A 57,671-nucleotide genomic window follows, 5' to 3' on the forward strand; every position below is an offset into this window, starting at 1 on the left:
AAAATACATGTGAACAATGTTAACAGCATTTTGATCTTCATATTGGCAACCCATGAGAAGAATGCTTTAAGAAATAAAATATTTTTCCAGTCTAAATAATGTCATGGTAAATTCTTCTGAGGTGTGGGTACCGCTTAAGACGGGTGAGGACAACTAGGAGGATTCAGAGAAAGAAGCCACACCTCAGAACTAAAATTCACTATACCATTGCTATATTATATTTAATGCATTTAATAATTTGTGGTGTATATATAAATCAATTTATAACTATTTTCTCACTTCGCATTTTCTGTCCTGCTGTATGTCCATATATGTTAGTCCCCACTGTGCCAGGGCTTCAAGTACAGGGATGATGGTTTTTCCGAAATCTGTGAGTGAATACTCGACTCTGGGAGGTATTTCAGGGTACATTTTGCGGTTCACAATTCCATCATCTTCCAGTTCACGAAGTTGTTTTGTCAGCATACGGGGGGATATGCCGGGTAACATCTGCTGAAGTGTATTGTAGCGAAGAACATCTTCTTTTAGCTGCCAGAGTATAAGTGGTTTCCATTTTCCTCCAATAACGCCAAGTGTTGCTTCCACAGGGCATCCACAGTCTGTTTTTTTAGTATTTTCCATGTTTTCCCTCCTCTTTGTTTTCTTTATTTCTTGTCCTTTTCTTGATGTTATTATTACTATACTTTTTGTTAGTGACTATCAAAAAAGACTGTATGCGGTATAAATATAGTGCATACACATCTACATTTTGAATATTTTACAGTAATTTACGATTCAAGCTTAAAGGAAATGGTCAAAATGAAAGTAGTAGGTTTTGTAGGAAGTCCAAGAAAGAACGGTAACACCGACGTACTTGTCCAGCAGGTTCTTGACGGAGCTGCAGAAGCAGGAGCAGATGTGGAGAAATTCTACATTAATGAAATGAACATAAAAGGATGCCAGGGATGCACATACTGCAGGGAAGTTGATGCATGCAAACTAAAAGATGACATGTCTAAAGTCTACGATGCTCTTAAAAATGCGGATGGCTTTGTATTCGGCTCCCCAATTTATTTCTTCCAGTTCACAAGCCAGATGCGTCAGGTAATTGACCGCTGCTGGGCACTTGTAAATCCTGATTTCACACCCCGTATCGAGGCTGGAAAGAAGGCTATTATTGTAAGTGCACAGGGCAACCCGGAACCAGATGCTTTCAAGGGAGTCTTTGAAGAATTTGGCCAGATACTCCAGATGTTTGGAATGGAAGTTAAAGGTACCTTTGTAGATGTCGGACACCATGCACCTGGTGAGGCAAAAGAAAATGCAGAGCTTATGGGCCAGGCTAAAACCGCAGGAACCCAGCTGTTTGCTTAATTGATTTTGTATTCCTAAAGGACATGCATCCTGCATGTCCCTTTTTCTAAATTCAGGTTTTTTACTGAAAAATCTTTTTTGCGGTTTTAATCCTCGTCATTTACTGCAATAAATTCCGCATAAACCGGGTAGTGATCAGATACTGCCACAGTTTCATTATAATCAAGTCCGTATTCAAGATCAAACCTGAAAACACCACTATTGCCTGTGAAGTCTGAACTGTCAGTCAGGATTATACGGTCATAACTGTAATCAGTGGATTTTGTAGTTGTATCTACACTGTTGTTTATTATCCATTCATATGTATCGAGATCATTTGTTGAATCCTCATCAAAATAGGAACCGTCTGCATTCAGATCCCCAAGGATAATAAAATCCTTTTCATAAGGATACTCATTTTGTGAATATTCCAGAACGTCATCCAGCGCATTAATTTCTTCAGTGGCTTCATCGGGATCAGTGTGAATCACCATAAGGACTGCGTCAAAGTTACCTTCTGTGGAACTGAAAGCTGCAATAAAAGGTTCCCTGTGGAATGGGTCTGTTCCATTTGCTTCGGGATACGTCTGAGGATCACCGGTAATTTCAACAGTATCAGTATTGAATATGTATGCGTATTGCTCTTTTGAGGATGTTCTTCCAAGTCTCTCACTGATTACATAATCGTATTGATACCCATCAGAGTTCACCATGTCCATAAGTGCGGGTAAGCTTGTCTGAGATGCGTCTCTTATTTCCTGTATTGCAATAATGTCATAGTCATGGACTATCTTTACAATGGTTTCCATAACTTCTGTTTTTCCTGCTTTTGTTACTCCAAATACCTGGATGTTGAAAGAACCTATTTTCAGCATTTCCACATTATTTGTAACCGGTTCCGGTTCAGGAGCAGTTTCAATGTTTGTGTTTTCTTCAATATCTCCTACGGAAGTAAGTTGCGATTCTTCACTGAAGTTCTTATGGTCATTGCTATATTCATCGGCAATTGTATTATTTTCTGTAATGTCACTAATGTTGTTTGTATTTTCATGGTCATTTATGACCATAGTTTCAGGCAATTTAGATTCCGGGTCAGACAGGCATCCTGAACTTACACAGGCTAATATAATTAATGTAACAAGTGTAATAAAAAGTATAATATTCGGTTTATGCATCGTATGATACTCCTTTTGAATATCATATGATTGGTTGCTATTGATTTATACTTATAGTTTCTCTAAATAGGTCAATTGCATATTTTTTAAGAACTGTTGAATATAAAAAATCCGAAAATGCGGATATCTGAATCTTTTAAAAGACTCAGATATGTAGGTTACAGGGATTTGCTGAAAGTTATTTTTCAAAAAAAGAATTATTCTGGTAAAAAAGCGATAATTCGATGTGTTTTTAAAACTCAGGATTCAATAATCCCTGCTTCTTCCAGTTCTTTTTTGAGTTCAAGGTGATTGTTGTCAACAGGACAACCTTCTAGAATATTTTCAGAAACAATTACTGGTACCGGGTTTTGCATATCCGGATGGCTACAGTAATATGCAGTTCCAACCCTTGTTCTTCCGGGAACACCTGCACATTTAGAAAATAGGGGAATATTTTTTTTATAGCTACATGTCCTACAGTCCATTTTTCTTCTCCTAATTGTGATTTTGATAATTTTAGTACAGTGTACTAATTAATATATTTTCAAATTTTATATATTTATGTTCACGTTTATATTCCTTGTGTTCTCCTTTGAATTCCATTTCGATACATTATTATTTTCAATTTTATATTTTTTAGACTAGTCCTGTCATATTTTATATAGTATGTCTTTCATATAGTTACTAAGACAATGGGAGCTGAAATTACCACCATCGTCTCATTATTGTACCATACCAACCAGTTTTTGATATTTTGAGAACACAGGCTCCCATTGCTCCATGGAACAATACTCTATTTTACCAAGTCGTTTAAGACTGAAAATTCATATTTATGAAAGTTAATGTACTAAATATCTGAAAAAGGAGGCAAGAATGATAGACAAAAGATTTCTGCATGGGTCAATACTTCTTTTTATAGGAGTTCTGATAGGACTTAGTGTAAGCTCTCTTTCATGTGGTCCTGTACCGGTGGAAGGTCTGATTTTTGTGGAGAGCGTTATGTCCGGTCACTCTGGAAACGATAGCTTTACTGAAGTATATAACTACAACATGACGTTTTACAATAGTGGCAACGAAGATATCTATGTAAATACTATCGAACCTGTTCTTTCTTCTGACTCCAGAATACTTTCAACTCAGCAGTCATTAATCAGTGAAATTGAACGGTATGTTCCCGCAGGTTCGGTTGTGTCGATTGAAGGCAGTATTTTAATCAATTCTGAGAATTCAACTAAAGAAGAAATCACTGGAATTGAAATTATTAAATGCATAAATATGACCTCTACGGAAACGATTCATTGTTTTAATTATCCACCCGCATGATTCCTGTTGATTAAATAGAACATATGGATACGATACTAATATAAGATTAAATGCCATTATAATGTGACTAAACTCAGTCTAATGAATGCCTAATAATCTAACTAAAACCCGTATACCTCATAAGGTTTTCGGGTTTTTTAACAAAAAGTGCAAAAATCGAGCTCAAAACTCGATTCTAAGACCTACAAGTCAATGAAGCAACCAACCTTCACGCAATCAAAAAAAGATGCTCACAGGGCGAATTTGACACCCTCGGCACGACCTCAAATCACAGCACTAATTTTGAGCATTGGGTCTTCAATCTTGCTCATTTCACGCTGTATGTCTGCCACTGAGACATTCAAGTAATGCATAGTGGTTGACAGGTTTTTGTGTCGCAATAACTTAGAAACGTATACAAGAGGCAGGCCAGCATCGAGCATGTGCTGTGCTCGGCTTCTGCGGAATGTATGGGTTCCGCATTTCTTGTCAATATTGGCTTCATGCAGTATCTTGTTCACAGTTTTGTATACATGAGAACGGTGAACTTGGGGTGATTTGTTGCTGAACATCACATAGTCCGAGGGTTTCAAGTTGCTGTGCTGACAATACCTGATGATTTTTTTCAAGGTCATAGTGTCACATGGCACTTTTTCCATGTATCCCTTTTTTCCCTTTCCTCGCCAAACATCAATGGATTCGGATACCGGGTCAAGGTCTCGTAGTCTTACGTTGCAAGCCTCTGTGACCCTCAGAGCCGGGACATAAAGAAGCAATAGCCATATCTCGTATTTTTCTTCGAGATTTGGCAATGCGAGCATTGACTCAATCTCTTCCGGCCTTAGCCATTCTTTCGAGTACATACATTCAAAAATGCAACAACTACATTAAAAACGTTTCCTACGTCCTTTAATTCAAAAATTAAAGGCTCTCAGGTATCCGGGTTTTAAAAAACACGCAAAATCAACCTTAATTCAAAAATGCAACATAATGTACCTTCTGTTGCATTGAAGTTTGAGAACTATATAGTATAAAGGAAGTATGTTTTCTTTATAATCATGCTAGGAATCATGTAGACTAAATATAAATGGAATGGACGAAAATGTCGTTATTTAAATGGAGTTATTGACATGGCAAAGAAGAGAGAAAAAAGTCAAGCTGAAAAAATAGAAGATGCTTTCAAAATAAAAAAGAGTACAGGCAAAAAAATAGAAGACGGTTTCAAGCGTAGGTAATATTAAGAAGAAAGTGAAGTTTTAAGGTAACTATTTTTCTAATTGATACTTGCGTCTAAAAAGGTGGAATATAACTTTCTACATACTGCCAAGAATCCTACTATCAGGAAAGCTTTAGCTTATCAAAAGGGATGTGAACAATAAGTAAAATTATTTAGGCACATGTAAATACCATTGTTCAATATAATCTACATTATGAATGATGGGGTAAGAAATAGGAATGAAGAAAAAGTTGTTTTCTTCTTTGGAGCAGGGGCGTCCATATCTGAAGGTGCTGTTGGTACTAATGACTTGTTGAAGGAGTCCTTTAAACTTCATCATGATGAAGGAAGTCATAATTATGAAAGGGTGGATATGGTTAAAAAATATCTAAAAGATATTTACCACAATAACTACGACAATTCAAATATCCCCACTTTTGAAGAGGTTCTTGGACCAATTGATATTGCATTGCAAAAGCAGGAAAACATATCTTCTTACTGGGACTTGAATAAACTTACTGTCCTAAGAGATAATTTGATTTATTGTGTTTGTGCAGTATTATATGAAAAATTGAAAGAGGGATGGACGCCAGACAATCACAATGAATTTATAATGAGACTATTTCGACATCGAAATCAATGGGAAAAATACAGTTTCATTAGTTTAAATTATGACATATTATTGGACAATGCTTTAACTAATCTTGGTGAAGGTAATACTCCAATTGACCTTGATTATGGATTCCGTTTTAGAAATCAAGAGAAAAGGCATGAAAATAAACGAGAAGATAAAGATACTTGGTACATTCCTCGTGAAAAAAAAGTATTTTTGTTCAAATTACATGGTAGCTTAAATTGGCTATATTGTCAAACATGCAATTCAATAAAAATAACACCAAAGGAAAAAGGTGTTATGAAAATCTATACTCATTCAGAACATTGCGATTCTCCTTCTTGTAAAGGTAAATCTGAACAAAAACCAATCATAGTACCACCAACGTTCACAAAAGCTTATGATAATCCTTTCCTTGTATCCATTTGGCTCCAAGCTGAGAAGATACTTCAAAATGCAACTAGAGTTTACTTTATTGGCTATTCAATGCCGGAAGCTGACATTCATATTCAATACTTGCTGAAAAAGTCATTGTTTAGACAGAATGGAAATGAACCAAAAATAATCGTTGTTAACATTGATAGTAGGGATGGTTATACACATAGGAGATATCAGAGGCTATTTGGTGATGTTGAATACCTTCATATGGGTTTTGAGGATTTTGTATTGCAATCTGAAAACTATTTATCAAGAAGCAGAGGGGAAACAAGTATGGGACAAACACTTGAATCGGGAAGAGCGGGAAATACTTTTGGACATCGAATGGCTGAACTTGCTGCAAAACTGTTAGGTACTTCATTACTTGATACTGAAAATGATAGTAACGAAGCTATGTTAAATGGACAAAGAGTTTTGATAAAAAGTGCTCATATTGGCACTAACAGAATAGGAGCTTTACATGATGTACTAGACAGGGTTACTAGTGTGATTGCGGTACTTGAAGATAGGAACAGTCCACTTAATGATGTTCACAAATATTCAATCTATAGGATTGATTCTAATTGGTACAAATTGGAAATGCGGCCTGATTATAAAAGAGATAATATAGGTTATCTTGGCGGTGGAAAAATCCGAAAACATTGTGATAAGATAAGAGAATTAACCTGCGATTTCTGAGATTATCAACAAGAGGCATAATGAAAACATTACCTACATGGGCAAAAAAAAGTGAATTCAAATATGATGGTTCAGTTGCTAATGGCACTACAATCTATTATGGAATAAATAATCATCCGATTCGCATAACATCTGAACAGTACTCACAGCTTCTTACTCATTTCAGAGGGAAATCTGTGAACATCGGTACATCAAGGGTCAATCCACCCAAAGGCAGTGTCGGTGAATGGCTCCAAGAGAATGTAACTGGGACTGCTACTGCATCCTATGTTGGTGCTATCTTGATTCATGAAGGTTATGCAACGAAATTGGAGGATGGACCGATTATTGATTTCAAAGAAATATACCCTCATGAAACTGTTCCTGAAATAGACCCTTATGAACAAATTATTTCTATCAAATGGGCACCTTCCACTGGTGAAATCGAGCTTGAACCAATCCCCGCAGGTACACAAGTAAATGTTCATACCAAATTTTACTTGGTAACCGATAATTTAGGAAGACCACTTGTAAGAAGTGGTGAAGAACTTCAGGCTATTTCAAATCTATTAAATCATGTATGGGAAATATGGATAATACCTGAAATGAAAAGACGCAAAGAGACTGGTATACCAGCTCCTTATCCATTCAAAAAATTTATTGTTGTATTTGATAATGACAATGGAGTCAACTTTCAATTCAATGAAGAATGCTCTTTAAAAGGTAGGGTAAGGATAAAACCAGGCTTTTCTGTGCAAAAAGGCGGTGAAGTTTCTTTAGATATGCTAGCGGATTATGGTCCAATTGAAGCTCCAACCATAAACAATGAACCTGTAGGTTATTTTATATTAAGTAAAAATGGAAAACAGTTTTCAGTATTCGCAAACTTCAGACCAAATCATGATGATTTTGATAAAAGTGAATGGGAAGAAGAAGGGAATTGGTTGGCTAATGGCCACTTGCAGCATATTTTGACTGGACAATTTGGACATTTAAGCTTAGTAATACCTGAATTATCCAAATATGATATCCCTTTCACAATAGGACTCAAATCGAAGAAAATGGCATCATTGTGTTCTCTGATTGAAAATGACATGAGCAGAAGTGTACTTGATGATGAAATGTCAAGGATAATCACTAATGGTGATGTTTCAGTACTATTTGATAGATGGATAGTATTCGATGGTTTTGAGAAACGAAAAAGCATACTAGAGGAAGCAAATAAAGCCTTTCAAAATGAACTTTATGGAAGTGTCATCACATTATTGATGTCACAAGTAGAAGGAATCATTACTGATAAACTTGTTCAAAATGATATGGGATTGAAAGATGACGGAAAGGCCAAAGACTGGAAACAAAGGTGCAAGGAATTTGAAGAACTCATTTCTAAGAAATATGAAATTGGAGCATTAACCAAATTAATGCTTAGTTATGCCGTATTTTTCTTAAATAACTGCAACCTTTATGTATCTAAAAAGTGGGAAAGTTCTACCGATTGCTTAAGTCGTCATGGCTCTTTGCATGGAATTGATGTCAGTTTCAATACCCGTGCAAATGCAATCAGAATTGTTTTACTTTTTGATGCTTTGTACTGGATACTTTTTAATACACATCAAGAATAAGATAACACCCTTGTTAGCATCGAATTAGTACCTATCAACAGGCAAACAATGACGCTCTACAAGCTTCTGATTCAACCATGCAAGCTCATCAGATGGCAAAAGATGCTCTTCACCTATGCGGAATGACCTGCCATCAATACAGTAACCTTTCCTCAACGCATCCATTAAGGGCTCCATACTTTCGTAGACGTCGTGCATCGTAGCCGTGAAATCAGGCCCCAAAGCCCCATTTCCACGTGGCAGGGTTGAAATTTTGAATTCAATTTCGTTATCATGTAACATTGCATCACTTCTTTGCAAGAGCTTCAATAAGTTCTGAGTTTTCACTCAAAACAATAGGCATCAGTCGCTCGAATTCAGCATCAGAAGGCAAACAGCCGGTGCTGTGTCCTTCTGGAGTTATCGATTTTTTGTTTTCCTTGGTCATGGTGTTATATAGGTCACCATCCAATATATCAATAGTGCACCACTCACAAATGCTTCTGTTCTCGTTTTTAAGATTTTATCGCACGCAATAAGACCGTGTGTATGTCTGTGTTGTCATTGACTACAATGAAGACACTTACAACAGCTACAACACCTGACTACACAGAACAACAAGGACAACAATGAACCACAAAAACAACATCCATCGACTTCATGACACGATTTCGAATGTTTTGAATGTTGGTTTTGAGGGCCTCGGATGTCCCAAGGTATCAATGCAAGGAAAAGTGCCTGAAATCTCCACAGACAGCAGGATTTATCTGAATTCTTGAACAATATAGAGCATAAGGTGTTCAAAATGTATCGTGATTGTGGGATAAGCTGGTATGGTCCAAATAAAAGATATCAAGTTGAAATTGGAAAAGATGTACATAATTTGTTCGATGAAACTAATAGGGACATAGAGATTGAAATTGATGGCAAAACATTCTATTCTCATCTACCTGACTCATTTTTTTCTAAATGTAAGCATTTAAGGACAGCCTATGATAACAAAAATGTGAAAGGAACTAATTATCTACATGAATGGATTGATGAAAACAATATCAAAAGAGCAAAATTGGTGGTCATTGAAGAACCAATAAAGTACAAGCTTACAAAGATTCAATGAGTGCTGAGGGATTGGATGAAAACAAACATTGGGGAATATGTTGCAGGGGCTTATTTACAAGTAGTAAAAGACTGTGATGTTGTAAATTACAATGTTAAGAATACTGATAACGGAATGAAAGGGATGAATGAATTTGATGTTTTGGCTTTGAATTTAACATCCTTTGATGCATATCTTTGTGAAGTCAGTACTCACCTTAACGGTTTCAATTACGGAAAAGGGAATAAAAACACAATTGCTAAACTAAATAACAAATTCATTAATATGCAGGAATATGCTTCTAAGCTTCAATTAAAGTTCAATGTTCACTATATGTTTTGGTCTCCTTATGTTCCAAAAGGATACTTGACAAATGAAATTGAAATACTTGAAACAAAAGGTCTTGAAGCGATTGTAAACTCAAAATATAAGGATTGTATTAATGAATTAAAAGAGAAAGCCAAAGTCACTACTAAAGATTATAATAATCCATTTTATCTATCCCTTCAAATATTGTCACATTTAAGATGATAACATCTAAATTCAAAATAATGCAAAACAAATAGTATGTGGCTTCTTTCTTACCGGTTGTTTGGTAGAATTCTTACTAGACAGTTTACTTTAAATGATGTTAGGGTACGAGTACATACAGTAAAGTCTAAGTTATATCCATGACAGCCGGGATTTTGGACCGTGCAGACTGAGAAATGAGTGAATCAATCTGATAGGGTGGAATACTTTCACATCACTTGGCTCAGTGACATATATACAGGACTATATACTTTCATTCATGGACCAATCAGAGCCAATTTTCCGGGACAACTATAAGCATCGTATGCGAAAGCAGACACGTGAAAGGCAAAAACGTGCAAAATCCCGATGATTGAAACATTCATCTTTCAAGCTAAAATCAGGAAACGTCACAAGAAATATAAGTGATTTACATATAATTATGACTGTAAAATACATCAATTTACGAGGGTGACAAAAAGTGATGAGTGTCAAAGCATATCAGAATCCAAATCAGAGTGAGTATAACAACTTGAGAAAAGAACATATCAAATGCAGCAAATTCCCTCGAAATGTCGTGTCTAAAGGCAAAATAGAGGATATCGAGAATGAATTAAGGATGCTGATTAATACTGATATCAATTCGTTCAACGTGGACGCTGAACTGTTCCTGAACGATGAGTTCTATCGAGGATGGATGTGTGCCATGATAAATGGTATGTTAGAGAGGATGAATGGACTTTTAAGAATCAATGCAACTTTGAATTTTAGCAAAGAATTCCGAGACACTATTTGTCCGACCACCGATGAATACATGAAGCAGTTCGAAGATGAAATGCATCAAAAGGTACTCTTAGACATCGATGAAACAAAATACACCAAACTAATCGAGATGAAAGCTCACATCGATGAGTTAATAGGCCAATTACGCAACTGATACTTATTTTTGCATTATTTGACTTTAAAATAATGGTCGGTGGCTTATTTGCCACCGCTGAGTTTCTTTCCTGTATCTTCACCCAACCATCCAAGGCGATAGGCAGTATAGGCAATCATGGCAAGTCCTACAGGTGTCGTGATGGGTGAAACGGTCACGGTCAGCACTATGCCAACACCAAAACCTATAATTCCGCCTATGAGCCGTCCGGCATCGAAATCATCATCCGTGAGAATATTAAACAGGACGTTGATTGCGATTACAATGATTGTAATGCCTGTCCCTCTCCAAAAGCTCACGATATCAAGGAAATAGGCAAGGGCTGTCAGAGCAAAAACCAATACGCTACCCTTGATTAAGTATCCATAGATTTCATCATCTGTACGATTTCTTGAGCTATTCGACTTAGTTTGTTTTCTTGTCATTAGAAATACCTCGCTATACTTCCTGCCGCTGCTGTAATTGCTCCAAATATCAAGAATTCAAGCACTCCAAGGAACACTGAGCCTGACCCAAGAATATTGTTAAGGATGAATGGATTCAGACCTACAATGAGCACTATACAGGGCAAAATCCAGCCGATAGAGCCACATATGACCGTATTGATGATACACTCATCAAGTTCGTCACTAAGGGTGTATGAGACCTTCAGAGCACCCAAATACGATGCAATAATCACGAGCCAATTGACCGGATTCGAGAATATCTTGATACTCGCAGTTTCGCCTATTGGCAGGTCATCGGAGTTCTCAAGGAATCCGGCGAACTCGTCCGTAGGATTGAGCTTGATGATACTTTCATTATCAGCCGCTGCAATTGGTGTCAAAAGCAACAATAACAGCAGTGTTATTATCTTGATTTTCATGAAATCACCTCGGCGGCGTTGGATATCTTTTGTATACTATGTGATGAGTTTGGCAAAAGAGTATATAAAGATTTATGAATTCAAAATAAGAAAATTGCAGTCCTATTTGTGGTGAGGTGAAACGGCGGCATCACGTAGGATGCCGAAGTTGAGTGAAAGCACCCTAGGGGGTGTGGCGGGCGGTGTGAGTGACCCTTTAATATTTGGTCTCACGAATAAAAATAATTTGTATATGGTCTCGGCTCAAAATCCGTGCACTCTAAGTCATTACAATGTCGGTGTGAATAAAGTGCTGGTCAGGAATTCGCTGGCAATGCTGTCTGGTGGCAGGCTTCTTCCTCCGACCTTTCCTCTAGTTCCACTAATCTGTCCAATAATCCGTCACTGAGGGCATCATCGTTCACATCCATCATGGCATCATCGATTACACCAAGGATGATAGATTTTCGCTCATGTGGCAAGGAATCCCATCTCGATTCCAACTCATCAAGACTTGATGAAATCCATGCGAGTATTTCCGAGTCAAGTTCATTTTCTGTTTGTACCATAAAAGCAAATTACACTAATTCATTTAAATACATTTCTACAAAAACACAATCAGGCTCAGGTATACGGATTTATCCGATACATAGATTTATATATAATGTAAATATTTTAAGATTAGTGAAATATCAAGAACAAGAGGGACAATATGACAAATGACCAAGTAAGAGCATATCGAATTTTGATACTTTTTGTGCTAATTCAGTATCGGACGAACTAATCTTCGAGTGAGATTTCGAACACCCAAGGGGCCACCCTTTCTATAATCTTGACCATTGCTTCAAGCTCGGCCTCTGTTGCTCCGGGTCCAAGGTTTCCGGGTCCATACTTTGGGTTGTCGGCTTTTTCAGTCATTCGTCACCCAAGGCCAAAAGCTCTTCACGGTGCTCATCAAGTATCTTCTTTGCGTTTTCTCTTTCCGCTTCAGTCATGCCACGTCCGGGATTCTGTGGGCTGTAGAAGGGTTGGTCATCAGGTTTTGTCATAGATGCAAATATGCATTCATCACTAATAGCCTTCACCATCTGAGATTTGCTTGACCGTCAGGCAAACCACGCCCTCTGATTGTGATACCCTTGTCATCTACTCGAATTATATGGAACTTAGCATCCATTATCGCCATCGGTGGCAACTTTCCCAATGTATGCCCTCGGCTATGCTCTTTGTTTGATGAACTCATCAGTTCCACAGAATTTTCCGAGTGCCAAACTTTGAATTTTATTTTATAAGGATAAATTTCTTTCCAATGTTCAAAGAACTGACTGTCCAAGTATTTCCCACTGTAGAACTTCACGAGCCTCTTACGTCTATCGATTCTTTCATTCTCAGCTTGTTGTTGCTCCGGGGTCTTTTCCTTGGGTGTAGCTGCTTTCATTGGGACATTCGCAGCATGAATCTTCAGATGTTGGATTTGGGCCTGTAATTCATGAATTGTTCTATCCTTGCTCTCAAGTTCTTCTCGGAGTGCTGAGTCATCAGCTTCCTTAGTCACGGTTTCAACAATTGGAGCTTCTCTTGTGCCTGTTTGAATCTCTGAAAGCCTTGTACGTACTTCTTTTTCGACTTCCTCAGAGAATCTTTCGTCATCCTCAAGAATGGACCTGATACGCTCTTGCAAGTGCTGTTGCTTACGAATCTTGTAAATATACGGCTCTCGTGCGTGTTCAATGCCCTTCCGGGTCAATTGATAGCGATATGGACGAGAATCCGGCACGGTGCTGAGATATCCATACTTTTTGAGCCTATGTAAGGATGATAGAAAAGAGTCAAAATCGTGATGCTGCACGGCAATAAAGAGTTCACGAGCGGTGGGTGATTGTGACCCGCAAAGTTGTACTTGCCTAAGAATTCTCCCTTTTAGGTCACAATCCCGATATGTTTTCATCCCTGATTTCCTAGATATGTTTGTTTCACCCATGTTGGACATCAACAGCGGTGGTATTGAGGACATAGTATTGAATGCGTAAGTATTACTTATTTGTTTCTAAATTAAGCTCATTTTCAGCTTGGTATCTGGATTTTAAGCTTTTTACATCCTTCAATGACTCTCCGGTACACGGATATCACTTGAATTGCATATGATTCCTTTGACTTCGATATGCAGCAGGGTTCTTGGCGTGCTCCCGACCACGTTTTGTGATGCTATAGGTGCAAGGTCTCAGGGTTTTGTCAGCAATTAGGTATTTTCGTATAATAAGATGTGATAGCCAAGAGCGGAAATCGTACATGTTCCTTGGGTCTTGAAGTGCCGCATGTAGCTCTCGTGCTGTCATTGGGACATCATGCTCAGCCATGTACGAGGTCAGAGAGTCCACGTACAAGGTCGGTGGCTGGATTTCGGAATAGTCACCGGCCTTAAGATACTCAATTCCAGCATCAGTGATGCTATATCGGGTGCAATGCTCGACCATCCGTTCAATCAAGCCCATGTCCCGTAAGTCGTGAATGTGAGCATACCCGTCCTTCATTCCTATTTCCTTCGCTATTTCCTTGGGTTTCATGCTCGTATCACTGAGCAGCTTCAAGATTTTCAGTTTAGTCATCATAAGCCCTCTATTTCGATTGTAATAGTGAATTTCAGCTTTCCACCGTCTTGCTTGATTCGCACTTCAGCACTTGGCTTCTCAGCTTTTGCCGTCTTTGGTTTCGTGATTTCTGGTTGTTCTTTTTCATTTTCCTGCTCCTGCTTTTCATGGTCCTTTGATGTGCTCCAATCGTTCAATTCAACATCAGCCCCCGGATTCAATGCAACATACTCTTGCTCCCCTTCCTCTGTGATGAAATACGTTTGCGGCTTCTGATTGCTGTTTTTTGCAACCAATCCCTTTTGAACAAGTCTGCTAATTGCGGTTCTTATGGTCTTGCCGTTGCCGCATTCGGATAATTCCGTAATTTCAACGGCGGACATTTCCCCGGATTCTATGAGTACCTTAAGCACCAATTCACCCACAGAACCCTTGCTTATACTGGCTTTCATGGCTTCTGACCTCTCATCACACAAAGTCCAAGCTCACGTATGGCCTTCTCTGCCACTGATAGTATGCCATTATCGCATGCAACATAGCCCTTTTCCCGCATTGTAGCCATGCATTCGGTGTAATATGTCTTGGAATAATACCCTTCCAATGTGTCAAACAATGCGGCTTCTGTTTGTGGTTTGTCCATCAAGTAAGGTAGTGTCTTGAGGTAAAACGGCAACAGTGGCGATACTCGCAATCTCAAGTAATCACGGCCTGCACCAGTAATGCTGTAGGCATGGCTCTTTTGGCCCTTATCAACCTCAATCAGACCTTCCTTGTTAAGCTTCGTGAGTGAATTTCGCAAGCCGTTGTACGAATGGTGATGTGTTTCCACGAAAATTTCACGTGCTGTAAGGCTGTCATGTTCGTTGAGCGTCCGAATGATATCGATGTGTTTCTTTGCCATAAGTGCACGTTGGAAAGTGCACATATAAACATTTTCGTTGTGCTGCGGCACTGTGCGGCGTCAATCGAGTATGTTATCACGTTTGTTACCAATTCGCACGCAAAAATGACGTTGAAAGAATCCTGGGACGCAAGGGATGCTGAGTAAAAAAGCAGCACTCTGCGAAGGTATCACGAAATCTGAGGACCGGGAAAACTGATAATATAACATTATACTATTAGTATAATTATTCACAAAATAGTATAATTATTTCAGGCTGTATTGGTGATTTTGGCAGATATCAGCACACCGGTATCTTCGAACAGACCCTTCCAAATTCATCCATGACGGTGATTTCAGGGCTGTTTTAGTGTCATAGTAGCACTCAACATCTTTGAGGGCTTAAAAGTGGTCGCTCGAAAATAGCAAAATAGACCGAATTTTGAGCCAAAATCCTGTGACCGGTCTTATCTGAGGGTGCAGAAATCATTCTCAAAATCGGAAAATACGCTTTCCCGCATTGGGTTTTGTGTCTTATGAGTGTCGGGCTTTTCTTGGCTTTGGGATAGCGGTGTGCGGATTTGTGGCATTGTAGACATGATAATGAATTGTTTGTTAGTTTGATTTAAACATTTAGGTCTGAAAGGGTCTTGCTCGAAAATCTGACTTTGAACTTGATGAGTTTAGTTCCATAGGTTCCATAAATATATTAATCGTGGCAAATTGGGGGTTTGGGGGGGTCAAAATAATATATTATATATACAGAACTTTGCACTCTCCTGATAGCGTTATTTTTTTCTTTACACAGTTAATTTTGGGGTCTAAAAGCAGTCGATGCATATCGATTATTCAAGTCAGAATTTTTGCCACCCTAAAATACTTCTCGTTAGCAGTAGGCTTGAAAATGCCTTCAAAACCCGAGTTTTTTTTCTTTGTAACTTTTTTTCGATGACTCTGCATAGCTGTTTTTTTCGAAATAATTTTCTAGTGGAATGATTTTTTGCTAATTTTGGACCAAAACTTCAATTTTCCACGGTGAATTCACGGGTTAACTTAGGTGGAATATTTTTGCCAAACCAAATAATTTTGACATTGTGTTCAAGCGGTCTGACCCTGTGAATGTCATTATAAATTTGCATCATCCAGACCTCATCAAACAAGAACCTCAACATTTCATTGGTGGGTCGCTTCCAATCCGGGGTGTCCTCATATTCAATGGTTTCCGGCATTTCTTCATCCGGGAATGTTGATTCTAATGTTTCCTGATACCAACTTTCCGGGGGAATCGGTGACCCAAACACGATTAGTATATCATAATCCCTGAAGTCATTAGTTCCACCGAATCCACCAAACCAGAATGCATCAACACCGCAGAACTTCCCGTTCTTGACGAGTTGTTTGAATGTGATAGCGAGGATTTTCTTGTTTTTACGCTTCCAATAATTGATTGTATTTCTCAATTCTTTGCCATGTAGCTTATAGTAGCTCTCGATGTAGCTTTTGTAGAAGCCGTTATTGTTCTTGACCTTGATTCGTGTGTCTTGATTCACGTTGTCACTCTCCACGATGATTGATTCTTGTCGGTATTCCGGGAATAGCTGCTGAAAGTTCTCAACTTGTCGTAGGAAAATCCGCTTACTAAAGGTGGTATTGTTGTACCGGATGTCACATTTGGCCCGAAGCTGTTGATAGAAGATGATTTCTTGCCAAGTTGCTTGGAAGTGGTCTGTATCCGTTGCTTTTTCCATGTCAATCGAGTGTTGATAGTTCTTGAGTGCATCATTCTTGAGTTTATTTAAGTCCGCCAATATTTCCTTCATCTGAGCCTCTTGATAGGTATTGTCCGCCAATATTTCCCGGTTTATCTGCTCTATTTTTGTCAATCTTTTTTTCATCCTTCCGTTGCGGAATTCGAGGCACATAATCAATGAATTGAGACGGACCTTCACGATATCATCTATGAACGTAGACTGCATTTTCCGCTTCTGGTGCATGACTGCTGTATAGGTGTTGTGCTTGTCAATGGCTTCCTGAAGCATCGGGGCCATTTTCTTGATTGCCTTTGCATCCCGTTTGTTGATGGCTCTAATGAAGTCCAATTGGTCCTCATACTTCAGGAAACCACTTTTGCCATAACCCCGAGAATATTGCAACTTTCCCATCTCTTTTTTGATGAATGCAAAATCATAATCTCTCTCATATTTTCCGTTTGTAGCTGTGGATTCCTCGATTATGATACAATCAAAAACAGAAAAATCAAATGCTTCAATCAGGTTGATTGGAATCAATACATTTATTTGAGGTTGTCCCAATTCATCGAAGAGACCCTCGTATTGCGTTCTGTATCCACATGGCCTTCCGGGCGAATTTTGACATTCCATCCTGATACAAATGGCCTTTGGGGGCACTCCTGCCTCGTGTGCGTCTTTGATATCATCATGAGTTTCATATTTGGGGCATGCTTTCGAAAATCCTCGAATGACTCGACCTTTTGCAGCGGGATTGATTTCCGCTATCCTGCTATTGATTTCCTCAAGCAGCAAATGTGTATTGCCAATTATCAAGAACTTCATCTCAGGATGTACAGCGACATATTCAACTGCGTTTTGCGTTTTCCCGCTTCCCGGTTGTCTGCAATCGATTATGTTTGTGAAAAGTGGATTCTCATCATGTGAAATGCACCGGGACGGAAACTCAGGAATGACCTGCGGTAGCCCGAAATGTTTAAATATTTCTGCATTTATATTCATGTATATACAACTACTTCATTAAGGCGCTCGATTGCCATTGTCTTTGCCCACAATGGCGGCGCACTATTTTTTTAAAATTTTTACAAAATGTTTTTAATCATCCTATGCTTACTTTTCTTTGTTTTAGGGTCCATCTCGGCCATCGGTTCTTGTTCACTTCTTGCCGGTGGCCTCTTCTGTTATTGTTACTGTGCTGGCTGTGCTTCCATTCCCTGTTCTACATCTGTGCCTAAGTACTGCACCAAGGCACGATTAACCAGTTCGGAACGGCTCAAGCAGCCTCTTTCAACATCTATCAATGGAAGAAGGTCATCTTCAATTGTGAAACTTCGTCGAGTTCTAGTCATATAATTTCCTCACACTATCTAAAGGTAGGAGACTATATAAAATTAATCAGGCAGATAGGGACAAAAAACAGCATGTGTTGACCACATTCGGATAAAATTTTGCTTCGCTAATATATATACTTTGGGGTATCGAGAACAAGGATTTTCCATGAGGTATATGGATTTTAGGATAGGTATTTCACGTGATTACAGATTTCAGGAGAGAGGAAAGAAAACCTTAAAGAAAGTTAGGGTATTTCTTCAAGGAATACAAGGATTCTTAGAGTTGCGGAATAAAAAGGGAAAGGGTGAAAGGTTGCAGGGTTATTTCATCCCTGCAAGCTTGTCACGCAATTCCTTGAGCTTAGCTTCAGCTTCGGGGCTTGGGTATTGCTCATTGTACCATTCTAAGTCCTTGATTTCCTGCTCTATGCTTTCCTTGGTGTCTGGCTTAATTTCGAACTTTGCAGGCAATTGAGGCAGGTTTTCGCCTGATATTGGCTCTGCTTCACTGTCTCGTTTTGTCCCTGCAATGTGATTATCCCATATTTCAGTCACGGAATCCACGGACCTTTGACGCATTTCAGCAAGAATTTCGAGCTTTGAGAGCCTTTCTGACATTTCGGCTTGTTGCTTGTCCTGTGCTTCGACCTTGGCTTTGAGGGCTTCGTTTTCTTGTTCAGCCTTTTCAAGCCTGATTACGCCATCGGTCATGAGCTTTATTGCTGTTGTTTCGGTGAATTGAAGCAAAGGAAGACACTCTTCAATGTAGAAATCTGTCAATGGTTTTTCATGCTTCTTATAGTAAGCTTTCTCAACATTTCCACTTTTATGACCCATAATATGACGCACAAAAGTTGGGCGATTGGTCATGTTTTCAAGTCGCTGACTGCAAAACTCACGCATATTATGACTTCTAATGAGACCAAATTCATATTGTGCATTCGACTTTCCACATGCATCGGCAAGCTCTCTATACATATTCTGCATTGTGTCTGTAGATAGTTTCCTTATGGATTCATCCCGGTCCTCAAGGAACCTGTCACTTACTTTGTTGGGTATAAATAGGGGAATCTCATATGGGTCTTTTCCATTTTCAAGGTCTATATCATATCGCCTTTTTTGATAAGCTCTTTTTATTGTCGTCTTATTCCTGTGACTTGGTCTTGGTGGCTTATTCCTTGATTCAAGATAGGAATCTATCTTTTCACAACATTCAGGACTAAAGAATGTAATGAATTTATGTACTCCACGCCATTTATTCTTTTGACGTTGAATCACCAGTCTACATAGTTCAACATCAACTAACTTTTCTCCACCATTTTCATCTGTAATAGCTTTCTTTACAGTAATTTTTCCATTCAAATATTGACCCAAGGACACATTGAGTAAGTCAACACCTGCAAGACCTGACGAAGTTTGTCCATATATTATACATTCCATCAGTTTACTTTTTGTTTGTGACAGAGCATATTCAATTTCTTCTTTTTCTGGAACGTCTTCATTTATTGGGATTGATGAATTGGCAATATGTAGGTCTAGGGCTTTATGGGGAATATCGACACCGAATTTAATATAAAATGACTTTACTGCCGCAAGTTTTACAATTATGGCATTGTTTGAGTATTTTTGACGTTGAACAGTTCCGTCAGCCATAGGTTTTTCATATTCCATATTAACAAGCAAGTTGTAAAATTTGTTAATACGCTGAATATACTCTCTTTTCATTATGTTTTTGTCGTCATCATTGATGGCTTCACAGATGGCTTGTTCAGGTGTCAGGTTATGATATAATAAATACTGCTCAATATGGAAGGTGTAGTTTGTTTGTGTCTTTTCAGCATATTTCTGAAGCCAATGTTGAATAACTTGATTATTTTCTATTTTTTCATGTGTTAAATCTACATCGGGTTTAGGCACAAATTCCATATCTGTTTTCAGAATATAGTCGAATATATCATATTTTTCTTCTTCATTTTCTGTTGTTGCTTGACTGAACTTGTTTCTGGTTGCGATACCTGCCATTTTTTACACCCGTGCATTTATTATACTATTCTTTATTATATTTATATGTTCATTAGAACGAGGATAGTCAAAGAATAAATGCCATAAGCCTCATTATAGGCAACAGGTGTTAAAATGAAGCTTGACCAAAAGGATAAGGATAGGATTGTGTCAATTGTAGCGTCACGCTATTTTTCTGAACAGGGCTGGAAATGGATTGATCTTAATACTGATATTTCAAAGATACACAAGGCACATGATGACCTTCGGGATCAATATGCTGCATATCCTTATATGAGCAGGGACTGGTATGTCAGCAATTCCGCTACAAAAAGTACACATATGTGTGAAAACTGGGAGGAATTGAGTGAACTTGTGGAGTTTCTGAATGCTTACGGACATCATTTTGATTTCCTGGTGAAAGATTCTAAAAAATCCTTATGCATCGCCAGTACAGATGGAAACCTTAGTCATGAGGAAAAAACAGCTATCTCGGCTGCCAGAAGATCAAGGTATAATGTTTTTGTTTTCAGGGTAGATGTTCCTGAAGATATAGATTTTGAGCTGATGCAGATAGGCGGGGGAATGTAAGTAGCCATTCCCAGCGACATATTCATATTATGTGTGCACAATTTCGGCCTACCTTTATATAGGATATATCAGTATTATACGCTTCGTGGTTACATTTATGTAGCAAGTCATATTGTAAGTGACCTGTTGCTTTATAACTATTATAATAGTATCGATTATAAAATTTATAGTTAAATTTACATTTAAAATCAGAATAAAATTAAACTTTGAGAGGAGTTTTAATATGGAAGCATTAATTTATCTTGCCCCTCTTGCTGGTCTCGTTAGTTTGTTATTTGCTGGTTTCTTTGCAAAAAGTGTCCTTAGTGAGGATGCAGGTTCAGAGAAAATGCAGGAAATAGCAGGTGCCGTCCAGGAGGGTGCGATGGCATATTTGAATCGTCAATATAAAACAATAGCAATCGTTGCTGTCATTCTTGCAGCACTTATCTTTGCTCTTCTTCCTGAAGGTGGCAAGATAGCTGCCGGTTTCCTTGTTGGTGCACTAAGTTCTGCAGCAGCAGGTTACGTAGGTATGAACGTGTCTGTAAGGGCAAACGTCAGAACCGCAAGCGCAGCATCAAAGGGCCTTCAGAAGGCAATGTCCGTTGCATTCCGTGGTGGAGCTGTAACAGGTCTTGCTGTGGTCGGTCTTGCACTTCTCGGTACAAGTGGTTTCTACATACTTTACGGTGATGTGGATCTTGTAGTCGGTTTCGGTTTCGGTGCAAGTCTTATCAGTCTCTTCGCAAGGGTTGGCGGTGGAATATTCACCAAGGCAGCCGATGTGGGTGCAGACCTTGTAGGTAAGGTTGAAGCAGGAATTCCTGAAGATGACCCACGTAACGCTGGTGTAATTGCTGACAACGTAGGTGACAACGTTGGTGACTGTGCCGGTATGGGTGCTGACCTTTTCGAAACATACGTAGTAACAGTTCTCGCATCAATGCTTCTTGGATCACTCATCCTTGATACATTCTCTAACGCAATTCTTTACCCATTGATTCTTGGTTCAGTGGCAATCTTTGCTTCCATCATTTCTGTTTTCTTTGTGAAGGTAGGCAGTGATGGAAAGATTATGAAAGCTCTTTACAAGGGAGTTGCAGTTTCAGCTATTCTTTGTTTGATTGCATTCTACTTCGTAACTCAGTACCTTGAAATGAGTATGAGTTTCTATTATGCAGCTGTTGTGGGTGTAGTCATCATGGTTCTCATGGTGGTTTTCACTGAATATTACACTTCAACTTCATTCCGTCCTGTAAAGACAATTGCAGCAGCATCCGAAACAGGTGCCGGTACAAACGTAATTTCCGGTCTTGCAATTGGTTTTGAGAGTACAGCACTTCCTGTAGTCATCATCATTGTGGGTATTCTGGCTTCATTCTTCATAGTAGGTGGAGCAGCAAGCCCTGCAATCGGTCTTTACGGAATTGCAATCGCAGCAGCAGCAATGCTCTCAACAACCGGTATGATAGTAGCTCTTGACTCATACGGTCCAATCACTGACAATGCCGGTGGTATCGCAGAAATGGCAGGTATGCCATCCAGCGTACGTAAGATCACTGATGCACTCGATGCAGTAGGTAACACCACAAAGGCTGTTACAAAGGGATACGCAATCGGTTCAGCAGCTCTTGGTGCACTTGCACTTTTCGCAGATTACACAGGTAAGGTAGGCCTTACAGGTGCAGATCTCAGTCTTACAAAGCCAGTAGTTCTTGTAGGTCTCTTTATTGGTGGACTGCTTCCATTCGTCTTCAGCGCTGTAACAATGCAGGCTGTAGGAAAGGCAGCATTCAAGATCGTTAACGAGGTTCGCCGCCAGTTCCGTGAAATTCCAGGAATCATGGAAGGAACTGCAAAGCCAGAATATGGTAAGTGTGTTGACATCGTAACAGCAGCAGCAATTAAAGAAATGGCAATACCTGGTGCTCTTGCAATCTTCACACCACTTATTGTAGGTCTTGTACTCGGTCCTGCAGCTCTTGGTGGTCTTCTTATCGGTATTATTGTCTGTGGTCTTTTACTTGCACTCACAATGGACAACGGTGGTGGAGCATGGGACAATGCCAAGAAGCTTATTGAAGACGGAGAGCACGGTGGAAAAGGCTCAGAAGCTCACAAGGCAGCTGTAGTCGGTGACACTGTTGGTGACCCATTCAAGGACACATCCGGACCTGCACTTAACGCTCTGATCAAAGTAGTGAACATGGTTGCAATCCTGTTCGCATCTCTGTTCATCGGTGCAGGACTGTTCTAAGTAAAATAAACAAATAATTCCGGCTTTTGCCGGAAACTCTTTTTCTTTTTATTATATCTGTTTTCTGCTCTTACCGTATTTGATAATTTCAGTACGCTAAGCATGTATTCTATAACTGTATCTTAAATTAATACTAAAATCAGACAAATGCTATCAAAAATGCAAAGCTGAATCTCAATTTGTTATTGAAAGTATATACAGAAAAGTCATATAAAAAAGATTATTGTGTTTGCACGGGTGGTTGGGTTTAATGTATTTGGGGAGTGGGGTTTAAGTGTGGGAGTGGGTTTAGTGTATGAAAAGAGCCACCCGCGCATGAACAATTTAGTAAAGGCATAATTCTATTTATATCTTTTGTTTTGTCCTTGCACTTTTACTCAGAAGTAATTTTTTTACACACTTTATGATCAATATGGCACTTCTGTTTTTCCGGAAAAAATATGGGATGAGAATATATAATAGAGAAACGTACTGTCAGTATCTCCGGAGCAATATTGATGGTAGAAGACATTGGAACACTCGTTCGAAAGGGATTTGGAACATGGACTGGCAATCTCAACCTGTGTGTGCCATTCATATTGAAAATAGTGACATCTATTCTCTTTTTTATGTTTTCTGTGGGATTATTCACGATACTATTCATTGTTCCTGCAATGTCAGATACAGTAGATCCGGCAAACATGACACAGGATGAAATGCTTGACCTTATGTATTCCGTATTCTATGAACACATGCTGTTTATAGTGATTTTCTCGATTGTCCTGTTTTTAATATACCTGGTAATTGATGCTTTCATAATGGCCGGTGCTATTGGAATGGCCAAAGAGGCACTGGAAAAAGGACATACCAGTGTAAGCACCATGATAACAACCGGAAAGAGGAATTATATTAATCTTTTTTTTGTTAATATACTGATACTCTTGCTGATATTTGCAGGCGTAATATTCCTCGTGCCAGGTATTCTTTCCATAGATGATATCAGTATTCTTCTTTCAAATCCTGATATGGCTGTTGCAAGCGTTTCATTGCTAGCTTTGGGTATAATCATATGGGCATTTTACATAATTATCATCAGCCTGCTGCTTTTCGCTGTAAATTACGTGCTTGTAGCCGATGAACTTGACCCTATAACTGCAATCGAAACAGGAGTGTCATTTGTGCTGTCCAATAAGATGGCATCTGTTGGACTATGGTTGATTATTATGGGAATCTCATTTGTTCTCGGATTTATAGGACAAGTCACATCATATGTAGAAATACTTGCACAACTATGGTCACTGTTTGATCTTCTGCTGAGTACGGTAGTAATCCAGCCACTGATAACTGTATGGATTACACGTTTCTATCTTGACAGGACAGAAAGGAAATTGTATTCTTTTGAGGATTACTTATTGTACGACTGATCACGTTTTAGAAGTTTACATGCCTGGCAGACATTCTCAGTGCATGCCTGGCCGCATATAATGCACTTTTGAAGTCCTTCCTGAGGATATTCTCTTCCAAGTATTCCTGAAACCTTGTCAAAACCACTTAAAAGTGCATACTTAGTACCGGGGTGTTTCACTTCGAATTCATTCAGCATTGCTCTTATTTCTTTTCTCATGGCCTCATGTGCATATGGACACCCGCCAAATCCAAGGGGAAGATCATGAAGATAAGCATAAAGAGCAATCTCTTTTTCAGGTATATGTCTCAGTGGCTTCATCCTGAGAACCAGTCCTTCAAGTTCCTTGGGAGGAGCAAGTCTGACCATACGGGAAACGTCACCTTTCAGGTGATTTAACAAAATAGTCTGTGCCTCATCGTCCAGATTGTGGCCAATTGCAAGTTTTGTGGCTCCGACTTCAAGTGCAATCTTATTAATTAGTGATTTTCGAAGTACACCACAATAGCTGCATGCCCCTTTTTCTCTCTTCTGGGGTGCAATCTTATCCATGGTGGTGTCATATTCATCTCTGAATGAGCGGACAATGTGTCTGACACCAAGTTTAGATGTAAGTTCCCGTGCAGATTCAATAGTATCAGGACGATAGCCTGCAATTCCTTCATCTATGGAAATTCCCACAAGCTCAATATCAGGTCTTTTTCCAAATAATTTATGAAGAATATAGAGTGTTGTACTACTATCCTTGCCACCGCTCAGTCCAATGGCTATGACTTCATTTCTCTTGATGCTGTAATGTTTTCTGATGGTAAGTTTTATCTTACGTTCAACATCCTCTATGAAATGCTTCCGGCAAAGGTGCATTCCGGAATATTTCTGGAAAATAATTGCATCATTGTTGCATTTATTGCATTTGATCGTTTTTGAATCCATTATTTATGCACATGAAATCTTATTATATAAAATTGTCCTGGCAATTTAACTCCTCCCAATTATTGGTAAGCTCTTATAATTGCAAATATATTTTAGATTCAAATCATAAAAATTAAGTATTACTCTAATAATTCTGGGCAAAAACATTCAGGAAACTAATAATGTCGCCACTAACAGAGGTATCCATATTCACATTCCTATTATCAGTATTTGCAGGTTATTTTCTTGGAGTTATATCAGGCCTTATTCCGGGGATACACACCAATAATTTCGCACTGGTTTTGCTGACGTTTTCTCCGTTTCTCTCCGAACATGGTCTGCCTCTAATCTGTGTAGCAGCAATGATTCTGGCAAATTCGCTTTCACATACCTTCCACGACATAATTCCTGCAATATTTCTGGGTGCTCCGGGCGATGACCTGGCACTTGCAGTATTGCCCGGGCACACATTATTGCTTGAAGGCAGGGGGGCAGAAGCAATACGTTTGTCTGCTCTTGGAAGCGCAGGATCTGTGGCTCTGGCCCTTATTACTGCATATCCGCTTTCCATGGCATTCAGTTCTGTTTATCCTTTTATTCAGAAATACATTGCCTGGATTCTGGTTCTTGTTGTTTTAATCATGGTATTTACAGAAAAAGGAGAACCTGGCAAACAAGGTCTGCTTCAAAGGATGAGATATCCCTTAAGCGCGTTACTTGTATTCATGCTCTGTGGATTTCTTGGTGTTTTTGCATTCGATAAAGAAAGTCTCATGCATCCATTTCTTTCAATAGGTGAACCTTCAATACTACTTCCTCTTTTGAGCGGTCTTTTCGGTTCATCCCAACTTATCATAAGTCTGATGTCCCAGCCCCTGATACCTTACCAGTTTAAATCAAGAATGGAACTTGAGAGAAAACGTATCATCAGGGCAATTGTAGTAGGCGGAACTTCCGGTTCACTTGTAGCCTGGTTGCCTGGTGTGTCTTCATCAATCGCCACAGTGTTTGCACGTCTTTTCATAAAAGAGGATTTTGACAGAAGTACGGATACTTCACCAGATGATAACTTTTCAACTGACAGCGTAACAGATTCAGCAAAGGAATTCATAGTTTCTATTTCAGGTGTAAACACCTGCAATGCAATTTTTGGCTTGCTGGCTCTGGTGGTAATAGGCAAATCCCGCAGTGGTGCCATGGTAGCTATAAATGAACTTCTTGGAGGTATTGATCTTAATCCTCCTCTGGTTATTCTTTTTCTCCTTGCCATCTCACTGACCGCTATACTGTCTTATTATTCCACGGTCTTTTTAGGAGATAATATCCATCGACTGCTTTATGGTTTTGATTATTCTATAATCTGTTATGCCGTACTTGCACTTTTGTTTTTCATGTGCCTTGCATTCACAGGTCTTTTTGGTCTGATGGTATTTCTGATAGCAACTCCAATAGGAATGCTCCCGTCATTTATGGGTATAAGGAAATCACACTCAATGGGGGTTATTATATTGCCTGTGATACTTTATTTCATCTAATCTGGATTCACTAGATTTGAAAGAAGAAATTATTATTCTGATAATACTGTGTCATCATGGGAATATGCAGGAGAGCAGCAACAGAGGAATCTGAGTTCATTTTCTCCTGTGTTTGTGATATTATGTAGTGTTCCCGGAGAGATACAGACTGAATCCCCGGATTTTACTTCAATAGTCTCGTGTCCAAGTGTAAGTATTCCTGTGCCTTCCAGGATATGATATATCTCTTCTGTCAAATTATGGCTGTGTAAAAGAGTGGAATTGCCAGGTTTAACTCTGGCTTCTGCAAGGCTCTGAGAAAAATTCCCATGAACCAGAGGATGGATCAGTTCTCTTATAACAGAGCCATCTTTTGTAATATAAGCCTCAACCTTGTCACAGGAACTCATTATCGGCATATAATCTATTCCTCTTTCTCAAAACCTGAGATTATTTCAAGCATATTATTCTTGATATCAGTTACAGAATCGACCCATTTACCTCCAACATCAATAGGCGAAAGGCCGTTGAAGTCAGCTTCTACAAGATCGGGATCATATGGTATCTGGCCAAGGACAGGAATTCCAAGCTCTTCCAGCTTTGGTTTAATGTTAGCGGAAGTTCCCTTGTTGATGACTGCAGCAAGATGTTTAATCTCGATACCTTCGGAAAGTTCCTTAATCCTCTGGGCAGTTTCAATGGAACGCATACCAGGTTCCACAACAACTATCATAAGGTCAATTCCACGTGTGGTCCCTCTTCCAAGATGTTCGATACCTGCTTCCATGTCAAGTATTACAGCGCTGCTGTCCTTGAGAACAATATGTCTGAGGAATGCTTTCAAAAACGCTGAGGCAGGACACATGCAACCGCTTCCACCTCTTTCCACAGTTCCCATTACAAGCATTTTGACATTATCAGGTCCAACAACACCAAACTTATCAACAACATCATCAACTTTCGGGTTGAACTTGAACATGCCGCCTTTTTCTCCGGCTCTCTCTTCAATGAGGTCCTTGTAATCGGTAAGAGGTTTCGGAGCATTCTCTATTCCAAGGGATGAAGCCAGATTCATATCAGCATCCGCATCAATGGCAAGCACATCATAACCATCCCTTGCCAGCATTCTTGCCAGAGTTCCGGATAGTGTTGTCTTGCCAACTCCGCCTTTTCCCGTGACTGCAATTTTTACCATGCTCAGAACTGAGAATTTATGTGAATTATATTTTCCGGTTACAGAGGGAAAAAGGAGAGTTCTAAATCTCCTTCACTATCCTGAATCCAAGCACATATGATGTGCTGTCAGCATCAAGGCTGCCGCGGAAAGAACTTTTACAGATATTAGGTCCGTCCATAAGGCTTCCGCCTTTTCCTACACGATTTATACTATTCTCATCTTCCCAGGCTGTTCCATCTGTCGGAGCACCATCATAATTGTCATGCCAGGTGTCCTGTACCCATTCCCATACATTGCCATGCATGTCATAAAGTCCCCATGAGTTGGCTTTTTTCTCTCCCACTGAATGGGTTGTTCCATTGGCATTTATAGCACACCAGCCGTAAGAATCAGACCAGCCGTATTCATCCAGATCGGTGGCTTCATTTGTAAACGAAAAATCCGTGTCATTTCCGGCCTTGCATGCATATTCCCATTCAGCTTCGGTTGGAAGACGATACCTGTCAGTATTTTCCATTTCATTCAGTTTGCTAATAAATTCCTGTGCATCATACCATGAAACCTGCTCTACAGGAAGTTCATCTCCTTCAAAGAGTGAAGGACTGGTTCCCATGACAGCTTTCCATTGCGCTTGTGTGACTTCGTATTTTCCCATGTAGAATGAATTTTCAATACTGACTTCATGTGCCGGGTCATCAAAAGCAACTAGTGGAGTTGAGTCAGAACCCATGTAAAAATTGCCAGAGGGAATCAGGACGAGATCCATTCCTATGGAATTGCTGATTTCCTGTTCCAATTCGTTACTTGTACTATCATTTGTAACGCAGCCTGATAATAAAATCACAGAAATTGATAGTACAAAAACAGATATGAGTTTCACAACGTTTTTTCTTGCCAGGAATTTCAAACAGAACACCTATCACACACGATTCTAAAAATCGTATATATAGGTATTCTAATGAGTTTGTATTCCTGTCTATTCTTTATTAAGCTACTATTTATGGTCTATAGTTGTTTTCACTTTTATACAAACTATATAGTTACTTTAATAGTAACTCTTAACTCTTGTATCCATTGGGATTTTATTCTATGGTGCTTACAAGCTGAAGCATTTCATCAATTTCATTTTCACCATCAATTGAGAACACGGTCCCGTTTATAATTCCTGCATCAACTGTATATGCTCCGTCAGGAACGAATCCCATCACAAAAGTGCTGGACTCATCATTTGAGAATGAAGTAAAAAATCCCATCATTTTCATTCCGGATTCTGTGGAGTTGCCGGAAGCGGTGAATATCTTTACAACAGTTTCTGTACCATCGTCCAATGTTATTGTACGTGTGGAAGATTCCTGTGTGTTTTCAATATCATTATTTTCCCGAATTTCGTTCATTCTGCTGTCCATTATTTTTGAAACCAGTTCAGTTGGTAGTTGTGCTCCGGAAGGTAATGAAAGGCGATATGTAATAATCTGTGCACTCAGGCTTTCAGGTATATCTATGGAAACCGGAAGATTGTTATCTTCTTTGAATTCCAGGACCTGCTCATTGATGTCCGATGTAAGCCTGTCATTATGATATTTGACAGTTGCAGAATTGAAAACTATTGATGTTGTCTCTGTAATGTTTTGCTCAAGAGATTTTTCCTCCATGGATATTTGTGACCATCCATAAGCTTCAAGTGCAGCATCATCTATTGTTGCAGGTGTGGTCTGTGCGGTTTCAAGACATCCGGAAATAAATAAAGCAGTAACTGTCATTATTGCCACTATTATAAGTATAAATAATCTTTTTTTATGCTGGAGCAAAACTATCACCAATAACCGTATGTATCTATTAATATATTAACCCACTTAGTCTTAAATAATGTTGGGTCCCCTTCTTTTTATAGATGCAAAAATCATATAGTTTATATTGTTGATGGTTAATAACCATATAGATAATAGATGTATGATATTGAATCACGTTTCAGGCAGATAAGAAATGTAATGATCTATATTCTGTTCCTGAACCTTGCCGTTTCTTTTGCAAAGATTGCATACGGAATGTATACCAATGTCCTGAGTATGCAGTCTGACGGTTATCATTCTCTTTTTGATGGTGTTTCAAATATAGTAGGCCTTATAGGTATACAGATTGCAGCCAAGCCACCTGACAAGGAACACCCCTACGGTCATCGCAAGTTTGAGACTCTGGCATCCATAGTAATAGCAGTTATACTTGCAGTTGTAGCTTTTGAGATTGTGCATTCCGCTTTTAATAGGTTTGGAACCGGAAGTACACCAGAAGTAACTGTAATTAGTTTTGCAGTAATGCTTGGAACAATGTGTGTCAATTACGGTGTGACAACTTACGAGCGCAGGAGAGGTATTGAACTTAACAGTGAAGTTCTTCTTGCAGATTCTGCTCACACTAAAAGTGATATCTATGTTTCACTTTCAGTTATTATCGGCCTTGTAGCCATCCATCTGGGATACCCATTTATTGATCCGATTGTTTCTGTTTTAATAGCACTGGTCATATTGCATGCAGGAGCAGAGATAATCCTCCATAGTGTGTCAATTCTGGCTGATGAGTCACAGATAGATACTGAGAAAATAGCAAACGTTGTTAGAAATGTAGAAGGTGTCATCGATTGCCATAAAATAAGAACCCGTGGTCCTCCGGGGAATGTTTTTGTTGATCTGCATGTAGAGGTTGATCCTGAAATGACAACATACAAGTCACATACCATATCCCATATTGTGCAATACAGGATCAGGGAAAATTTTGATGGAATAGAGGATGTTCTTGTCCATATAGAGCCGGCTCACACTCGGTCGGTATAAATAGTATCAAGAGGTCTATACAATTATGCCAGGAAATTCATTCGGACATTCTTTCAGAATAACAACATGGGGTGAATCGCATGGAAAAGCCCTTGGAGTCGTTGTTGACGGCATACCTGCAGGACTTGAACTTTCAGAAGAGGATATTCAAAAAGATCTTGACAGGCGAAGACCGGGCCAGAGCGAAGTTTCAACACCTCGTTCCGAATCTGATTCTGTAGAGATCCTGTCCGGTGTAATTGATGGAACAACAACCGGAATGCCGGTTTCCATGATGGTCTGGAACAAGAATGCAAAATCCAGTGCATATGATTACATAAAGAACATCCCAAGACCGGGACATGCGGATCTTGCTTATACTGAAAAATATGGTATCCGTGATCACCGAGGTGGTGGAAGGTCATCGGGCAGGGAAACCATCGGCAGGGTTGCCGGAGGTGCTGTTGCCAGGAAACTCCTGTCACAGAAAGGAGTTGAGGTTTTTGCTCATGTAACAGAACTTGGTGGTGTAAAAGCAAAATCACTCTCATTTGAGGAAATACGCAGCAACGTTGATAGCAATGTTGTACGCTGTGCTGACCCGGAAGCTGCTGAAAAAATGCTGGAGCAGGTAAACAAAGCCCGTTTTGAAGGTGACAGTATCGGTGGTATTGTGGAAATTATTGCTACCGGTGTTCCGGCAGGACTTGGTGAACCAGTATTTGACAAACTGGATGCGGATATTGCCTGTGCAATGATGGGGATAGGAGCTGTAAAGGGTGTTGAGATTGGTGCAGGTTTTGAATGTGCCGGAATGAAAGGCAGCCAGATGAATGATCCTATTAGACTCAATAATGGAAAGGTAACTCCTGCAGAGAACAACGCCGGCGGAATCACGGGTGGAATATCTACAGGGATGCCTGTGGTCTGCAGGATAGCAGTAAAACCCACTCCTTCCATATCAAAGTCCCAGAAAAGTGCTGATATGGATGGAATGAAAGAAATCGATGTAGAAATACATGGCCGCCATGACCCGACAATCCCGCCAAGAATGGTTCCGGTTGCAGAGTCAATGATGGCACTTGTGCTTGCAGATCATATGATCAGGAGTGGACGTATTGGTCCTGACTCCCTTCTATGATTTTCCACCAGAATTTGATTATAATTCGATTTTCATTATTCATTTTTAGTTGATGGGGAGATATCCAATCTCTTTGATTATTACTTGTCCCTGTTCACTCAGTACATAGTTTATATACTCTCCAATTTCCCCTTCTGGTTCACCGTTAGTGTAATACTGAAGTGGTCTTGCCAATGGATATTCTCCTTGCAGGATTGATTCCTGCTCCGGATGGAAAACTCCTTCTGAGGTTTCAAGGCCAAGCATTTTCACGCTACTATCAGCATAAGCCAGTCCTATATAACCAATGGCTGCACTATCTGATGCAACAGTCTGTACAATAGCTTCCGTATTTGGTTCGGTCACCGCTTTAGAACTGTAGTCTTCATCTTCAAGTACGTGTTCTTTGAAAAAAGCGTAAGTTCCTGAACTGGTATCGCGCACAAGCACTTCAATTTCTTCATCCTGGCCACCAAGCTCTTTCCAGTTAGTAACTTCTCCGGTATAGATTTTTTTCAGTTGCTCAATAGTTAAACTGTCAAATGAGTTATTTTTATTGACTATAACTGCAATTCCATCCCATCCGATGACTGTTTCTACAGGATTTATTCCTTTATCTATGGCACTTTCAATTTCAGTATCTTTTATTTTTCTTGATGCCATGGCAATCTCCACTTCTCCTTCAATAAAACTGGCAATTCCAAGGGATGATCCTCCTCCAATAACAATTATCTTATTTTCAGGATATAGCTCCATGAAAGATTCAGATTCAGCTATTGAAACCGGTAAAATGGTGTCAGAGCCTTTAATGAAGATCTCATTTAAAGTAGTGTCTGTGCTATCAGCCGTGTAATTATTTTGATTGCTTGATATCGTATTTTTTATATTTTCATCATTGTTTTGTCCGTATAATGAAAATAAAGATATCAATATGAATAATGCTATTATAATGGCAAATATTGTGTAGTTTTTATTTTGAGACAATTAACACACCCATTATTTAGATAATCGTTTCGATATATAAATACTGTCAATTTATGATAAACAGGTGATTTTATATAGTTTCAATCCCAGTTTAAATAAATTATGTTGCGTAATATAATTATGTAGGTATTTTTAAATATCAATTAAGACTGTTGGGATACTGATATGAAAAACAAGCCAATAATACGTTGCAGTGGATGTATTTTTGTACTGCTACTCATTTTTACAACAGTAATCATTTCCAGCGGTTGTTTTGAATCTGAGGAAGCAGTGACAGTTTCTCTTAAAAATACCGAAACATTAACACAATCTGATATCAACGATAAACCTGTGCGTATCGGCGTATTCGCCATGGCGTCTCCAAAAATAACAATGGAGTATTATAATGATTTTTTAAATTACCTGTCTGAGCAGACAAACCTTGAGTTTGAACTTGTGCAACGTGATAATCCTGCTGAGATCAACTATCTGCTTGAAACCGGTTATCTTGATTTTGTATTTGTGAGAGAGGAAGATTATCTTTCAGGACATGATGATTTTGGTCTTGAAATTGTTGCAGTGCCTGTCATCAATGGTGATCTGTATTGTTCATCACTGGTAATCGTAAGAGGGGATTCCGGGATAGATTCCCTTGAGAATCTCCACGGAAAAAAATTTGCATTCAATAGTTATCGTTTTAATAGGGGTGACATTGTTCCGGATTATATGCATCCTTTTATTGACGGTTCACCGGACGACTTCTTCTCCGGTTATATTTACAGCAATAGTCAGGATAATTTTATAGATATGGTTCATCAGGGAAGCCTGGATGGTGCTGAAATTGATTGTATAATGTGGTCTTACATGGTTGAAAGTTCATCTGAAGATTACTCTGATCTTAGTATAATTTATTCTTCTTCAGGTCAGCTTGTTCCTGTAGTTGCTGTGAATCCGGATATTGATCAGGAACTAAAGAATGATGTAGCTAAGACATTGCTTGGTATGCATGATTCCAGAGAAGGTCGTGAGGTTCTTGAAGAAATGCATTTCAATATGTTTGTTGAAATGGACCATGAAACATATGCAGAGTACGGAAATAACTTGTGAGGAGTAAAATGGAAGATAGAAACAGTAACATAATGGAAAAACTGGTCACAAGCATTGATGACTTCAGTATCCGTACCAAACTCATCCTCACTGTTGTCAGTATAATCCTTGTACTCGGTGTCCTTATGGGTTCTTACCTTAATGTCGTGCAGACAAATATGATGAAAACTGAGCTCAATGAAAAAGGAATTTCAATAACCCGTAATCTTGCAGAGAATAGTGTAAACCCTATACTTACCGATAATCAGGTTCGTCTCCAATGGCTTGTGAAAACCATCAAAGAGAGTGAAACTGAGGTTGTGTATGTATTCATAACTAATGAACATGGTGAAGTCCTGGTTCACACGTTTAGTGGTGGATTTCCTGTAGATCTAAAGGGAATAAATCCTGCAGTAGATGAAACCAATACACTGTTGCTTGATACTGAACTGGGATACATCAGGGATATTTCATGTCCTATTCTTGAGGGAAATGCAGGGGAAGTTCATGTAGGAATGTCTCAGGAGAACATCAGGACAACGGCTGATAAATTCACAAGATATCTCATTTTGTTTGTACTATTGCTTCTTGTGGTTGGTTCCTATGTTGCGTATCTTGCAGGTTCTGTAGTTTCCAATCCTATTCTGGAATTGAAAAAATCAGTAGAAACATTCGGAAAAGGACATCTGGATCACAAGGCCTGCATAAGTTCAAATAATGAAATAGGCCAGTTAGCTAAATCTTTTAATGACATGGCAGACCATATTGGATACCTTATTGAGGAAAAGGAGAAGGCATCAAAAGAGATACTTGAAACACGTAATTATCTGACCAAGATAGTTTCAGGGAGTCTCGATGGAATAATTGTTATCGATAATAGTGGTAAGATAGAATTTGCCAATGAAGCTTTCATCCAGATCTCTGAAACAAGTATGGACCGGATTGTCGGTTATGATGTTCTTTCTTTTGTTATTGATAATAAGGATTTGACATCTTTTTTTGAATCTCCTGATAAGAATATCACTTTTATCAGAGAAATGAATTTCCGGGCCGGTAACGGCAAAATGAAATCAATAATGATGAGTATAGCCGTTGTTGAGTACCGCAATGAGCTAAAATATGTTGCAGTTGCCAAGGATATTACTGAAATGAAAAAACTTGAGCAAATGAAGCGTAATATAATAGCAAATATTTCCCATGAATTGCGCACTCCTTTGAATATCATGAAAGGCTATGTGGAAATTGCCATTGATGAAGAGAATATGCAAAAAAGGAATTCTTTCCTTGAAAAGTCACTGAAAGCGCTTGAAAGACAAAACTGGATGATACAGGATCTTCTGGAGGTCGCCAGATCTGATGATGAACTCGAGAAAATGGATATGGTCAAAACAAGCATCAATAGTATTGTTGATATAGCTTTCAAGTCTTTCAATGGTAAAATGGAAGCCTCAGGACTTGATATCAATGTTATCAAGGGCAATGATATGTTTGTACAGGGTGATCCTGAAAAACTGGCATATGCCTTAACAAAGGTTTTAGACAATGCTTTGAAGTTCACAGGCAAAGGCGGAAGTGTAGAGATAGGCACTTTGCAGGAAGACACCGGAGCTCTTGTCTATGTAAAAGACACAGGTGTTGGAATTCCGGAGGATCAACAGGATCTGATTTTTGAAAGATTCTATCAGGTTGATTCCTCGTCGACCCGTAAATATGGCGGCAACGGACTTGGTCTGGCTATTGTTAAAAATATCATTGACCAGCACGGAGGAAAAATCTGGGTTGAGTCTACCGTGGAAAAAGGAAGTACATTCTATTTTACAGTTCCTGGATTTTGATACTAAAAAACCATTTTCATCTATATAGATTATGTATATTCTACCTATCTATTAAGGTAAGCTTTATAGCCAAAATCCTGTCCATTAGTCATATCTTCCTTTGGGTTGTGAAAAAGATGGATACAAGAAAAGTACAGATCACAGGAAAATCCACATATGTGGTTACCCTCCCCAAAAAATGGGCCACTCGCTCAAAACTGGAAGCTGGATCCCATATTTCCATTTATTATCAGGAAGATGGTTCTCTGCTTCTTAAACCTCCAGGGGTAAAATCTTCTAATAAAACAAAAAAGATAAAATTTAACAAAGAACTTGAGCATATAAAAAGAGATCTTGTAGGTCTGTATATAATAAGTGATCACCAGACAATAGAAATTTCAGGTAATGATATTCCGGCAGCAGCACGCAGGGAAATTAAAGACCTTTGCCATCGTCTTGTAGGTCTGGAAATGGTTGAAGGTGATGAGAAAAAAATAGTCATCAAGAATTTTCTGGACACGGAAGATTTCACCATTGAAAAAGGGCTCAAGAGGATGTCTTCACTCGTTTATCTCATGCTTGATGAACTGGCATCTGCCTTTGAGGAAAATGACAAAGAATTATGCAATCACATAATATCCCGTGATGATGACCTTGACAGAATGTTCCTGCTTGTATCAAAGCAACATGTAGAGCGTCTGAACCTTAAGAAACCTTCAAAACATGATAAGCAGACTCTGGTTGAATCATTTTATTACCGGCTTGCTGCCAATGACATAGAAAGAATCGGTGACCACATATCTAAAATATCATTGCATTTCTCTTACATTAGTCTGCCTCAGGAAGTACTTGCAATACTTGTTGACCTGTGCAGGGAGTGTCAATCCCTTTTCATGGATAGTACCGAAGCTTTGCGCCAGTCAGACAGTGATATTGCAAACAATGTAATGGGAAGAGAGGACATCTTCAACAAAATGCTCATAAGTGCTGCCCAGCTCCCAACTGAGGAGTCTATAGAACTTATAATTGACAGTTTCAGCAGGATAAAGGATTATGCGTCAAATATTGCAGAGTCTGCTATCGATTTATCGCAATTATAGACTCATCCCTCTTTTTCTCTGCGTGGGTGTAATTATTGATTACTCCCTTACCTTCTATTTTGCAGGCAGCATTGAAAGGATACTGGAATATGAATTCAGCCCGACACTGGTATTTGCAGTCAGGCACAACATCGTTCTTCCATATCTGGCTTTAACTGTTGTTTTCTATTATTTCATGGGATATACTATACTGAAGTTCCTTGAAGATGAGGAGATCTACCCGATAGGTGTTTTTATTATCCTACTCATGAGCCTTACACATGTTCTTGGTGGTCTGTCATGGTTTGTGCTAAGTGAGACGTATTCTAATATGATTTTCATGCTTTCCATGACTTCCATAATCATTGCCATATCGGTATTCGGATATGAAATATTTAAACGGGGATGACCTGGGAACGTGGTTCATGGATAACTGGAGTTATCCCGAAGGGTCCGGTGAAGACGGCGTTTTCCCAACAGAAAAAACAATATGTTCTGCAAACAGTTTGTACTTTTTCACAGTGTCGTCTGTAGAATTCTTGATAAGTACAATAGTTCTTGTAATAATCTTCTATTAAGAATCATAGGAATGTGCCGCCTTCGGCGGATGCTTACTTTTTTTTAGCTTAATGGTTGTTTTTGTAGAAATGAAAATGGGAAATGGTTGCTTCATTTATATAGTCTATTTAGTACACAATAGTAGAAATGGTTGTATGTAATTCCTTTGTGCAAGGGATATATGATTACGTGTGTATTCTGCAAATTATGAAGAGAATAGTCAGTTTGCTGGCAGCGGTGGTACTTTCCCTATATACCTTCTATTCAACATGCTGGTACACAGCCTCCTCTTTTTTTAACATGGCTGTACCCTTTGTTTTCGTTACTCTAGCGGGATATGCACTGCTGATATACGTTCTGTCCAGAAAAGTATCCAAAAAATCACAATAACGGAGTGGAGTTTGTGAGAAAAACGAAAATAAGCATACTCTGTCTGTTATGCATGGTAGTATTACTGCTGTTCTCTTCACATCTACCTCTTGCATCTGCAAATACAGAGTGTCCATGTGATGATCTTGATTATTGCATCGAATGGATCAGTGATGGTAGTGTAACTGTCCAGTGGGGTCAGGTTGAGACTGTAGAGATCAACGGTGAATATTATACTTTTCGGGCTGATGATTTTGATAAAAGTCTTGAATCTGCACTCATTTCTATTGAAAAGGATGGAATTGTGCGCAAAGAGTTCCTCTTCCTTGAAGGTTCTGATGATGACAGCTGGCTTGAATGGGACAACGAAGTTAAAGTAGAGATTTCCGGTATTTCGGTGGATGGATATAAAACACCATCAGCAAGTCTTAATTTATATTCAAGAGGTATGCCTGAACTAGAAATAGAGTTGTCTGCAAGTTCTGAAATGATAGATGGAGTTAGTGTTTCTTCAGATCAATATGCCCCCGGAGAGGAGAAAAAGATAGATATAACTGTAAAAAACACAGGTGATGCCTGGGTTGAAAATGTTATTCTTAAAGTAGATACGGGGGAAATGAGGGTACGCTCAAAAGAGGATTTCGAATACAGGGATGGTATTCTAAAGAAGAACATAGGCTGCCTTGAAGTGGGTGACATTGTTGAAATGAATTTTACAGTGGTGGCGCCTGAGTGGGACGGTAAGACTTCTCCTTATGATCTGGTTTATTATGTAAATGCTACTGCCGGTGGATATGACATAAAAGATGGATATTTTGATGCCAATGAGTCAATAGATTTCGAGTGCACAGATCCGGAACTTAAAGTAACCATGGAAATTGTGAATGAAGAACTAAATATGAGCACATGGTACGTAAAACAGCTTGATAAAAGTACAAGCAGTTCTGCATCAATTGATTTTGAGATTAGGGGTGCAGATGAGTATTCATTTTTGAGGACCAGAGTTTTCAATATGGGTCTTTATGCTATTGATGATATGGATGTCCAGTTCTCTGTTATCCCGGATGATCTTGCAATATCTGAGATTTATGAATCTGGTGATTACTCCTCAATGGAGACTGATGGTCAGTATTATATTGGTCAGAAGTTGGTTCCTATAGTTCCAGGTAAATACAACTTTGACAAAGTTGTAGTTACTGCAAATTTCTTTGGTGAAAATCTTACATGGAGTTCAGGATCTGAAAGTTTAACGGTTCATGGTCCCCATATAGTAGTTGATAAAACATTATCCAATGTTGATTCTGATTATACTGTTTCTCTTGATCTATCTAACGATGGCGACCGTGCAGCCTGGATAAATCTTACTGATACCATTCCCGATGATCTGAATTATGTGAGTGGAAGTCTGGAAAAGAGCTTGGAAGGAAGCGATCTGCCTCTTAGCGAGTGGGATCTCAGTACAACGGTGGTTGATGGTACGCAAACAGTTTCAGTAAAGGGTGTGTTGCTTCCTCCTGGCTCATCACTTTCCATGTCATATGAGTTCTCTTCCGGTGATTTACCTGATCTTCCGGCAGCTGTTTGTGAATTTAAGTCTATATGGGATTATGAAGGCGAAGCTCAGTCTTCTTATTATGTAGGTGGCGCTGAAATCAAACAATACTGGAAACCTTTGAGTGGTGGATGGGTAACTGAAGCTGATATTACCGGAAATAGTACTGTTGCAGTGCCCATAACTGTTGTTGAAGATGAGCCAGAAATTGTGAATCTTCCTGAAGATGATACAGAGGATGAATTCAATTCAGTTGATGATGAAATGCCTGATACTTCTGATGTTGTACTGGAAGTAGAAACTGAATCTTCAACTTCATTCTTATCTAAAATTATTTCCCATATCATCAATATATTTGACAAAGCACAGCAATTTGTAAGCAATACTTTTAAAGGTGCTCTTAGTGGTGTATCTTCTGTTTTTGGTATTGCTGAAGGAGCTGCTGTAGATGCTGTTGAAAACTATCTGTATGCAGTAGTTATAGGTATAGCACTTGTCGTATTCCTTCTGGTATACACTTTAATTTCAAAATAATCCTATTTTCTTCTTTTCTGCAAATATTTTATTAATTCAATATACATTGACCTTTTTTTGTATACTTTTTGATTAATTGAATTATCAAAAAATATGATGGCTCTTGGTCATTTTTATAAATGCATTCTCTCTTAATAATAGAATATAGTTCACCAAGTTACATTTATATGGAATTATTTGTTGTATATGCACCAATATATAGAGATATTGGAATTCTATATGGTTTATTGTACTATATACATTCCTTGTACAAGCATTATATATCCGCATGCCAATTAGGTGCCAGAGCGATTAAACCCCGCTCTGAATAGGAACATAAAATAAATTGGTGTACGATAAATATGTTTAAGAAAATTTTCAACGATGAAGCTGGTGTTTCACCTATCGTTGCTACCCTCGTTTTAGTAGTAGTAGCAATCGCAGGCGCAGCAGCTGTAGGAACCATCATGGGTTCATTCTCAAGTGACGTATCTGACTCCGCAAGTGCAGGCGATGCAATGGCTGCATCATCCACAACACTCCGTCTCGCAGGTAGTACAACTGTAACACCTGTAGCAGAACTTATCGCAGAAGCATACATGGAAGATCGTGACATTAATGTAGATGTACAGGAAGGCGGTTCTGATGCTGGTATCTCCGGTGCACTCAACGATCTTATTGATATCGGTATGGCATCCAAGGATGTAACCAAGGCTGACTATCCAGATATCGAGACACACACAATCGGTTACAGTGCAGTAGTAGTAATTGCAAACAATGCAAATATCAATGAATCTAACAATGTCACTCTTACTGACCTCAGATTCATGTATGAAAATGCTTCAGCTGGTAAAATTACCCTTGCAACTCCATCTGCAGGCAGCCAGCTCGCAATTGCAGGTTCAGGTACAGAATTTACTCTCTTCCAGAGATCAGATGCAAGTGGAACAGAAGAAACATTTGCAAAGGCTCTTGGCGGCGAATACTATAATGACAAAGATGTAGATGACTCAAGTGCTATTGGTGCTAGCGGAAACCAGGGCGTATACGACAAGGTCGCAGGCACAGCTAATTCTATCGGCTTTGTAGACTATGGATTTGCAAAGGGTTCAACAGAAGTTACAATTATTGCAATTGATAACTTTGGACCTGTAACTGAATCTGACATCAAAGGTGTACTCAGAGGCGATGATACACTTTATGAAGAAGACCTTACAAGACCACTCAATTTCCTCACCAATGGTGAGCCAAGCTCACTTGAAAGTGACTTTATCGACTTCGCAATGAGCCCAGGTTCAATCCCATACTTCACAGAATGTGGATACTACGCAAGGACCCAGATAGACTACTAAGTAAATCACTGATTTGTGTCTTTTGTGACACAAATCTCTTTTTTTAGTTATTGGTAAATCATGAAAACGGATGTAAGATCTGCAATTGCACAGGCTTATCTAACAGTTTGTGGAATAATTACAACTCTAATTGTTATCTTCTTTATTGGATTTGTTTTTTACACTGCTTTTCCTGTGCTACAAAGTCAGGGTGTAATTAATTTCATAATAGGTGATGTCTGGAACTATTCTCGCAGTATTTATGGTATAAGGCTCTTTATTATTGGTACTCTGTCACTTACGATTGTAACTTTAATACTTGCTATCCCTCTGGGGATTTTCACGGCAATTTTTCTTGCGGAGTTTGCACCTAAAAAAATTGCACCTATGATTCGAACCATGGTCGAATTACTTGTAGGTATACCTTCGGTAGTCTACGGTATATTTGGTTTTGTCATCCTGAGTAGGTTTATGGTGGATCACCTAAAACCTTTTATTAGCAGTAATTTCGGATTCATTCCAATATTCAGTGATCCGAATCCTAATTTGGGTGATGGTGTTCTGCTGGCTTCCATGGTTCTTGCAGTAATGATCTTGCCTACAATTGTTGCATTGTCTGAAAATGCCATTAGGTCCGTGCCTTTTGCATACAAGGAAGCCTCATTTGCAATTGGTGCCACTCACTGGGAAACTGTCAGGAAGGTCGTGCTCCCTTCTGCATCAGGGGGGATAATGGCATCCATAGTACTCGGGACAATGCGGGCTATGGGTGAGACGATGGCAGTCGTAATGCTTCTTGGAAATAGTGTCAGTGTCCCTACAACAATTTTCAGTGTCAGTTATGCCATGACCTCAAAAATATTGAATGATGCAGGTGAAAAAATGGCAAATCCAGAACATATGAGTGCTCTTTTTGCAATAGCTGCGGTGCTCTTTGCAATTGAGATCCTGTTCATTCTTGCTGCAAGAAAATTGGAGAGTAAAATATGAATTCCAGACAGATAAAGGAACTTTTCTTCAAATTTATTTGTTATCTTGCCGGAGCTAGTACGGTACTAATATTATTTATTATTTTGAGTCAGATTTTTATGCGAGGTTTGCCTAGCTTGAGTCTTTACTTCTTGACTACTCCCGAATCTGTTGCAAAAGGTCTTGGTGGCGGAATTGGAAATGCGGTTGCTGGGACTATTTTATTGTCATTAGTTTCAACCATTCTTGCAACTCCTCTCGCAGTTGGAACGGCAGTTTATCTAAAAAGATATGCAAAACAGGGAAAACTCGTGAAAACTCTTACCTTTATGATAGATGTACTTTCGGGCACTCCTTCTATAGTTCTTGGCATATTTGCCCTGATGTTTATTGTAATACAAATGAGATATATAACCGGAGGTTACTCCTTGATTGCAGGCAGTATAGCTCTTGCAATATTGATTTTACCAGTTATTGAAAGATCAACTGAAGAAGCGATAAACACAGTTCCTCGCGAAATTGAAGAAGCAAGCTATGCTCTTGGAGCAAATAAGTGGGATACTACTAGATTAATTACAATACCTTATGCAACCACTGGAATTATTACTGGTGTTGTTTTAGGAATAGGAAGGGCAGCAGAAGAATCAGCAGTTGTTATTCTCTCAGCCGGTTATTCACAGTTCATGCCAGAACTCAAGATTCTTCCAGATGAAAAGTATATATTTGGATTGAAGATTTTTCCCCTTCAACATCCAGTGGGGTCGCTTCCACTTACTATTTACAAATCATTTCATTCGCCCCATTTGATTCCTGTTTCAGAAGGATTTGCAGCAGCATTTGTAATCATAGTGATTGTTTTTTTAATTAATCTCACTGCTAAGTTAATTCTCTGGAGGCGCAGAATTGGCTAAACTTCAACTGCGCTCTAGATTCACCAAAAAAAAGTCATCTGAGGCAGTTGAAACAGCAGATGACAGGGCATCAGTATCTGGTGCTGGATACGTGTCAGACTTGCCATTTGAAACAATCGAATCCGCAGAAGAGGAGGAGTTTTCCGGCAATGGTCACATAAGCGAAGAGGAAATAATTTCGGTCTCAGACGAACCTGAAATCATAGATAATCAGGAAATATCTGAGGATTTTTCCCTAAATACTGAAGACGATATTAGTGATATCTCTTTGAAACCAGAACCTGATATTATTGTTGAGGAATCAGAAGTCTCAGATCCAGATGAAAATACAGAAAAAAAGAAAAAATTTGGTTTTAAGATTGGTAAAAAGCCAAAGAAATCTTCCAAAAAAAGTGATTCAGTAGCTTCAATAGAAGAGCCTGAAGTACAAAGCTCAAAACCTGTAAAAAAGAAATCAAAATTCAATCTAGATCTGAACCTGAATTTCGGTAAAAAAAAGAAAAACCTTCCAGAAACCGAAGATAACGATGATATCGAATCTGGAGAACTACAGGAACAAGATCCAAATGATGACTCTTCTGTTTCATCACTTGTTAAAAAGATAGAGCAGATAATATCTCCGAAACCGGAAATTATCGAAGAGATGGAATTCATCGTTGGTGAAATCACAATTCCTGCACCGGGAGTTCCACAAAAGGAAGTTAACATCACCTATGAGGTTACTTCCGGGTTCCAGTATGTTCATATTGAATTTACCGGGGAGTCTCTTCAGTATCAGTGCCTTGAACCTCCGCTCAGTGAATCTGAAAAAGAGGCAATGTTCATTGTGCAGAATGCTTTTGATAAAATGGCACACTCTGAGATTCTTCTCGTTGAGGAAGAAGATCGTGTCGAGGCTCTCAGGGATAGGTTTGATCTTATAGTTGACATCTACCGTCTGAAACTTACCGAAACCCAGAAAGACAAATTCTTCTATTACCTTCACAAAAAATACATGGGCTTTGACAGGATGGACCTTTTGATGAAGGATCCGTATATTGAAGATATTACCTGTAACGGTCCTTTTACTCCACTTTATGTCAACCACAGGGTTTACGGTTCTGTTGCAACGGATGTAATCTATGAAGAAATCGAACTCAACAATTTTGTCATGAGGATGGCACAGGCAGCAGGCAGGCATATTTCCGTACTGGAGCCTATCAGGGATGCAACACTAGTAGATGGAAGTCGTGCAAATCTGACACTTGGAAAAGAGGTCACTAAAAGAGGTTCCACATTCACAATCAGGCGTTTCAGATCCAATCCGGTTTCATGCATTGACCTGATGAATTACAAGACCTATGATTCTACAGTTCTCGCTTATTTCTGGCTCATGGTGGAATACAAACGTTCTGTGCTTGCAGCCGGAGGAACAGCTTCAGGAAAGACAACTACCCTGAACGCTCTTGGTGCTTTCATTCCACCGGAATATAAGATTGTATCCATTGAAGATACTGCGGAAATGAACCTCATGCATCCAAACTGGACTCAGTCTATCACAAGAGCAGGTTTTGGAGGCAGTAGCGAAGGTGGAAAATCCGCAGGTGATATCGAACTTTTCGACCTGCTTAAAGCTGCTTTGAGACAAAGACCAGAATACATAGTGGTTGGTGAGGTCCGTGGTGCTGAAGCCGGTACACTTTTCCAGGCAATTTCCGTAGGTCACCCATGTATGGGGACAATACACGCAGGTTCTATACAGGAATTACTTTCCAGGGTTGAATCAGAACCAATGAACGTGCCAAGGAACCTTTTTGCCAGTGTTGATATGGTAATTTTTAATTCCATGATCAAAGTTGGTGAACATTTCCTCAGACGTGCTCTGAGAATTGTAGAAATAGTGGAACTTGATCCTGAACGTGGCGACCTCATCACAAATCCTGTATTTAAATGGAATCCCATCACGGATGAGTATGAGTACAGTGGCAGCAGTGCAATGTTTGATGACATCAATGATGAATTTGGTATCGATCAGTATGAACTGGTAAGGGAAATGGATCTCAGGGCAAGATATCTGGAAGGGCTTGCACGTGATGGAATTACTGATTATGAGGATGTGGCCAGAGCCATCAGAAGGTATTCACGAGAAAAAGATGAATTGCTGGAGATGACTCACTAAATGGTCAAGACCCAGGATGTCGATGTCCATCAGGCTTTCAATGATGGAAGTACTAACAAGTATATTGAAAAATATAAGATGTTCTGTTATGTCTTTGGTAAACACATAGACAAAAAACCACAGGATGACATCGCTAAGTCACTCTATCAGGCAGACATGGTGCTTACTCCGGGAATGTTCATGTCTCTGGCATTGGTTACCGCAGGTCTGGCTTCAGGAATAGTGTTTTTATTATCAGTTTTACTTTTTACAAAATCATCATCTCCACTTGTCTACATATCTGTACTTACCTTCCTGACATTCGGACTAACCGTAAGCGGTTTTCCGTTCATGTTATACAACAAAGTTTCCAACAAGAACATGAATATTGAGCAGGAACTGCCTTTCACTCTCGGGTACATGACCATTCTTGCAAGTTCGGGTTCTTCACCTATGGATGTTATCAGGAAAGTTGCAATCGAGGACTATGGTGACGTTTCAGTTGAATTTGGTAAAGTAATGTATCGTGTGGATGTTCTTGGTGAAGATGGTGTAAGTGCCATGAATCACCTCATACGCAACACATCATCTGAATCCCTAAGGGCAATATGCATTGATCTTGCCAATGCCATGCAGTCCGGTGGTGGCCTTCGAACTTATCTTGAAATGAAATCCAGGGAACTCATGGACATGAGGAGAAAAATGCAGCAGGAGTTCGTGGATTCTCTTGGAGTTTACGGTGAAGGTTATCTGAGTGGAGTAGTTATGAGTGTTGTACTTGTAGTCCTGATGATCGTGGTTACAAGTGCTCTTGGAATTGATCTTGGTCCATTTACGGCCAAACAGATGTTCCAGTTCTTCGTTTACTTCATGTTACCTTTCATAAACATCGTTTTCCTGATTTTATTATGGATGAAATATTCAAGGAGCACTCTATGAATATTGAAAAATATCGTCTGACAGCAGAGCGTTATCATCAAATGCTGACTATACGTTATGATATCAAGCGTGAATATCTCACATTAGGTATCCCTGTCTTTATTGCATTAATGATCGTGGTCATGGCTTTAATTACCGGTCATTCCTTTGTAACTGATGAAGCTGCAGCTGGCGGTGCAGCAGTTAGTGACGAAGCTGCTGCTAAACAAGCTGCATATGAGCAACTTGTAGCTGAAATGGAGGCTGCAGAAGCTGCAGAAAGAGGTGAGGTTGTAGCCACCGAAGAGGAAGAGGTAGAACCAGAAACTGAAGAGGATAAACCAAAAGATGATTTGGATCATATTATGGTGTTTGCAATACTTGTGGCTATTATTCCATATTCTATAGATTCATTCATAGAAAAAAGAAATCTTCAAAAAAGAGAAGTCGCTTTCAGTGAGTTTCTGTATAAACTATCCGAACTGATGCGTGGCGGTATAGATCCTGTCAAGGGTTTTATCAATCTCTCCAAGACTAATCTTGGAGCAATCAGCACTCATGCACAGGATGCTGCATCTTCAATGGTGCTTGGAAAATCCTTTGAGGAATCTATGCACAGAATGTCAGATTCAATGAAAAGCCGTCTTGTTTCCAGATATATTGACGTCGTCGTTCAGGCTGCTTATACTGGTGGTAATGTGGCTGACCTGTTATTCCGGACCTCAGAGGACATGAGATCAGTGATTGCTATCCAGCGAGAAAAGGAAGCAAATTTGAAGCAGTATATTGTAATTTTCTACCTTGCTCAGGGTATTATCGTAATGTTGACATATATTCTCTCAACATCCCTGTTACCTCTTATTCAGGGTGTTGGAATGGAAATGCTTGGTGGTGCAGGTCTTTCGGATATTGACTTTGAGCGTGGTTTTTTCCATATGATTATACTTAATGCTCTCTTTGGTGGACTTATAGTCGGACAGATTACAGAAGGTGAGATCAAGCATGGATTCAAACATTCAGCTATATTGATAGCCTTGAGCTATGTTGCATGTGTTACATTGCTTCTTCCGGCAGGTGTGGGTAGCACATACATGGTTACTGTAGTTTCAGGCGATGCACAGGAAGTTATGGGTGGTATTCCCTTACAGCAGCCAATTATATTCAATATAACTGATGTAGATGGAAATCCTGCTGCAGGTACGTTTGTCAAAATGACAATAACACCCACTGGAGTGATCACAAGTTCTATGACTGAGGATGACGGAACAGTAACTGTGTCCCCGGTTCCGGGTTCAACTGCAGGTACGTATGTTGTAACTGCAACAGCTGGTGAATCTCAAGGTACAGCAACAATAATTGTGAATGAAGGAGGAGACTAATCTCCTTTTTTTTGTTCCAAAAAAGTATCATTTTGGATAAGTAGAAATCCAACCATTAAAACTTAAAGGCAACAACAAATCGATTCATTGAAGGCATGAATAACTGGATTCATCCCGAAGGGTCCGGCGAAGCCGGCGTTTTCCAATCATAATACACAAATAATTTCGACGTACTCTGGAATACTTTCGTCTCAGATTTATGTAATACTCTAAATAAATACGACAATATTTGAATGAATCTTATATGTGATGGGAAAGGAATGTGCCGCCTTCGGCGGATGGCTGCTTTGTTTTTTGATTGCCAGTTGTTTTTGTGGAAATAAAATAACAAAAAATATCTTTAATCAACCAACTCTTTCTCTCATATCCATGGTGATTCCCTGGCTGGTCACATTGTATGCAATCATTTTATTCAGGGGAATGCTGCCTTTCATTTTTGGAATGTTGATGTATCTGTTGATTTTGCCAGCTATATATTCGGTTCTGAACTGGATGACACCGTCGACCATGGAGCGGATTATCTTCTCGGCTCTTTCCGGAAGTATGCCCATGTCTGCTGAAAGCAGGAATGTGATGTTTTCTTTTCGGCTGATGCTGATTAATGCTTCAATGGTTTCGGATATGACTTCTGTATCTTCATGAACAAACAGTGCGGCGAACATATCAATGATGCACACGTCGGCTTCACTTATGTTATGCAATAGTGACCCATTATTCTCCCCGTGGAGCCTGCTGTAAAGCCTGTGACGCTTATAACACATATCCAGAAGGGCAATATGGTCTGAAAAGTTGCCTATGGCTGTTAGAAGCTCAGGTTTTGTAATAGAATCGAACTTGTTCATTTCTTCTTTCAGGTCGTTTTCTGAGTTTCTGGTAGATATATAGAATACCTTCTTTCCGCTTCTTAGAGCATCAGAAGTAATTTTACGGAAAAAAACACTTTTAACATCTCCGATGTCTTCTTCTACTAATAGTACCACATTGGAAGGTACGTTTTTTAAACCAAAGCTAGTCAGCACCATCAAAACCCTAAAAGTAATCATTGCTTAAATGGTTTTGGAAGAAAATGCCAAAAACTATAGACTATAGGGTTCTATATATATTACAGAAACAAAGTATATAATCGGTAATACACTTCTCATCACAGATGGCTGGCAACGATATGAAAGCGTTTTTTAATGATAACCGCGGTGTTACTGTCGTATTTGGCACTCTGCTATTGATACTGATTACTATTATCGCTGCTTCAAGTGTTGCCTACATGATATCCACTACCCAGAAGCAGGCTATGGATCTTGAAAGCCATCAGAATTCAGTTGAGAACGAAAACCTCAAAATAGTTTCCATTGATCCACAGGGTAACGGTTCTAAATGGGAATCGATTGATCTGAAAATACTCAATCTCAATATTGAGGATTCCTACATATCGGCAATCCGCATCAATGACGGATATTTCCTTTATTTCCGGGCTTATGATGATTATTCATCTGAAAATTTTGATACTTATAATGGATATCCGGCGGTTTACAATGCAAATCACAGATTGAAAATACCTGCAACTAAAAGTAAAACCGTTCATCTTAATTTTTCAGACATAGATGTTCAGGGAATTGAAACAATTGATACTGCAGCATGGACTAATAATAGCATAGATTTTACATATTCTCTTAAAAAACATCCATGGGATGCGTTTGGAGAATATCCATTCACTTATAATCTGACCTATGAAAACGGAACAAATTGTATCGAAAATGGCAACATTACATTGAGCAATGAAACTCGTCAGATAACATTTCTGGGAAATAATTCAGGTGGAACTCTAATTAACACATCAAATTATAATCTCGAATATTCATTGAATTTCATATCGTATCCGGGCTCATCACCTTCTAAAGAGGATCCGGTTAGGGTCGAAATTATCACTTCATACATTAATGTTTTCAGGGAAGTTTTCTCTCCGCCAATGCCGGTGGCAGCAGTACAATTCAAAGTTGAGTATCTGCAAAATGGAAATGGAACCCAGAGTCCCAATAGCTACCTTATATTGGATGCTTCCGATTCCACAGATATTGACGGTTTCATCACCAGCTATAAATGGGCCATCTGGAAGGATTCAGGTAATGGGACAACAACTCTCTATGATTATGACCTTCAGGGAATGGTTGTAAGGCCTACTGGAATTGACCCATATAACGATCATAACGTAACCATCGATCTACTGATAACAGACGATGACGGCATGACCTCCAGACTAAGTCAGGTATCTGGTAACCTGACAATTCTTTAAAATCATATAAAGGAAGGATTCACATAGCAGACAAAAGAAAGATCCAGTTAACAGGTGGCTCTACTTATATTGTTTCTCTTCCCATTGAGTGGGTAAGGGAAGGTGGGCTTACTGCAGGCGATACAGTGCTTCTCACCGTAAGACCTGACAGGTCACTGCTTATAAACTCTGATCAGAGTAAAATGAAAAAGAATGTCCGCTCAAAGGTGGATATGACTGCATCTGAGGATCAGGAAGAGAATTTCAGGTTACTAGTTGCTAACTATCTTGTAGGTTATGACATTATCAGGATACTTTCTCCAGGTGGATTTTCTGCTGCTGAACGCAAGTATCTGAAAGAATCTGCACGCAGACGTCTTATTGGTATTGAAATCGTAGAGGAAACCAGAACAGAGATAATACTCCAGAACCTGCTGAATTTCCAGGATATTTCCCTTGAAAAGTCTCTTCAGAGCATGTTCCGCATTATTTATTCCATGATGGAGGACTCCGTTGTGGCATTAAAGGAAGCGGATATGGAACTTGCAAAAGACATTATCCAGAGGGACAATGATGTTGATAAGTTCTATCTTTTAAGTGTAAGACAGATAAAAGCGGCACTTGATGATTCAACACTTGCAGGTAAGATTGGTATTAAGGATTCCAAGGACTGTCTGGGTTACCGTCTTATCATTAAACTCATGGAACGCATCGGTGATCATGTGCAGGGAATTTCCCATAGTGTTATCCAGATGGACGGTGAAAAAGGGATTCATGATGAGATTATAGAAATGGGTCTGCTTTCCCAGAAATTGTTCCAGGACTCTTTTAATGCGGTAATGAGCATTGACACTGACCTTGCAAATCATGTTATGAGAACTTCCAAGATGTCAATTGCTCTTGGAAACAAGATTATACAAAAGTCTGAGCACAGTGAAAAAGCATATTGTCTTTCAGGTGAGCGCCAGAGAAAAATAATAGAGAGTTTCCAGCGTATATCAGAATATAGTGCTGATATAGCTGAAATGGTTATCAATATGAAAGCTACCCATATTAAGCAGGCTGTATCAGAAAAGGCCCAGGCACTCGAACAGGCTTGATCTTACTGTAATTACCATTAGGTTATTGACCACAAGTACAAGTCCGAAAATGCTTACTCCTGTTCTTGACAGGTTCCATAATTTTCTGGCATAAGAATGAACTGATGCTTTTATAGAACAATAGTTCCAGTAAACTACTGCCAGTATCAGCATTTTTACAACCAGCAAAGACCATAGTCCGTGGCTTGCCATAATTCCTGAAAGAATCCCGTTTTCTTCAAATCCGTATCCATTGCTAAGCGCATGGAATGTTGTCAGGAAATCCCCGATTATGTAAAGCAGGATAATGTACCTGGCTTCGTATAAGAATTCATATATCGCTTCTGTGTTGAACAATCCTTTACTGTGTGAGTTGATATTATTAGGAAGCATATTTTCTTAGAAGCTTGCTCATATATATTGGTGGAATGTAGTTATTGCAGGAACTTATGTTCATATATTTCTTAAATTCGAATAAATAAAATTAAAATATATATTTAAATTTCAAATTATATGTATCTATATAATCTTTGAACATGAAATTTTAGCTTATTTTGGCTAAAATCCTAAAAACCGTAAATTAAGAATTAATGGAAAATAAAAGATACAAAAACAAAAAAGAAAGGTAAAATAAAAAAGAAAGAAAAAGGTTGCATATCAGAGATTCAGTTTGCTCATCCTTTCAACTGCTTCATTGATTCTTTCAACGGAGCGTGTAAGTGCAAACCTGATATAACCTTCACCATATGTTCCAAAGCCAACTCCCGGGGTTGCTACAATACCCGCTTCCTCAAGAAGCAGTTTTGCAAATCCCATTGAATCATAGCCTTCAGGAACAGGTGCCCATACGTAAAATGTTGCTTTTGGGGCTTTGACATCAAGACCTATTTCGTTTAATCCTTTGAGCAGAGCATCTCTTCTTTCCTCATACATGGTGTTCATGTCAGCAACACACTGCTGTGAACTGGAAAGTGCAGTGATACCTGCCATCTGGATAGCATCGAAAGCTCCGGAATCAACGTTTGACTTTACCTTACCTACACCGGCAATTATGTCTTTGTTGCCTACAGCAAATGCAAGTCTCCATCCTGTCATGTTGTAGGTCTTTGATAGTGAGTAAAGTTCGATTCCAACATCCATTGCACCGTCAACACTCAGGAAGCTTGGTGCCTGGTAGCCGTCGTAGGTCATTTCTGAGTATGCGTTGTCGTGGATTACAACAATGTCGTTGTCCTTTGCAAACTGAACAACCTCTTCAAAGAACTTTTTGTCAGCGATGGCTGATGTCGGGTTGTTAGGATAATTCAGGAACATTAACTTTGCTTTTTCAAGTTTGTCCTTTGGTATTGCATCAAAGTCAGGAAGAAAATTATTCTCTTCCAGCAGAGGCATGATACAAGGCTCTCCACCTGCAAACTGTGTCCCTATCTTATATACAGGATATGCAGGATCCGGGCAAAGTGCTACATCTCCCGGATTAATGAATGCCAGAGGAATATGTGCCACTCCTTCTTTTGAGCCTATCATTGTAAGTACTTCTGAAGCAGGGTCAAGTTCAAGTCCTCTTGCTTCTTTACACCAGTCTGCTGCTGCTTTTCTGAAGCTCATCATACCTGTATATGATGGGTATGTGTGTGTTTCCGGCATGCGCACAGCTTCACACATGGAATCTACGATATGATCAGGTGTCGGCTGGTCAGGGTCACCAACTCCAAGATCTATTACGTCTACTCCCTTAGCTTTTATTGCTGCTTTAGCTTCGTCTATTGTGGCAAATAAGTATGGGGGCAATGAGTTAATCCTGTCAGAATACATTTGTTCACCTATAAATTCAAAATATTTTAGCCTAATGGCATCTTAGGCACCTCATCTATGATTCGCATCTATTTAATATGATGGTATAAGGCAGAACCTTTCCTTATTTTTGCCAGATCCTGCACACAACAAAATCTATTAATAACAAAAATATATATTATAATTATATATTACTCAAACATTCACGTGGTGCGGACAATTAGCGATGATGAAAAACTGTGCACTCTGGAAAAAAGAGAACGAGAGCTGGAATGTATTTACAGTATCTCTGACCTCTTTGATCTTCATGTGCCTATTGAATCTCTGTTAAAAGGAATTCTCCAAAGATTACCGTCTGCTTTTTTGTATCCTGAATTTGCAGAAGCCTGTGCAATTCTGGACGGTAATGAATACCATACCGAAGGTTATGAAAAACATCGGGATTCATTGTCCAGTGAAATATTAGTCCATGGGGCTAAAGCCGGCGCTATCCGCGTTTCCTACAAAAAAGATCTTCCTTTTCAGGACATAGGTCCTTTTCTTCACAGTGAACAAAGATTACTGAATACTGTAACCTCACGTCTTTGCAAGGTTATTGAAAGGAAAAAAGTTGAAGCTGCTTTACTTGATTCCGAGAAAAGATACAGACTAATATTTGATGCATCACCACTGGGTATTTTTGTAGACCGTAGAGGAACTATAACTCACTGTAACAGGAGTTTTATGAATATTTTCCAGCTTCAGAAAACAGATGTTCTGGGTTCGGAAATATTTGATTTTGTCAATGATGATTCACTTAATAGATTACTGGCAGGTAATTCGCCAGATCTGCGCCCTTTCTATGAGAACGAATATTCTGCCACTATCTCAGGCAAAGAGAAATACCTGAGATCTTATTATGTGCCACTCAGGGGAAAAGAAAACAATATTGATGGTGGCATCTGCCTAATAGCAGACATTACAGCCAACAAGAATTTTGAAGAAGAACTGGAAAACCAGAAAGAACTTCTTACAAGCACTTTCAATGCACTTCAGGATCTTATCATTGTGATAGATCGTGATATGAATATTGTCACAAGTAACTGGAAAGGCGATATAATTGAACCTCAAAATCCTGAAAATCTTCATCCGCCTGTATGTGAATCCTTAGGGCCTACTTTAATGCCATGTGACCCATGTCCCATAAAGGAAGTGTTCTCAACAGGTTCAATGAACGAATTTGAACACACAGATCCCAGTGACCACAGGGTGCGGGATTTCAGGATATTTCCGGTCTATGATACTAAAGGTGACGTGATGATGGCTGTAAGCCATATTCGTGATATCACCGAGCGCAAGGAAACAGAGGATGCTCTTAAGAGATCAACAACTGAACTGGAACATGCTTATGAGGAATTGAAATCACTCGATAATCTTAAGGATGAGTTCCTTTCCAACCTGCGACATGAACTAAACACTCCACTTACATCCATTAAAGGGTTCAGCGAACTTCTTTATGATGGTACTCTCGGTGAATTGAATGAGGACCAGATGAAAGCCATTGAACGTGTGGTTGTAAAAACACGTAAATTGCAGAATCTCATTAATTCGCTGCTGTTTGTGAGTACCAACCAGAATGGTAATGTTAAATACAACTTTGAGCAGATTGATCTCGTTTCAGTATTAAACGGAGTATTGAATATTTCCACTGACTCTGTAAATGAAAAGAATCTGTCAATTATGACAGATTTAGCTTTTGATTCCTGTTTAATCGATGGCGACAGGACTTACCTTCCACAGGTATTTCACAATTTGATTGACAATGCCATAAAATTCACTCCTAAGGGTGGTGACATTACTATTTTTGCATCCGTTGAAGAAAACCAGGTTCATATTGTTATAGGTGACACCGGAATTGGTATTTCTGAAAATGATATTCCTGCCCTTTTTACAAAGTTCTATCAGATAGATAGTTCTTCAACCCGCAATTATGGCGGAAATGGTCTTGGACTTTACATCAGTAAAGTAATAGTAGAAAGTCACAATGGAAAAATATGGATAGAAAGTGAGGACGGGACAGGAACCGATGTTCACATATCCCTTCCAATAAAACAGGAAAATCAGTTCTCTGCTTCTTCAAGGTCAGCCTCATTATCTGCTGAAAGACCTGTGCTCTGATAATTCTCATTCTCCGGCAGTTCCAGATAGAAACTGTCACAACTGTCAATTTCAATTGTACCTGAGCTGATTGTATAATCAAGTATGTGTCCTCCGGCTGTCCTGTCTGTTGTAATGAAATGCAGGTGGTATCCCGGGACATTTATTCCGTTAACAAATTCAGGCATCCAATATCCTACAATTGTTCCTCCTGTATCATTAAACTCAAAAACTGACTGGTCCTTAGTTACATCAACAAGTTTTGGATATGGTTTTTCCTGGGCAGCTACACTGCGGGTTTTCATGTATGAGAAATTCCCAGTAACCTTAACAGCATACATAAGGTTCTGGCTAGGAAGCATATCTTCAATAAATGCTGCCAGTTCCTGGCTGTTCATTTCTGTTTTTATGCTGTCCTGGATGTCTGTCTCAAAGAAAGTAACTGCTGCAAATGGTGAAGTTTCAGTATCCTGAACTTCGTAAACGTTACCATCAGCTTTTACCTGATAGATAACCCCGTCAAGTTCCAGCATTTCCCCGTCAAGATTATCAAATGTACCCATGCCAAAATCACCATTCTCTTTAAGTTCTCCACAGGTTATTTCGCCGTCATAGACTCCTTCAAGGAGTGCATCGATAACTGAGAACTGGTAGATTGTATCTATCTGTGTTTCTGTGCCAGTGACCTCGTTTTCTCCGCTTTCGCCGTTGGAAGCCACATCTTCAGTCTGTTCATTTATGCACCCTGCTCCTAGAACGGACAATAAAGCCACAAATAAAAGAATGTAAAAGTTTATTTTTTTCATATTGATTCCTCTCAAACGGTAATCTGTAGTTAAATGAAGTAGCAGGCATCATACTGTTTGCCTGAAATTATTTATTGTAAAAAAGAAGATTCTGCAGGCAATTATGCTGCAGCAGTTTCTGTTATGATGTTTTCAAGGTTCAGAAGAATGAGTAATCTGTCTTCCATTTTACCGACACCCTTCAGGTATTCTGCATTGATTTTCTGTGTGATAATCTCAGGTGTCTGTTCAATATTGGAACCTTTAAGGCGGATAACTTCGCTTACGGAGTCAACAACAAGTCCTATTATAGTACCATTGATGTCAACAACCACGATTCTTGAGTCGTCTGTCATCTCTGTTTCATTCATACCAAAACGCCTGTCAAGATCCATAACAACTATGATCTTACCTCTCAGGTTAATAACACCTTTAACGTATTCAGGAGATCTTGGTATCCTTGTAATGTCAGGCATGCGGATAATTTCCTGTACCTGCATGATGTTGATGCCGAACTCTTCAACACCTAAGTTGAAAATAACAAGTTGATGAAGGTCATCGTCAATATTTTCAGTATAACTTTCAGTTACATTAGTCATTAATTCTCACCTCAGTGAAAACGGAAACGTATTAGCACAAATACATCCCGGATATAATTATTCCTAGCAATATTATATTCAAGTTAGTATATATAGCTTATCTTAAACTCCTCTGACAATATCATATGACATTTTCCTCTCAGCAAGCTCCAAAAACCGATTCTTATTTAAGTATCTAGACCAATACCACGCTAAAAATCAGGATTACTTTTATTTATATTTCACAATCACGAGGGTTCAAATGAGCGATATTTTACGGAGAGGACGCTTATCTTCAACACCTGATGAAGATATGCTTAATTTTACATCATCAATGTCTGCTGACAAATGGATATTTGAGGCAGATATCCTTGTTGACATGGCTCACACGGTCATGTTGCATGAACAGAGAATCATCAAAGAGGACGATTGCAGCAGTATTCTGGCAGGACTGCTGAAAATCAGGGAAGAAGGCATTGAGCAGCTTGACCACAGTTATGAGGATATCCATATTTCACTGGAGTCCAGACTAATTGACATGGTAGGCGAGGATACAGGAGGAAGAATGCACTCCGGTCGCTCCCGAAATGATGAGGTTGCAACCTGTATCCGTATAAGACTCAGGGATGAACTTCTCTCCCTGATGGAGGAACTTTCAGGTCTTAGAAATATTCTTCTTCAGCGTGCATCTGAGAACACAGAAACACTCATGCCAGGATTTACTCACCTGCAGCATGCACAGCCAACAACTTTTGCACATCACCTTGTTGCACACTCAGATGCTATTGGCAGGGATATTGAGCGTGTTATCAGTGCATTCTCAAGGGTGAACAAATCCCCACTGGGATCAGCAGCTTTCGCATCGACCGGTTTTAATCTCAACCGTGACAGGACATGTTCACTTTTAGGATTTGATGCTCTTCTTGGGAACTCAATGGATGCTGTAAGCACTCGTGACTTTTTGATAGAATCTGCATCTGTGATGTCCAATATTATGGTGAACCTCAGTAAGATGGCAGAGGAAATTATTATCTGGTCAAGTTCTGAATTTTCCTTTGTTGAACTTGATGATATGTATGCATCCACATCATCAATAATGCCACAGAAGAAAAACCCCGATTCTGCTGAACTTGTCAGGGGAAAGGCAGGTACGGTAATCGGTTCACTCATGGCTCTGCTTTCTCTCTGCAAGGCACTTCCTTTAAGCTACAACCGTGACCTTCAGGAAGCGACTCCAAATATGTGGCGTGCAGTTGAGACTACCAGGAGTGCTGTCCGTATCACAAAAGGTATGATAGCTACTATGAATGTGAATGCCGAAAGCATGGCTGAAAAGTCAGTTCTTGGTTTTACAACAGCAACGGAACTCGCAGACACTATGGTAAGGGCTGGTGGAATTCCATTCAGGACAGCCCACCAGATTGTTGGCGTACTGGCAAGAGGGGATGGAAACCCTACA

At 39.2% G+C, this 57,671-nt stretch carries 58 protein-coding genes (2 of these 58 running past the window's edge); 28 read left to right on the forward strand and 30 right to left on the reverse strand.

The features are described 5' to 3' along the window. Both V7O61_RS06465 and V7O61_RS06470 read right to left on the reverse strand, forming a co-directional pair. A protein-coding gene (locus V7O61_RS06465; protein WP_407282374.1) for a hypothetical protein crosses the window boundary here: on the reverse strand, window positions 1-41 show its start. It extends 730 nt beyond the left edge of the window; only the first 41 of its 771 coding nucleotides appear in the window; the start codon lies at window positions 39-41; its stop codon lies beyond the left edge, outside the window. A gap of 226 nt (window positions 42-267) precedes the next feature. Further along, on the reverse strand, window positions 268-621 hold the full coding sequence (locus V7O61_RS06470; protein ID WP_407282373.1) for a winged helix-turn-helix transcriptional regulator: 354 nt from the start codon (window positions 619-621) through the stop codon (window positions 268-270). A gap of 168 nt (window positions 622-789) precedes the next feature. Here V7O61_RS06470 and V7O61_RS06475 point away from each other — a divergent pair, with 168 nt between their 5' ends. Continuing rightward, the gene (locus V7O61_RS06475) at window positions 790-1,353 is read left to right on the forward strand and encodes a flavodoxin family protein (protein ID WP_245596136.1); all 564 of its coding nucleotides are present in this window, start codon (window positions 790-792) and stop codon (window positions 1,351-1,353) included. A gap of 86 nt (window positions 1,354-1,439) precedes the next feature. On the opposite strand, the gene V7O61_RS06480 is transcribed toward V7O61_RS06475, so the two are convergent. Beyond that, a complete protein-coding gene (locus tag V7O61_RS06480; protein WP_407282372.1) occupies window positions 1,440-2,507 on the reverse strand; it encodes an exonuclease/endonuclease/phosphatase family protein in 1,068 nt (355 codons plus the stop codon). Window positions 2,508-2,746: 239 nt separating this feature from the next. Continuing rightward, window positions 2,747-2,974: a hypothetical protein gene (locus tag V7O61_RS06485; protein ID WP_288070073.1), complete on the reverse strand. Its 228-nt coding sequence runs from the start codon at window positions 2,972-2,974 to the stop codon at window positions 2,747-2,749. A gap of 388 nt (window positions 2,975-3,362) precedes the next feature. Between V7O61_RS06485 and V7O61_RS06490 the strand changes: the two genes are divergently transcribed. Then, on the forward strand, window positions 3,363-3,812 hold the full coding sequence (locus V7O61_RS06490; RefSeq protein WP_407282371.1) for a hypothetical protein: 450 nt from the start codon (window positions 3,363-3,365) through the stop codon (window positions 3,810-3,812). 263 nt (window positions 3,813-4,075) lie between these two features. Here V7O61_RS06490 and V7O61_RS06495 read toward each other — a convergent pair whose 3' ends face one another. Beyond that, the gene (locus V7O61_RS06495) at window positions 4,076-4,654 is read right to left on the reverse strand and encodes a tyrosine-type recombinase/integrase (RefSeq protein ID WP_407282370.1); all 579 of its coding nucleotides are present in this window, start codon (window positions 4,652-4,654) and stop codon (window positions 4,076-4,078) included. 567 nt (window positions 4,655-5,221) lie between these two features. Between V7O61_RS06495 and V7O61_RS06500 the strand changes: the two genes are divergently transcribed. Further along, window positions 5,222-6,736, forward strand: a complete 1,515-nt coding sequence (locus tag V7O61_RS06500) for an SIR2 family protein (protein ID WP_407282369.1) — start codon at window positions 5,222-5,224, stop codon at window positions 6,734-6,736. 20 nt (window positions 6,737-6,756) lie between these two features. Continuing rightward, on the forward strand, window positions 6,757-8,337 hold the full coding sequence (locus V7O61_RS06505; RefSeq protein ID WP_407282368.1) for a hypothetical protein: 1,581 nt from the start codon (window positions 6,757-6,759) through the stop codon (window positions 8,335-8,337). Between the two features lie 24 nt (window positions 8,338-8,361). Here V7O61_RS06505 and V7O61_RS06510 read toward each other — a convergent pair whose 3' ends face one another. Further along, a complete protein-coding gene (locus V7O61_RS06510) occupies window positions 8,362-8,619 on the reverse strand; it encodes a hypothetical protein (RefSeq protein WP_407282367.1) in 258 nt (85 codons plus the stop codon). A gap of 4 nt (window positions 8,620-8,623) precedes the next feature. Further along, window positions 8,624-8,764, reverse strand: a complete 141-nt coding sequence (locus V7O61_RS06515; RefSeq protein WP_407282366.1) for a hypothetical protein — start codon at window positions 8,762-8,764, stop codon at window positions 8,624-8,626. Window positions 8,765-9,121: 357 nt separating this feature from the next. Between V7O61_RS06515 and V7O61_RS06520 the strand changes: the two genes are divergently transcribed. The 3 genes from V7O61_RS06520 to V7O61_RS06530 all read left to right on the forward strand — a co-directional run bounded on the left by V7O61_RS06520 (window position 9,122) and on the right by V7O61_RS06530 (window position 10,859). Beyond that, window positions 9,122-9,433, forward strand: coding sequence for a hypothetical protein (locus tag V7O61_RS06520; RefSeq protein WP_407282365.1), 312 nt, complete (start codon window positions 9,122-9,124; stop codon window positions 9,431-9,433). A gap of 15 nt (window positions 9,434-9,448) precedes the next feature. Then, entirely contained in the window at window positions 9,449-9,943 is a 495-nt protein-coding gene (locus V7O61_RS06525) for a hypothetical protein (RefSeq protein WP_407282364.1), read from the forward strand. Window positions 9,944-10,406: 463 nt separating this feature from the next. Continuing rightward, window positions 10,407-10,859 carry a hypothetical protein gene (locus V7O61_RS06530; RefSeq protein ID WP_407282363.1) on the forward strand — a complete coding sequence of 151 codons (453 nt, stop codon included), beginning with the start codon at window positions 10,407-10,409 and terminating at the stop codon, window positions 10,857-10,859. A 44-nt stretch (window positions 10,860-10,903) separates the two neighbouring features. Here the strand turns inward: V7O61_RS06530 and V7O61_RS06535 are convergent, their stop codons facing one another. The 12 genes from V7O61_RS06535 to V7O61_RS06590 all read right to left on the reverse strand — a co-directional run bounded on the left by V7O61_RS06535 (window position 10,904) and on the right by V7O61_RS06590 (window position 20,272). Further along, window positions 10,904-11,284, reverse strand: coding sequence for a hypothetical protein (locus tag V7O61_RS06535; protein WP_407282362.1), 381 nt, complete (start codon window positions 11,282-11,284; stop codon window positions 10,904-10,906). Further along, window positions 11,284-11,724 carry a hypothetical protein gene (locus tag V7O61_RS06540; RefSeq protein ID WP_407282361.1) on the reverse strand — a complete coding sequence of 147 codons (441 nt, stop codon included), beginning with the start codon at window positions 11,722-11,724 and terminating at the stop codon, window positions 11,284-11,286. The genes V7O61_RS06535 and V7O61_RS06540 overlap by 1 nt, the downstream gene beginning before the upstream one ends. A gap of 296 nt (window positions 11,725-12,020) precedes the next feature. Beyond that, complete coding sequence (locus tag V7O61_RS06545) at window positions 12,021-12,272, reverse strand: hypothetical protein (protein WP_407282360.1); 252 nt, start codon at window positions 12,270-12,272, stop codon at window positions 12,021-12,023. Window positions 12,273-12,483: 211 nt separating this feature from the next. After that, a complete protein-coding gene (locus V7O61_RS06550; protein WP_407282359.1) occupies window positions 12,484-12,621 on the reverse strand; it encodes a hypothetical protein in 138 nt (45 codons plus the stop codon). Continuing rightward, window positions 12,618-12,791 (reverse strand): hypothetical protein, encoded by a 174-nt coding sequence (locus V7O61_RS06555; protein ID WP_407282358.1) that lies wholly within the window; start codon window positions 12,789-12,791, stop codon window positions 12,618-12,620. Before V7O61_RS06555 ends, V7O61_RS06550 begins: the two co-directional genes overlap by 4 nt. Next, window positions 12,785-13,384 carry a hypothetical protein gene (locus V7O61_RS06560; RefSeq protein WP_407347464.1) on the reverse strand — a complete coding sequence of 200 codons (600 nt, stop codon included), beginning with the start codon at window positions 13,382-13,384 and terminating at the stop codon, window positions 12,785-12,787. The genes V7O61_RS06555 and V7O61_RS06560 overlap by 7 nt, the downstream gene beginning before the upstream one ends. A gap of 445 nt (window positions 13,385-13,829) precedes the next feature. Further along, on the reverse strand, window positions 13,830-14,312 hold the full coding sequence (locus V7O61_RS06565; protein WP_407282356.1) for a winged helix-turn-helix domain-containing protein: 483 nt from the start codon (window positions 14,310-14,312) through the stop codon (window positions 13,830-13,832). Next, the gene (locus V7O61_RS06570) at window positions 14,309-14,743 is read right to left on the reverse strand and encodes a BlaI/MecI/CopY family transcriptional regulator (RefSeq protein WP_407282355.1); all 435 of its coding nucleotides are present in this window, start codon (window positions 14,741-14,743) and stop codon (window positions 14,309-14,311) included. Before V7O61_RS06570 ends, V7O61_RS06565 begins: the two co-directional genes overlap by 4 nt. Then, complete coding sequence (locus V7O61_RS06575; protein ID WP_407347466.1) at window positions 14,740-15,216, reverse strand: hypothetical protein; 477 nt, start codon at window positions 15,214-15,216, stop codon at window positions 14,740-14,742. Before V7O61_RS06575 ends, V7O61_RS06570 begins: the two co-directional genes overlap by 4 nt. Window positions 15,217-16,193: 977 nt before the next feature. Then, window positions 16,194-17,921: a hypothetical protein gene (locus V7O61_RS06580; RefSeq protein ID WP_407282353.1), complete on the reverse strand. Its 1,728-nt coding sequence runs from the start codon at window positions 17,919-17,921 to the stop codon at window positions 16,194-16,196. Window positions 17,922-18,106: 185 nt separating this feature from the next. Continuing rightward, entirely contained in the window at window positions 18,107-18,268 is a 162-nt protein-coding gene (locus V7O61_RS06585) for a hypothetical protein (protein WP_407282352.1), read from the reverse strand. A 303-nt stretch (window positions 18,269-18,571) separates the two neighbouring features. Further along, window positions 18,572-20,272 (reverse strand): hypothetical protein, encoded by a 1,701-nt coding sequence (locus V7O61_RS06590; protein ID WP_407282351.1) that lies wholly within the window; start codon window positions 20,270-20,272, stop codon window positions 18,572-18,574. A 114-nt stretch (window positions 20,273-20,386) separates the two neighbouring features. On the opposite strand from V7O61_RS06590, the gene V7O61_RS06595 reads away from it, so the two are divergent. The 3 genes from V7O61_RS06595 to V7O61_RS06605 all read left to right on the forward strand — a co-directional run bounded on the left by V7O61_RS06595 (window position 20,387) and on the right by V7O61_RS06605 (window position 24,484). Continuing rightward, window positions 20,387-20,842 (forward strand): hypothetical protein, encoded by a 456-nt coding sequence (locus V7O61_RS06595; protein WP_023846374.1) that lies wholly within the window; start codon window positions 20,387-20,389, stop codon window positions 20,840-20,842. A 223-nt stretch (window positions 20,843-21,065) separates the two neighbouring features. Further along, window positions 21,066-23,081, forward strand: coding sequence for a sodium-translocating pyrophosphatase (locus V7O61_RS06600; RefSeq protein ID WP_023846375.1), 2,016 nt, complete (start codon window positions 21,066-21,068; stop codon window positions 23,079-23,081). 497 nt (window positions 23,082-23,578) lie between these two features. Then, complete coding sequence (locus V7O61_RS06605) at window positions 23,579-24,484, forward strand: hypothetical protein (RefSeq protein WP_407282350.1); 906 nt, start codon at window positions 23,579-23,581, stop codon at window positions 24,482-24,484. Here the strand turns inward: V7O61_RS06605 and V7O61_RS06610 are convergent. Continuing rightward, window positions 24,466-25,398, reverse strand: a complete 933-nt coding sequence (locus V7O61_RS06610) for a TIGR00269 family protein (protein WP_023846377.1) — start codon at window positions 25,396-25,398, stop codon at window positions 24,466-24,468. The two genes, V7O61_RS06605 and V7O61_RS06610, sit on opposite strands and share 19 nt — an antisense overlap. A 161-nt stretch (window positions 25,399-25,559) precedes the next feature. Between V7O61_RS06610 and V7O61_RS06615 the strand changes: the two genes are divergently transcribed. Further along, entirely contained in the window at window positions 25,560-26,912 is a 1,353-nt protein-coding gene (locus V7O61_RS06615; protein WP_407282349.1) for a tripartite tricarboxylate transporter permease, read from the forward strand. Window positions 26,913-26,944: 32 nt separating this feature from the next. Here the strand turns inward: V7O61_RS06615 and V7O61_RS06620 are convergent, their stop codons facing one another. From V7O61_RS06620 to V7O61_RS06635, 4 genes are all read right to left on the reverse strand, one after another. After that, window positions 26,945-27,310 (reverse strand): cupin domain-containing protein, encoded by a 366-nt coding sequence (locus V7O61_RS06620; protein WP_407282348.1) that lies wholly within the window; start codon window positions 27,308-27,310, stop codon window positions 26,945-26,947. Window positions 27,311-27,315: 5 nt separating this feature from the next. Further along, window positions 27,316-28,086 (reverse strand): AAA family ATPase, encoded by a 771-nt coding sequence (locus tag V7O61_RS06625; protein ID WP_407282347.1) that lies wholly within the window; start codon window positions 28,084-28,086, stop codon window positions 27,316-27,318. Window positions 28,087-28,147: 61 nt separating this feature from the next. After that, the gene (locus V7O61_RS06630; RefSeq protein ID WP_407282346.1) at window positions 28,148-28,984 is read right to left on the reverse strand and encodes a formylglycine-generating enzyme family protein; all 837 of its coding nucleotides are present in this window, start codon (window positions 28,982-28,984) and stop codon (window positions 28,148-28,150) included. A gap of 166 nt (window positions 28,985-29,150) precedes the next feature. Beyond that, window positions 29,151-29,828, reverse strand: coding sequence for a hypothetical protein (locus V7O61_RS06635; protein WP_023846382.1), 678 nt, complete (start codon window positions 29,826-29,828; stop codon window positions 29,151-29,153). 186 nt (window positions 29,829-30,014) lie between these two features. On the opposite strand from V7O61_RS06635, the gene V7O61_RS06640 reads away from it, so the two are divergent. Further along, window positions 30,015-30,896: a cation diffusion facilitator family transporter gene (locus V7O61_RS06640; protein WP_023846383.1), complete on the forward strand. Its 882-nt coding sequence runs from the start codon at window positions 30,015-30,017 to the stop codon at window positions 30,894-30,896. 25 nt (window positions 30,897-30,921) lie between these two features. Further along, window positions 30,922-32,016, forward strand: coding sequence for a chorismate synthase (aroC, locus tag V7O61_RS06645; protein WP_023846384.1), 1,095 nt, complete (start codon window positions 30,922-30,924; stop codon window positions 32,014-32,016). A gap of 45 nt (window positions 32,017-32,061) precedes the next feature. Here aroC and V7O61_RS06650 read toward each other — a convergent pair whose 3' ends face one another. Next, window positions 32,062-32,979, reverse strand: a complete 918-nt coding sequence (locus V7O61_RS06650; protein ID WP_023846385.1) for a PstS family phosphate ABC transporter substrate-binding protein — start codon at window positions 32,977-32,979, stop codon at window positions 32,062-32,064. Window positions 32,980-33,144: 165 nt separating this feature from the next. On the opposite strand from V7O61_RS06650, the gene V7O61_RS06655 reads away from it, so the two are divergent. The 11 genes from V7O61_RS06655 to V7O61_RS06705 all read left to right on the forward strand — a co-directional run bounded on the left by V7O61_RS06655 (window position 33,145) and on the right by V7O61_RS06705 (window position 47,574). Further along, window positions 33,145-34,065: a PhnD/SsuA/transferrin family substrate-binding protein gene (locus tag V7O61_RS06655; protein ID WP_023846386.1), complete on the forward strand. Its 921-nt coding sequence runs from the start codon at window positions 33,145-33,147 to the stop codon at window positions 34,063-34,065. An 8-nt stretch (window positions 34,066-34,073) separates the two neighbouring features. Next, window positions 34,074-35,879, forward strand: a complete 1,806-nt coding sequence (locus V7O61_RS06660; RefSeq protein WP_023846387.1) for an ATP-binding protein — start codon at window positions 34,074-34,076, stop codon at window positions 35,877-35,879. 116 nt (window positions 35,880-35,995) lie between these two features. Further along, entirely contained in the window at window positions 35,996-36,958 is a 963-nt protein-coding gene (locus V7O61_RS06665) for a phosphate uptake regulator PhoU (RefSeq protein WP_023846388.1), read from the forward strand. Window positions 36,959-36,980: 22 nt separating this feature from the next. Continuing rightward, window positions 36,981-37,346: a hypothetical protein gene (locus V7O61_RS06670; RefSeq protein ID WP_245596138.1), complete on the forward strand. Its 366-nt coding sequence runs from the start codon at window positions 36,981-36,983 to the stop codon at window positions 37,344-37,346. Between the two features lie 552 nt (window positions 37,347-37,898). Then, window positions 37,899-39,950 carry a hypothetical protein gene (locus tag V7O61_RS06675; RefSeq protein WP_407282345.1) on the forward strand — a complete coding sequence of 684 codons (2,052 nt, stop codon included), beginning with the start codon at window positions 37,899-37,901 and terminating at the stop codon, window positions 39,948-39,950. Window positions 39,951-40,291: 341 nt separating this feature from the next. Then, window positions 40,292-41,281, forward strand: coding sequence for a substrate-binding domain-containing protein (locus V7O61_RS06680; protein ID WP_407282344.1), 990 nt, complete (start codon window positions 40,292-40,294; stop codon window positions 41,279-41,281). A 60-nt stretch (window positions 41,282-41,341) separates the two neighbouring features. Continuing rightward, window positions 41,342-42,250 carry a phosphate ABC transporter permease subunit PstC gene (pstC, locus tag V7O61_RS06685; RefSeq protein ID WP_407282343.1) on the forward strand — a complete coding sequence of 303 codons (909 nt, stop codon included), beginning with the start codon at window positions 41,342-41,344 and terminating at the stop codon, window positions 42,248-42,250. Next, window positions 42,247-43,140 (forward strand): phosphate ABC transporter permease PstA, encoded by an 894-nt coding sequence (gene pstA, locus V7O61_RS06690; protein WP_407282342.1) that lies wholly within the window; start codon window positions 42,247-42,249, stop codon window positions 43,138-43,140. The genes pstC and pstA overlap by 4 nt, the downstream gene beginning before the upstream one ends. Then, the gene (locus V7O61_RS06695) at window positions 43,133-45,298 is read left to right on the forward strand and encodes a type II/IV secretion system ATPase subunit (protein ID WP_407282341.1); all 2,166 of its coding nucleotides are present in this window, start codon (window positions 43,133-43,135) and stop codon (window positions 45,296-45,298) included. Before pstA ends, V7O61_RS06695 begins: the two co-directional genes overlap by 8 nt. Next, on the forward strand, window positions 45,299-46,216 hold the full coding sequence (locus V7O61_RS06700; RefSeq protein WP_023846395.1) for a type II secretion system F family protein: 918 nt from the start codon (window positions 45,299-45,301) through the stop codon (window positions 46,214-46,216). Next, window positions 46,213-47,574 (forward strand): type II secretion system F family protein, encoded by a 1,362-nt coding sequence (locus V7O61_RS06705; protein ID WP_407282340.1) that lies wholly within the window; start codon window positions 46,213-46,215, stop codon window positions 47,572-47,574. Before V7O61_RS06700 ends, V7O61_RS06705 begins: the two co-directional genes overlap by 4 nt. Before the next feature lie 344 nt (window positions 47,575-47,918). Here V7O61_RS06705 and V7O61_RS06710 read toward each other — a convergent pair whose 3' ends face one another. Further along, the gene (locus V7O61_RS06710) at window positions 47,919-48,596 is read right to left on the reverse strand and encodes an RAD55 family ATPase (RefSeq protein ID WP_023846397.1); all 678 of its coding nucleotides are present in this window, start codon (window positions 48,594-48,596) and stop codon (window positions 47,919-47,921) included. A gap of 125 nt (window positions 48,597-48,721) precedes the next feature. On the opposite strand from V7O61_RS06710, the gene V7O61_RS06715 reads away from it, so the two are divergent. Next, entirely contained in the window at window positions 48,722-49,861 is a 1,140-nt protein-coding gene (locus V7O61_RS06715) for an archaellin/type IV pilin N-terminal domain-containing protein (protein WP_023846398.1), read from the forward strand. A gap of 83 nt (window positions 49,862-49,944) precedes the next feature. Next, window positions 49,945-50,940: a phosphate uptake regulator PhoU gene (locus V7O61_RS06720; protein WP_245596181.1), complete on the forward strand. Its 996-nt coding sequence runs from the start codon at window positions 49,945-49,947 to the stop codon at window positions 50,938-50,940. Here V7O61_RS06720 and V7O61_RS06725 read toward each other — a convergent pair. Both V7O61_RS06725 and V7O61_RS06730 read right to left on the reverse strand, forming a co-directional pair. Further along, the gene (locus V7O61_RS06725; RefSeq protein ID WP_023846400.1) at window positions 50,908-51,312 is read right to left on the reverse strand and encodes a DUF5658 family protein; all 405 of its coding nucleotides are present in this window, start codon (window positions 51,310-51,312) and stop codon (window positions 50,908-50,910) included. The two genes, V7O61_RS06720 and V7O61_RS06725, sit on opposite strands and share 33 nt — an antisense overlap. Window positions 51,313-51,576: 264 nt before the next feature. Further along, window positions 51,577-52,734 (reverse strand): LL-diaminopimelate aminotransferase, encoded by a 1,158-nt coding sequence (locus tag V7O61_RS06730; RefSeq protein ID WP_407282339.1) that lies wholly within the window; start codon window positions 52,732-52,734, stop codon window positions 51,577-51,579. A gap of 186 nt (window positions 52,735-52,920) precedes the next feature. Between V7O61_RS06730 and V7O61_RS06735 the strand changes: the two genes are divergently transcribed. After that, window positions 52,921-54,870: an ATP-binding protein gene (locus tag V7O61_RS06735; RefSeq protein ID WP_407282338.1), complete on the forward strand. Its 1,950-nt coding sequence runs from the start codon at window positions 52,921-52,923 to the stop codon at window positions 54,868-54,870. Here the strand turns inward: V7O61_RS06735 and budA are convergent. Both budA and V7O61_RS06745 read right to left on the reverse strand, forming a co-directional pair. Further along, window positions 54,813-55,655: an acetolactate decarboxylase gene (gene budA / locus V7O61_RS06740; protein ID WP_407282337.1), complete on the reverse strand. Its 843-nt coding sequence runs from the start codon at window positions 55,653-55,655 to the stop codon at window positions 54,813-54,815. The genes V7O61_RS06735 and budA overlap by 58 nt on opposite strands. Before the next feature lie 101 nt (window positions 55,656-55,756). Then, window positions 55,757-56,233, reverse strand: a complete 477-nt coding sequence (locus V7O61_RS06745; protein WP_023846404.1) for a chemotaxis protein CheW — start codon at window positions 56,231-56,233, stop codon at window positions 55,757-55,759. Between the two features lie 241 nt (window positions 56,234-56,474). On the opposite strand from V7O61_RS06745, the gene argH reads away from it, so the two are divergent. Beyond that, on the forward strand, window positions 56,475-57,671 hold the 5' portion of the coding sequence (gene argH / locus V7O61_RS06750) for an argininosuccinate lyase (RefSeq protein WP_288070280.1). It continues 285 nt past the right edge of the window; only the first 1,197 of its 1,482 coding nucleotides appear in the window; it begins with the start codon at window positions 56,475-56,477; its stop codon lies beyond the right edge, outside the window.

This window comes from Methanolobus sp. WCC1, assembly GCF_045690315.1.
Lineage (GTDB): Archaea > Halobacteriota > Methanosarcinia > Methanosarcinales > Methanosarcinaceae > Methanolobus > Methanolobus tindarius.

Bases quoted from the DNA above. Each gene is read 5' to 3' on its own strand.
- V7O61_RS06600 (WP_023846375.1), top strand. From the start codon at position 21,066: ATGGAAGCATTAATTTATCTTGCCCCTCTTGCTGGTCTCGTTAGTTTG.
- pstA (WP_407282342.1), top strand. From the start codon at position 42,247: ATGAATTCCAGACAGATAAAGGAACTTTTCTTCAAATTTATTTGTTAT.
- V7O61_RS06620 (WP_407282348.1), bottom strand. From the start codon at position 27,310: ATGCCGATAATGAGTTCCTGTGACAAGGTTGAGGCTTATATTACAAAA.
- aroC (WP_023846384.1), top strand. From the start codon at position 30,922: ATGCCAGGAAATTCATTCGGACATTCTTTCAGAATAACAACATGGGGT.
- V7O61_RS06480 (WP_407282372.1), bottom strand. From the start codon at position 2,507: ATGCATAAACCGAATATTATACTTTTTATTACACTTGTTACATTAATT.
- V7O61_RS06725 (WP_023846400.1), bottom strand. From the start codon at position 51,312: ATGCTTCCTAATAATATCAACTCACACAGTAAAGGATTGTTCAACACA.
- V7O61_RS06565 (WP_407282356.1), bottom strand. From the start codon at position 14,312: ATGATGACTAAACTGAAAATCTTGAAGCTGCTCAGTGATACGAGCATG.
- V7O61_RS06660 (WP_023846387.1), top strand. From the start codon at position 34,074: ATGGAAGATAGAAACAGTAACATAATGGAAAAACTGGTCACAAGCATT.
- V7O61_RS06625 (WP_407282347.1), bottom strand. From the start codon at position 28,086: ATGGTAAAAATTGCAGTCACGGGAAAAGGCGGAGTTGGCAAGACAACA.
- V7O61_RS06640 (WP_023846383.1), top strand. From the start codon at position 30,015: ATGTATGATATTGAATCACGTTTCAGGCAGATAAGAAATGTAATGATC.
- V7O61_RS06585 (WP_407282352.1), bottom strand. From the start codon at position 18,268: ATGACTAGAACTCGACGAAGTTTCACAATTGAAGATGACCTTCTTCCA.
- V7O61_RS06610 (WP_023846377.1), bottom strand. From the start codon at position 25,398: ATGGATTCAAAAACGATCAAATGCAATAAATGCAACAATGATGCAATT.
- V7O61_RS06545 (WP_407282360.1), bottom strand. From the start codon at position 12,272: ATGGTACAAACAGAAAATGAACTTGACTCGGAAATACTCGCATGGATT.
- V7O61_RS06500 (WP_407282369.1), top strand. From the start codon at position 5,222: ATGAATGATGGGGTAAGAAATAGGAATGAAGAAAAAGTTGTTTTCTTC.
- V7O61_RS06605 (WP_407282350.1), top strand. From the start codon at position 23,579: ATGGTAGAAGACATTGGAACACTCGTTCGAAAGGGATTTGGAACATGG.
- V7O61_RS06700 (WP_023846395.1), top strand. From the start codon at position 45,299: ATGGTCAAGACCCAGGATGTCGATGTCCATCAGGCTTTCAATGATGGA.
- V7O61_RS06490 (WP_407282371.1), top strand. From the start codon at position 3,363: ATGATAGACAAAAGATTTCTGCATGGGTCAATACTTCTTTTTATAGGA.
- V7O61_RS06515 (WP_407282366.1), bottom strand. From the start codon at position 8,764: ATGACCAAGGAAAACAAAAAATCGATAACTCCAGAAGGACACAGCACC.
- budA (WP_407282337.1), bottom strand. From the start codon at position 55,655: ATGAAAAAAATAAACTTTTACATTCTTTTATTTGTGGCTTTATTGTCC.
- V7O61_RS06745 (WP_023846404.1), bottom strand. From the start codon at position 56,233: ATGACTAATGTAACTGAAAGTTATACTGAAAATATTGACGATGACCTT.
- V7O61_RS06540 (WP_407282361.1), bottom strand. From the start codon at position 11,724: ATGAAAATCAAGATAATAACACTGCTGTTATTGTTGCTTTTGACACCA.
- V7O61_RS06495 (WP_407282370.1), bottom strand. From the start codon at position 4,654: ATGTACTCGAAAGAATGGCTAAGGCCGGAAGAGATTGAGTCAATGCTC.
- V7O61_RS06510 (WP_407282367.1), bottom strand. From the start codon at position 8,619: ATGTTACATGATAACGAAATTGAATTCAAAATTTCAACCCTGCCACGT.
- V7O61_RS06635 (WP_023846382.1), bottom strand. From the start codon at position 29,828: ATGACAGTTACTGCTTTATTTATTTCCGGATGTCTTGAAACCGCACAG.
- V7O61_RS06575 (WP_407347466.1), bottom strand. From the start codon at position 15,216: ATGTGCACTTTCCAACGTGCACTTATGGCAAAGAAACACATCGATATC.
- V7O61_RS06655 (WP_023846386.1), top strand. From the start codon at position 33,145: ATGAAAAACAAGCCAATAATACGTTGCAGTGGATGTATTTTTGTACTG.
- V7O61_RS06680 (WP_407282344.1), top strand. From the start codon at position 40,292: ATGTTTAAGAAAATTTTCAACGATGAAGCTGGTGTTTCACCTATCGTT.
- V7O61_RS06530 (WP_407282363.1), top strand. From the start codon at position 10,407: ATGAGTGTCAAAGCATATCAGAATCCAAATCAGAGTGAGTATAACAAC.
- V7O61_RS06550 (WP_407282359.1), bottom strand. From the start codon at position 12,621: ATGACTGAAAAAGCCGACAACCCAAAGTATGGACCCGGAAACCTTGGA.
- V7O61_RS06535 (WP_407282362.1), bottom strand. From the start codon at position 11,284: ATGACAAGAAAACAAACTAAGTCGAATAGCTCAAGAAATCGTACAGAT.
- V7O61_RS06485 (WP_288070073.1), bottom strand. From the start codon at position 2,974: ATGGACTGTAGGACATGTAGCTATAAAAAAAATATTCCCCTATTTTCT.
- V7O61_RS06705 (WP_407282340.1), top strand. From the start codon at position 46,213: ATGAATATTGAAAAATATCGTCTGACAGCAGAGCGTTATCATCAAATG.
- V7O61_RS06555 (WP_407282358.1), bottom strand. From the start codon at position 12,791: ATGGTGAAGGCTATTAGTGATGAATGCATATTTGCATCTATGACAAAA.
- V7O61_RS06710 (WP_023846397.1), bottom strand. From the start codon at position 48,596: ATGGTGCTGACTAGCTTTGGTTTAAAAAACGTACCTTCCAATGTGGTA.
- pstC (WP_407282343.1), top strand. From the start codon at position 41,342: ATGAAAACGGATGTAAGATCTGCAATTGCACAGGCTTATCTAACAGTT.
- V7O61_RS06520 (WP_407282365.1), top strand. From the start codon at position 9,122: ATGTATCGTGATTGTGGGATAAGCTGGTATGGTCCAAATAAAAGATAT.
- V7O61_RS06570 (WP_407282355.1), bottom strand. From the start codon at position 14,743: ATGAAAGCCAGTATAAGCAAGGGTTCTGTGGGTGAATTGGTGCTTAAG.
- V7O61_RS06470 (WP_407282373.1), bottom strand. From the start codon at position 621: ATGGAAAATACTAAAAAAACAGACTGTGGATGCCCTGTGGAAGCAACA.
- V7O61_RS06715 (WP_023846398.1), top strand. From the start codon at position 48,722: ATGGCTGGCAACGATATGAAAGCGTTTTTTAATGATAACCGCGGTGTT.
- V7O61_RS06475 (WP_245596136.1), top strand. From the start codon at position 790: ATGGTCAAAATGAAAGTAGTAGGTTTTGTAGGAAGTCCAAGAAAGAAC.
- V7O61_RS06580 (WP_407282353.1), bottom strand. From the start codon at position 17,921: ATGAATATAAATGCAGAAATATTTAAACATTTCGGGCTACCGCAGGTC.
- V7O61_RS06525 (WP_407282364.1), top strand. From the start codon at position 9,449: ATGAAAACAAACATTGGGGAATATGTTGCAGGGGCTTATTTACAAGTA.
- V7O61_RS06505 (WP_407282368.1), top strand. From the start codon at position 6,757: ATGAAAACATTACCTACATGGGCAAAAAAAAGTGAATTCAAATATGAT.
- V7O61_RS06595 (WP_023846374.1), top strand. From the start codon at position 20,387: ATGAAGCTTGACCAAAAGGATAAGGATAGGATTGTGTCAATTGTAGCG.
- V7O61_RS06590 (WP_407282351.1), bottom strand. From the start codon at position 20,272: ATGGCAGGTATCGCAACCAGAAACAAGTTCAGTCAAGCAACAACAGAA.
- V7O61_RS06665 (WP_023846388.1), top strand. From the start codon at position 35,996: ATGGATACAAGAAAAGTACAGATCACAGGAAAATCCACATATGTGGTT.
- V7O61_RS06615 (WP_407282349.1), top strand. From the start codon at position 25,560: ATGTCGCCACTAACAGAGGTATCCATATTCACATTCCTATTATCAGTA.
- V7O61_RS06730 (WP_407282339.1), bottom strand. From the start codon at position 52,734: ATGTATTCTGACAGGATTAACTCATTGCCCCCATACTTATTTGCCACA.